Below are 53,345 nucleotides of genomic sequence, written 5' to 3' on the forward strand. Positions count from 1 at the left end.
CGAGGACCTGGCGCTGGCCAACCTGGGCTTGGCCCGGCGCGTGCGCCAGCACTGTCAGCACTACCTGTCGGCGGCGCTGCTGGTGGCCCAGGGCGAGCTGCTGCTGAGCATGCCCAGGCGCTATGCCGAACTGCTCAATCGCGGCCTGGGCAATCGCCTGCTGCCGATGCCGCTGGAGCTGCCGCCGGTCACCCTCAACCTGTACTGGTCGCGCCACGCCGATGGCGAGGCCGGCAACCAGTGGCTGCGCGGCCAGTTGCTGGAGCTGGCGCGGCTGCAGTTCTGAGGCGGCCCGACGGGCAGCCGAGCCCGGCTGGACTAGGCTGAACAAGGCAGCCAGCGGCACCCGACGGTGCTGCGCGCGTATCCGAGGAGGAGCCCCCCCCATGGTTGACCGACACCTGTTCGGCGATGCCTACCAGCCCCGCGAGATTGCCCGGCGGGTCGAGGAGATGGGCGTGGCCAAGGCGCGCGCCGATGCCCTGACGCTGTTCGTCCTGGCCGTGCTGGCCGGCGCCTTCATCGCCCTGGGCGCGCTGTTCTTCATGGTCGTCTCCACCGGCAGCACCCTGGGCTTTGGCGTGACCCGCCTGCTCGGCGGCCTGAGTTTCTGCCTCGGCCTGGTGCTGGTGGTGATCGGCGGCGCCGAGCTGTTCACCGGCAACAACCTGATGGCCATGGCCTGGGCCAGTCGCCTGATCAGCACCCGCGAGGTCCTGCGCAACTGGGTCCTGGTTTACCTGGGCAACGTGGTCGGCGGCCTGGGCATGGTGGCGCTGGTGTGCTGGGCCGATATCGCCAGCCTGGGCGGCGACGCCCTCGGTGAGACGGCGCTGCAGATCGCCCGCGGCAAGGCCGCGCTGGGCCTGGGCGAGGCCTTCGCCCGCGGCATCCTGTGCAATGCCCTCGTATGCCTGGGGGTATGGCTGGCGATGGGCGGGCACAGCGTCACCGACAAGATCCTCGGAATCGTCTTTCCGATCAGCGCCTTCGTCGCCCTGGGCTTCGAGCACTCGATCGCCAACTGGTTCTTCCTGCCCTATGGGCTGGTGCTGGACGGCCAGGGGCTGGTGCCGGTCGAGGGCGCGCTGCGCAACCTGCTGGCGGTGACCGCCGGCAACATCGTCGGCGGTACCCTGCTGGTCGCCGGGGTCTATTGGCTGGCCTATCGGCGCGGCGCGCGGGCTGGCGACGAGTAGACCGACGCGGCTCGGTGGCGCCGGGTCTTAGTTGCGCCGCTCGACGATATAGCGGGCCAGGTCGCGCAGCGGCTCGGCGGCGCAGTCGAACGGGCGCAGCGCATGCAGGGCCAGGTCGCGCAGCTCCAGGGCGTAGGCCTTGGCCTGCTCCAGGCCGAGCAGCGCCGGGTAGGTCGGCTTGTGATTGGCCTCATCCTTGCCCTGGGTCTTGCCCAGGGTGGCGGTGTCGCTTTCCACGTCGAGGATGTCATCCTGCACCTGGAACGCCAGGCCGATGGCCTGGGCATAACTATGCAGGGCACTGAGCGCGCGCGGGTCGGCGACTCCGCTGGCCAGCGCACCGAGGTGCACGCTGGCTTCGATCAGGGCGCCGGTTTTGTGCCGGTGCATGATTTCCAGCGCCGCCTGATCGAGCGTCTGGCCGACCGAGCCGAGGTCGATGGCCTGGCCACCGACCATCCCCGCCGGGCCGGCCGCCCTGGTCAGGCTGACGATCATGTCCAGGCGCAGCTCGGCGCTCTGCGGGTTGCGCCGGGCATCGGCGAGCACTTCGAAGGCCAGACTCTGCAAGCCGTCACCCGCGAGGATGGCCACGGCTTCGTCGAACGCCTTGTGAGTGGTCGGCTGGCCACGGCGCAGGTCGTCATCGTCCATCGCCGGCAAATCATCGTGCACCAGCGAGTAGGCATGAATCAGCTCGACCGCGCAGGCCGCACCATCGGCGCGCGCAGGCTCACCGCCGAGGGCTTCGCAGGCGGCATAGACCAGCAGCGGGCGCACCCGCTTGCCGCCGTTGAACACGCTGTAGCGCATGGCCTGGTAGAGCCGCTGCAATTCACTGGGCGGGGCTTCGAACAGGCTCTCCAGTGCCGCATCGACACGGCGCTGGCACTGCGCCTGGTAGGCCTCGATCATGCTTGTCGATCCGCGTCGAAGGGGGCTTCCTCCAACTCGCCGTCGCGCTCCATGAGGATTTGCACTTTCTGCTCGGCCTGAGCCAGGGCGGCCTGGCAGTCGCGGGTCAGACGGATACCTTGTTCGAAGGCGGTCAGCGAGTCTTCCAGCGACAGCTCGCCGTTTTCCAGGCGCTCGACCAGATTCTGCAAGTCGGTGAGGGATTGCTCAAAGTCGAGTGAGGCTTTTTTACGGGCCATGGCGGACATTCTCTGGCGGCGGCTCGGGCAGGAGTTGCAAGCGGCGCGACACTAGCAGAGCCGCGCCGCGCGGGCAAATCGACGGCGTTCGTACCGGGATTTTAGTCGGCGGGCACTGGGCCCGGCAGGCGCGGCCTTCAGCCGGCGAAATAGGTCACCCGGAAATAATAGAGCGTCATGCTGGCTCCGACCAGGATCACGAACGCGCGCAGCAGCGCCGGCGGCAAGCGCTGGCCCAGGACGCCGCCGGCATAGCCGCCGCATGTCGCGCCGACCAGCAGAATCGCCAGCTCGTACCAGCTGACCCGCCCGGCGACCACGAAGGTGAGGGTGGCGATGCTGTAGATCACCGCCGAAATCAGGTTCTTCAGGGCATTGGCGCGGCCCAGCGGATGGCCTTCGATGGAGAATGCCGCCAGTTGCAGGATGCCCATGCCGGCGCCGAAATAGCCGCCGTAGATCGACACGCCGATGTGCGCGGCGAGCGACAGCTTGCTGTGTGGCGGTTGCGCGGCTTCGGCGCGGCGCGCAGCCAGCCAGCGACTGAGCCAGGGGCTGGCCGTGAACAGCGCGGTGGCGGTGAGCAGCAGCCAGGGGATCAGATTGGCAAACACATCATCGCCGCCGGCCAGCAGCAACAGGCCGCCGAGCAGGCCACCGCATAGGCCAGCGAGCAGCAACGGCAGCAGATAGCGGCCCAGCGGGCGCAGCGAGGCCCGCGCCGCCCAGGCCCCGGCCAGGCTGGCAGGCCACAGCGCCACGGCATTGGTGGCATTGGCCGTCACCGGCGGCAGACCGGCCGCGAGCAAGGCCGGAAAGGAGAAAAAGGTACCGCCACCGGCCAGGGCATTCATGCCGCCGGCGGCGAAACCGGCGAGGACCAGCAGAAGAATGTCTGAATAAGGCATGAACCGGGCTCACGGCAAAAGGAGGCAGAGTACGACCATCAGCACATGGTCAACCAGTGCGATCTGCGGACGTAAAAAAGCCGGCTTGTGGCCGGCTTTCAGGGGGTGGTGTCAGCTTATTTTTGGTAAGCCGCCACTGCCTTGATGATTTCGGCGCGGGCTGCGTCGGCGTTGCCCCAGCCTTCGACCTTGACCCACTTGCCTTTCTCGAGATCCTTGTAGTTCTCGAAGAAGTGCTTGATCTGCTCGAGCAGCAGAGCCGGCAGGTCGGTGTATTCCTTCACGTCCACATACAGCTGGCTCAGCTTGTCGTGCGGGACGGCGATCAGCTTGGCGTCGCCGCCGGCTTCGTCGGTCATGTGCAGGACGCCAACCGGACGCGCGCGGATGACTGCGCCAGGTGCCACCGGGTACGGGGTCACGACCAGCACGTCGAGGGCGTCGCCGTCGTCGGCCAGGGTATTGGGGATGTAGCCGTAGTTGGCCGGGTAGAACATCGGGGTGGCCATGAAGCGGTCGACGAACAGGCAATCGCTGTCCTTGTCGATTTCGTATTTGATCGGCGCGTGGTTGGCCGGGATTTCGATGGCGACGTAGATGTCGTTCGGTACGTCTAGACCGGCTGGAATCTTGCTGTAGCTCATGGAGTGACTCCCGGGGGGGCTAAAAAAGTGGCGCGATTATAGGCGTATTCCCTGGCAGTTGCTATGCCGGGGGGTCTAGCCATTGGTCGCGTGGCGGCCTCCTTTGGGCCCAGTGCGATAGTCCGGGTGCGCCGCCAGCAGGCGCTGCAGACGCGCCAGCGGGTCTTGCCGGTAGAACAGCGCCAGCTGCGCATAGACCGCGGGGAAGGCGGCGGCGAGCAGATCCGGGGCACTGAAGAAGTATTCGCTGGTTACCGCGAAGAATTCCGCCGGGTTTTCGGCGGCGTAGGCATCGATGGCGGGTTTGCTGTGCGGATGGGCGTCGAGCTGGCGGTTCAGGGCGTCGTAGGCACTTTGCATGGCGCTGGCCCAGTCGCCGATACGCATGCTGGCGTGCAGCGGCGGCAGGCCGTTGGCGGCGCCATTGAGCATGTCCAGCTTGTGTGCCAGTTCGTGAATCACCAGGTTGTAGCCGTCCCAGCCACCGCCGGCCTGCACGCCGGGCCAGGCGAGGATTACCGGCCCCTGCAGCCAGGCTTCGCCGCTGTGCACGCCGTTCCACTCGTGGACCACGCCGCTGGCATCGCGATGGCGTTGCGGGCTGACGAAATCGTCGGGGTAGAGGACGATCTCATGGAAGCCCTGGTACCAGTTGAGGTCGGCCAGATGCAGCAGCGGCAGCTCGGCCTGGGCCGCCAGGGTCAGGCGGTCGCTGGCATCCAGCTCGACCCCGGGCAAGGCGCTCAGGTGCTTGTTGTGCAGGAACAGCACGGCGCGCTCGCACAGGCGCTGTTGCTCGCTGTCGCTCAGGCCGTCGAGCAGCGGCAGGCGCTGACGCACGATAGCCCAGATCGCGGGGGATATTGGGTGGCGGGCAAGGATGCGCCGGCGGCGCCAGGCGCGGAACGACCACATGGGGACAGGCTCGGGTTGCACGGCTGCTCACCATAAGCGGGGCCGGTACTAGCGGCAAGTTGCATAGAGTCGGCACAAAGGCTGCAACGGCCTTGGCAGTAATGTCCCGAGGGGCTAGCGATGTCGATAGAACGCATGGATCACCCTGCCGTCAGCCTGGTGCTGGGCGGCGGTATAGACCTGCCGAGCCAGGCGGCGCGGGCCCGCGCGACCTGGCTGCCTGGGCGCCAGGGACGACCGCCAATGTTGCTGGTGGCCTTGCTGTGGGCGCGTGAATGCCCCGATGTGGTGCAACAGCTGGACGGGTATCTGGATGCGCTGTTCGCCGACTATCGCTGCACGCCCGCGGGCTGGAGCGAGGCGCAGGCGGCGCGGCAGGTGTTGGCGGCGCTCAATCAGCAGCTGTTCCGTAGCCGGCAGGCGGGCCGCCGTGTGCCCCAGCTGGATGCCGGCGTGCTGTTGCTGCAGGAAGGCGATGCCCAGTACCTGCAGGCCGGGGCGGTTGGCCTGCTGCGCTACAAGGGCGGAACTCTGCAGAGCCTGCCGGGCCGCGAGGACATGCAACTGGGCATGCAGGCCGAGCTGGCGCTGGTGCAGCACAGCATGCCCTTGAGTGAGGGCGAGGCACTGCTGCTGGCGCCGCAGCCGCTGCTCGGCGTGGCCGATCTGGACAGCTTCCGCGCCGGCTGCGCGGCGCCTGCCGTGGATAACCTGCCGGGATTGCTGGCGCCCTTGCTCAAGGCACCGGGCGCCGCCGTGCTGCTGCTACCGGGAGCAGCCGAAAGCCTGCCACCGCCGACACCGCGCGAGCAGTGGCCGGCCCTGCGTGACGCCGCGGCGGGCATCCTGGTGGATGGCTGGACGCTGCTTGGCGAGTGTCCCTTCGGCCCTGCGGGCCGGCTGTTCCGGGCACGCGACGAAAGCGGCCGCGAGGCCTTGCTGTGGCTCGCCGCGCAGGCGGCCGACGAGGTTTTCTGGCAGCGCGAATGGGCCTTGCGCCGCAGTCCGGTGGCCAGCTTGCCACGGGTGATGTCGTCGCATCGGCCGCGCCAGCATGCCTTCATGCTGTTCGAACCACCCGGGGCGGGGATGCGCAGCCTGGTCGATTGGGCCGCGAGCCATGGCCCGGTGGATGGGGCGACCCTGCTGGCCCTGCTCGGCCAGGCGATTGCGGCCGTGCGCGCCCTGCAGCGCCGCGGCATGCAGGGGCTGTGGCTGAGTCCGCGCAATATCCTGATCAGCCAGAGCGGACGCCTGCTGCTGTTGCCGGAATATGCCGCGCTGTTGCCGGGCGTGCCCCGTCAGCAGCTGCCCGCCGAGGCGATCCCACTGGCGCCGGAGGTGCGCGGCGAGCAACGGCTGGATGGCCGCGCCGATCAGTTCGCCCTGGCGGCACTGGCCTATTGGCTGATCTGTGGGCAATGGCCGGAAGTCGCAGGCCCGGAAGGCGGGCCGGCGAGCCATTACCTGCCGCTGGCCAATTTCACCACGCACTTGCCGGCCGGTTGGGACGGCGTGCTGGCGCGGGCCTTGGCGCCCCAGCCGGCTGCGCGGTTCGAGGCGTTGTCGGAGTTTCACCAGGCGTTGCAGGAGCCATTGACACATCCGCCGGCCCCGGCGCGGGTCAACCTGCGCGCACAGCCCTGGCGGCTGGCACTGCTCGGCGCCTTGCTGATGCAGCTGGGGCTTGGCTTGTGGCTGAGCCTGCTGGGCTAGGCGAGCGCGCGCCAGCGCCGGCCTCAAGCCAGCGGCCGAGCTGGCCGCCGGATGGGCCCGGCGCGGCCCAGGTCAATCGAGGTTGATGGGCAACACGTAGTTCTTGAACTGCTGGTCTTCGACGAAGCCGATCGACTCGTAGACCTTGTGCGCCACCTCGTTATCCCGGCTGGTGGCAACGCGCATGCGCACGGCGTTGGTGTCCTTGGCCATTTTCTTCGCGGTTTGCAGCAGGCGGTCGGCCACCAACTGGCGCCGCGCGTCTTCGGCGACGTAGATATCGTTGAGGATCCACACGCGCTTGAGCGACAGCGAGGAATAGCTCGGGTAGAGCTGGCAGAACCCCAGCAGCTTGTCCTCGTCGTCGGCCAGGGCCAGGTAAATCACCGATTCCTTGCGGCGCAGGCGGGTTTCCAGGAACTTGCGCGAGGAATCGGGGAAAGGCAGCTCGCCATAGAACTCACGGTATTTGACGAACAGCGGGGTCAACAGATCCAGGTGCTCCAGGGTAGCAGGGACGATACGCATGGCGAGCCTCGGTATTAATGATTGGCTGGGGTGGCAGTGCATGAGCCATGCCAGTGGACATGGCGATGCTGCCTAATGCTTTTGGAAAGCGCAATCCAAGCAAGCGTTTGATCTGGTCTCGCGGGCGAAAACTAGCTCAGCAGGAAATTGCCCATGCCGGATGCTGCCGTGTCCAGGCACGGCACTTGCGCCTCATCCTTCAGGTTGACCCCGGACAGCTGGCGCCGACAGGCCTCGCGCATCAGGTACAGCAAGCGATGGGCGGCCATGCCATAACTCTGCCCCTCCAGGCGTACGTTGGAGATGCAGTTGCGGTAGGCATCGGTGAGGCCGACGCGGGGCGCATAGGTGAAGTACAGGCCGAGGCTGTCCGGCGAACTGAGACCCGGGCGTTCTCCGATCAGAATCACCACCATCTTGGCGTTGAGCAGTTCGGCGACTTCGTCGGCCACTGCCACCCGGCCCTGGGCCACCAGGGCCACCGGCGACAGCGACCAGCCTTCGGCGTTCGCCAGCTCTTCCATTCGGGCGAGAAATGGCAGCGCATGCCGATGCACGGCGAGCGCCGACAGGCCGTCCGCCACCACGACCGCCAGGTCCACGCCGCCGGGGTTGGCCTGGGCGTAGTCGTGTAAATGGCGGATCGATGCCTCATTCAGGCGGCGCCCCAGATCGGGGCGCTGCAGGTAGGTATCGCGATCCGCCGCGGCGCTGTGCAGCAGCAAGCTGGCGCGCCCGCGGTCCGCCAGGCCGGCACGGAGGGCGGCATGGTCGAATGGCAGGTGCACCGCGTCACGCGCCTGGGCGTGGGCATACTGGAAGTCCAGCAGGGCCGTGGTCGGCAGGCTGGTGCCGGCGCGACCGAGGGCGATGCGCGCCGGCGTCAGGCGGCGCAGCTCCTGCCAGGGATTCTCGGTGGTGGCGGAAACGGGCAGTTCTGGTTCCATGGTGATTTCTCGATCGCTGTTGGCGAGCGGGCCGGGCCCGCCTCTCCGGGGACGCTGTCAGCCCAACTGGGCCAGGGCCCGGCGGAATGCCGGGGGTAAGTTGTCGCCGAAGCGCACGCGTCCGTCGGCCTGGGTGAAGATGCCCATGCGCTGCAGCCAGGCTTCGAACTCCGGTGCCGGCTTCAGCCCCTGGCTCTGGCGCACGTAGAGGGCGTCGTGGAACGAGGTGGTCTGGTAGTTGAGCATGATGTCATCGGAGCCGGGGATGCCCATGATGAAGTTGATCCCGGCCACGCCAAACAAGGTCAGCAGCGTGTCCATGTCGTCCTGGTCGGCCTCGGCGTGGTTGGTGTAACAGACGTCGCAGCCCATCGGCAGGCCGAGCAGCTTGCCGCAGAAGTGATCCTCCAGCCCGGCGCGGATGATCTGCTTGCCGTTGTACAGGTATTCCGGACCGATAAAACCGACCACAGTGTTGACCAGGAACGGTTTGAAATGGCGTGCCACCGCATAGGCGCGGGTTTCGCAGGTCTGCTGATCGAGGCCGTGGTGGGCGTTGGCCGACAGGGCGCTGCCCTGGCCGGTTTCAAAGTACATCAGGTTGTTGCCGAGGCTGCCGCGCTTGAGCGACAGCCCGGCCTCGTAGCCTTCCTGGAGGACCTGCAGGTTGATGCCGAAGCTGGCGTTGGCCGCTTCGGTGCCGGCGATCGACTGGAACACCAGGTCCAGCGGCACGCCGCGGTTGATCGCCTCGATCGAACTGGTGACGTGGGTCAGCACGCAGGCCTGGGTCGGGATCTCGTAGCGCTGGATGATGCCATCGAGCATGCGCAGCATCTCGCAGATCGAACCGATGCTGTCGGTGGCCGGGTTGATGCCGAGCATGGCGTCGCCGTTGCCATACAGCAGGCCGTCGAGAATGCTCGCGGCGATGCCCGCCGGCTCGTCGGTCGGGTGATTGGGCTGCAGGCGGGTGGACATGCGCCCGCGCAGGCCGACGGTGTTGCGAAAGCGGGTGACCACGCGGATCTTCTGTGCCACCAGGATCAGGTCCTGCACGCGCATCAGTTTCGACACGGCGGCGGCCATTTCCGGGGTCAGGCCGGGGGCCAGGGCACGCAGCGAGGCTTCAGTGGCCTGGTCGCTGAGCAGCCAGTCGCGCAGGCCACCGACGGTCAGGTGGCTGGCCGCGGCGAAGGCCGAGCGGTCGTGGCTGTCGATGATCAGCCGGGTGACCTCATCCCCTTCATAGGGGATCAGCGCCTCGTCGAGGAAATGCGCGAGGGGAATGTCGGCCAGGGTCATCTGCGCGGCCACCCGCTCGCCGTCGCTGGCGGCGGCGACGCCTGCCAGGTAGTCGCCGGAGCGCGCCGGACTGGCCTTGGCCATGACCTCCCTGAGGCTGTCGAACCGGTAGGTTTCACCACCCACCGAATGAAAAAAACGGGCCATGCGTTAGCTACTCCTGAAACGGCTCGTTATCGCGAAACGGGCAAAGCGCATGGCGCTGTTCGCCCATGCGCTTGCCTGCACTTTAATGGAGCCTCCGGCGCACCTGAGCGCGCCAGAGGTGCAGCTTAAACCCCAGTCAGCATGGCGTCAGCCGGCGCGTCGGAGCGCTGCTGATGGGGGAGTAAGAAGTAGGTGTGGCCCAGGCCGGCAGCGCCCCCATAGATGCAGGCTGACGAGTGCAGTTTTGAGTTGCAGTCGTCATTGCGTCGCCGCCTTGAGAGTTGCTCCGCTGAAAGACTTGCTGATGCAGGCAACCGCCATGCCAGCGGGTTGATGCCGTAGCTGATCAGCCGGTTCTTGGTCTGCTGGCAGTGGTCGAGCACCGAGCTTATTGGTCACGTGGCCGCCGCCGGACTTCATGTAACCACCTAAGGCAGCGGCCGCCGGCTACAGGAGGTAACACGCGGTCCAGATACGTCCGGCACATGCGCTAGGCGCGGTTGATGTCGCGGGTCCACAGGCCGGAACCCAGGCCGAATTCGGTGTCATTGGCAATCGCCAGGGTTTCGCGCACGGTCTTGCCGTTGTCCCTGCGATCGGCAATTGGCAGCGCCAGCCAGCGGTTCTGCAGCGAGGTCTTGCCCCGGTATCGGCGGCGGGAGGGCGTGCGCGATCTGTCCTCGGCGCGTGCAGCAACAAGGCGCACTGTTGCAGTCCTTGCTCGGTGAGGACTCCCGCGAGCTTTCTCGAGCGGCTGCGGTCGAATCAGCCTTGGCTGAGGTAGAGGCCGGGAAAGAGGCTGCTGTGCTAACCTGCGGCGAGTTTTCCGGGGCCTTGTGTTCGTCCTGAGCCGCTCCAGGTGTGTGCATGTTGTCGCAGCGGCTCAGTCGCGAAAATCGCGGATAAATCCGCGCCTGCGGACTCGCCATGCGTTGCTGCGATACGGCCTGCCTGACGGTCTTAATTCGTTGGTTTTTCGAGGTTATTCATGCATATCCATATTCTCGGCATCTGCGGCACCTTTATGGGTTCGCTGGCCGTGCTGGCCAAGGAACTGGGCCATCGCGTCACCGGGTCCGATGCCAATGTCTACCCGCCGATGAGCACCCAGCTCGAAGCCCAGGGCATCGAACTGACCCAGGGCTACGATGCCGCGCAACTCGATCCGGCACCGGATCTGGTGGTGATCGGCAATGCGCTGTCGCGCGGCAATCCGGCGGTTGAATACGTGCTGAACCAGGGCCTGCCCTACGTCAGCGGCCCTCAGTGGCTGGCCGACCACGTGCTGCAAGGGCGCTGGGTGCTGGCAGTGGCCGGCACCCATGGCAAGACCACCAGCAGCAGCATGCTGGCCTGGGTCCTGGAGCAGGCCGGCATGAGCCCGGGCTTCCTGATTGGCGGGGTGCCGCAGAACTTTGGCATTTCCGCGCGCCTGGGCGGCACGCCGTTCTTCGTGGTCGAGGCCGACGAGTACGACAGCGCCTTCTTCGACAAGCGCAGCAAGTTCGTCCACTACCGCCCGCGCACCGCGATCCTGAATAACCTGGAGTTCGATCACGCGGACATCTTCCCGGATCTGGCGGCCATCGAGCGGCAATTCCATCACCTGGTACGGACCATTCCCGGTGACGGGCTGATCATCCACCCGGCGGCCGAAGTGGCGCTGCAACGGGTCATCGAGATGGGCTGCTGGACCCCGGTGCAGACCACCGGCGCAGGCGGCCAGTGGCAGGCCCGTTTGCTCAGCGCCGATGGCGCGCGCTTCGAGGTGCTGTTCGACGGCCGGCCCCAGGGCGTGGTCGACTGGCAGCTGACCGGCCAGCACAACGTGGCCAATGCCCTCGCGGTACTGGCGGCGGCGCGCCATGTCGGCGTGGTCCCGGAGCTCGGGATCGGCGCCCTGTGCAGCTTTATCAACGCCAAGCGGCGGATGGAAAAGGTTGCCGAAATCAATGGCGTGACCATCTTCGACGACTTCGCCCACCACCCGACGGCGATTGCCACCACCCTCGACGGCCTGCGAAAAAGCATCGGCAATGCCAAGCTGATCGCGGTGATCGAACCACGCTCCAACTCGATGAAACTCGGTGCCCACCGCGACGGCTTGCCGGGTTCGGTGGTCCAGGCCGATTCGGTGTACTGGTACGCACCGGCCAACCTCGGCTGGGACCTGGCGGCGAGCGTGGCCTCATCGGCAGTGCCGACCCAGGTCTGTGATTCCCTGGAGGCCATCATCAAAGGGGTCAAGGCCGAAGCCGCGCCGGGCACCCAGGTGGTGGTGATGAGCAACGGTGGCTTTGGCGGCTTGCATGGCAAGCTGGCCGCGGCACTGGCCTGATAAAAAGTGCACATTCGCGCTCATGGTGTCGTGAGCGCACGATTAGGTCGGGCCGCGTAGGCAAGACGAAGGCCTGCGAGAAACGCAGCGCAGCATCAGCAAGCGCAACAGCTTTGAGAGTGAATTCATGAGCGGACCCGAGAGAATTACCCTGGCCATGACCGGTGCCTCCGGCGCCCAGTACGGCCTGCGCCTGCTCGACTGCCTGGTGCAGGAAGATCGCGAGGTGCATTTCCTGATTTCCAAGGCCGCGCAATTGGTGCTGGCCACCGAAACGGACGTGACCCTGCCAGCCAAGCCCCAGGCCATGCAGGCGTTCTTGAGTGAGTACACCGGTGCGGCGCCAGGGCAAATTCGCGTCTACGGCAAGGAAGACTGGATGGCCCCGGCGGCCTCCGGCTCGGGTGCGCCCAGCGCCATGGTGGTGGTGCCCTGCTCGACCGGCACCCTGTCGGCGATTGCCACGGGCGCCTGCAACAACCTGATCGAGCGCGCCGCCGATGTGGTGCTCAAGGAGCGTCGTCAGTTGATCCTGGTGCCGCGCGAGGCGCCATTTTCCAGCATCCACCTGGAGAATATGCTCAAGCTGTCGAACCTGGGCGCGGTGATCCTGCCGGCGGCGCCGGGCTTCTATCACCAGCCGCAGACCATCGACGACCTGATCGACTTCGTCGTGGCGCGCATCCTCAACTGCCTGGGCGTGCCTCAGGACATGCTGCCGCGCTGGGGCGAACAGCATCGGGGCTCGGATGAGTAACAGAACCCTGCGGACCGTGTGCCTGTTGCTCGTGCTGTCGAGCAGCGGTTGCGCCACGCTGCGCACCCTGGACGCGGCCAAGCCGGGCGCGCCGGTTATCTATGCCGGCACCCAACTGGATCTGTATGCGTTGAACCACGGTTGCTGCGCGCAGGAACGTTTCGGCGCCGAGGCGCCGCACTACCCCGGCCTCGACCTGCCCGCCAGTGCTCTGCTGGACACCCTGTTGCTGCCATTCTCGCTGGCGACCGAACTGGGTGTGAACCTGGGCGTCAGCGGCGGGCTTTGATTCGGCATAACGCCAGGTTCGCGAGCCGATCTGCAGGATGGCCCGGCCCCTGCCATCAAGACGCCCCGCGCAACCCCGCAGGCAGCGCGGCGCCTAATCGCGCTCTTCGCGCTGCGGCACCGCAATGATCCGCCAGTCGTCACCGACCGCGCGGATCTCGACGATCTTCAGCGCCTGCGCCTCGGCCATGCGTGCTAGCGGCAACTCGAGCAACGGTCGTGCACTGGAGCCGAGAAACTTCGGTGCGACGAACAATTGATACTCATCGACCAGGCCCTCGCGGGCGAATGCGCCGGCCAGACGCGGCCCGGCTTCGACCAGAACTTCATTGGCGCCGCGCCCGGCCAGCTCGGCCAGCAACTTGTGCAGATCGACATGGCCGCTACTGCCCGGCACGGCCAACAGCTCGTGACCGGCGTCCAGGTAGCGCTCACGCGCCATCGCCGCCGCGCAGGTCGCCACCAGCGTCGCGCCGGCCTGAAAGAAAGGCACATCCAGCGGCACCCGCAGACGGCCATCGACCAGCACCCGCAGCGGTGGCCGGCTTGCCGCCAGCGCCGTCAGCTCGGCATCCAGGCCCAGCTCATCGGGGCGCACGGTCAAGCGGGCGTTATCCGCCAATACGGTGTCGGCGCCGCTCAGCACCACGCTGGCGCGGGCGCGCAAGCGCTGCACCGCGGCGCGGGCAGCCGGCCCGGTAATCCACTGGCTCTCGCCGCTGGCCATGGCGGTGCGGCCATCCAGGCTCATCGCCAACTTGACCCGCACCAAGGGCAAGCCCTGTTCCATGCGTTTGATGAAACCGGCGTTGAGCGTGCGCGCTTCGGCTTCCAGCACACCGCAGTGCACTTCAATGCCGGCCTGCATCAGGCGCGCCAAGCCAGTGCCGGCGACCTGCGGATTGGGATCCTGCATGGCCACCACCACCCGCGCGACGCCAGCAGCGACCAGCGCATCGGCGCACGGCGGGGTGCGGCCATGATGGCTGCAGGGCTCCAGGGTCACATAGGCGGTGGCGCCACGCGCCTGCGCGCCGGCCTGGCGCAACGCGTGCACTTCGGCGTGCGGCTCACCGGCGCGCACATGCCAGCCTTCGCCGACGACCTTCCCGTCGCGGGCGATGACGCAGCCGACGCGCGGATTCGGGTGAGTGGAGTACAGGCCTTTGCCGGCCAGCTCCAGGGCGCGGGCCATGCAGGCATGATCGAAGCTCATCATTGCTCTTTCGAGGGTTCGCGGGACAGCCGGTCGATTTCCTCGCGGAATTCGTTGAGATCCTGAAAGCGCCGGTAAACCGAGGCGAAGCGGATGTAGGCAACCTCATCGAGCTTTTGCAACTCGCTCATCACCAACTCGCCGAGCACCAGCGACTTGATCTCGCGCTCGCCGGTAGCGCGCAGCTGGTGCTTGATATGGGCAATGGCCGCCTCCAGACGCTCGATGCTCACCGGACGTTTCTCCAGGGCGCGCTGCATGCCGGCACGCAGCTTGTCCTCGTCGAACGGCTGGCGGCTGCCGTCCTGCTTGATCAGCCGCGGCATCACCAGTTCGGCGGTCTCAAAGGTGGTGAAGCGCTCTTCGCAGGCCAGGCATTCGCGCCGACGACGCACTTGCCCGCCCTCGGCGACCAGGCGCGAATCGATAACCTTGGTGTCATTGGCACCGCAGAAGGGACAGTGCATAGGAGGGCAGCCGCCTTGAACAGGAAAGCGCCATGGTAGCGCATCCCGCAGGCAAGACAAGCCGAGGACTTTACGGTATACAGGCGCGCGTTCGACTACCTTTCAGACACAACGCTTCTTTCAGGCATACCCCTTAGATGAACATTGCCATGCGACTGCTCGCTCCGTTCACCCTGGCCGGCCTGCTCGCGGCCTGCGCCGGCGAACCGGCCTTGTCGCCCCAGGCGCCGACCACGCCGGCGTCTGCCGCAACCATGGATGCGCCGCCTGCGCCCCTGCCGGCCCATCTGCGTGAGCTCAGCGGCAGCCTGCTCGGCGTGCCCAGCGATAGCGAAGTCGAACTGGCCCTGCTGCAGATTGATGCGCGCGGCTTGCCCCAGGGCCTGCTGGGCAATATTCAACTGACCGGCAACGGCGCGGCCCTGCCCTTTCGCCTGCCCTTCAACCCTCAGGCCTTCATCCCCGGCACTCGGGTCGAGCTGCGCGGGCGGGTCAATCAAGCCGGCCGCCTGATCCTGCGCCTGCCGCCCCAAGTGATTGAGCACAACGACAGCCAGCAGCTCGGCGAGATACGCCTGGTGCCGGCGCCATGAGCACAACCGCTGCCCTGCAAGCGGCGTTGAGCGAGCAGCTCGGTGACGCCAGGCTGGTGGCCGAGCATTTGCCAGGCACCGCGCTGAAACTCTGGCTGATCGATGCCGCCAATATGGCGCGCGCCTTCAACCCGGAGGAAACCCGGCGCATTCTCGAAGAACCGCCCTACTGGTGTTTCTGCTGGGCCAGCGGCCTGGTACTGGCCCGCTGGCTGGCCGCGCACCCGCAGTGGGTGCGCGGCAAGCGCGTGCTGGATTTCGGCGCCGGCTCCGGTGTCGCGGCGATCGCTGCGGCCAAGGCTGGCGCCCTCGAAGTGGTGGCCTGCGACCTCGACCCACTGGCCCTGGCGGCCTGCCGAGCCAATGCCGCACTCAACCAGGTGGAACTGGGCTACTCGGCGGACTTCTTCCAGGAAGCCGACCGTTTCGACCTGATCCTGGTCGCCGACGTACTCTACGACCGCGCCAACCTGCCGCTGCTCGACCAGTTCCTCAGCCGCGGGCAGCAGGCGCTGGTCGCCGATTCACGGGTGCGCGACTTCCGGCATCCGCTGTACCAGCGCCTTGGCGTGATGGAGGCCTGCACCTGCCCAGACCTGGCCGAACCGGCCGAGTTTCGCCAGGTCAGCCTCTACCACGCACAACGCCCTTAATGCCGGCCTTGTTTCCGCAAGGCAGCGCCCACATTTATAGTGTTTAGCACTTTCGCCCAGCGAGACCCATCATGAGCGACATCCCCTATATTTTCGACGTATCCGGCGACGCCAGCTTCGAGCAGCTGGTCGTGCAGAACTCCTTCCACAAGCCGGTGCTGGTGGATTTCTGGGCCGAGTGGTGCGCGCCGTGCAAGGCGCTGATGCCCTTGCTCGCGCAGATCACCGAGAGCTACCAGGGCGAGCTGCTGCTGGCCAAGGTCGACTGCGACGCCGAACAGGACATCGTCGCGCGCTTCGGCATCCGCAACCTGCCAACCGTGGTGCTGTTCAAGGACGGCCAACCGGTCGACGGCTTCTCCGGCGCGCAGCCGGAGTCGGCGATCCGCGAAATGCTCAAGCCGCATGTCGCCGAGCCTCCGGCGCCGCAGGCCGACTTGCTGCAAAGCGCACAAACCCTGTTCGCCGAAGGCCGCATCGGCGAGGCGGAAACCCTGCTCAAGCAACTGCTCGGCGAAGACAACGAGAATGCCCCTGCGCTGATCCTCTACGCCCGCTGCCTGGCCGAACGTGGCGAACTGGGCGAAGCTGAAACGGTACTCGAAGCCGTCAAGGGCGATGAGCACAAGCAGGCCCTGGCCGGCGCCCGCGCCCAGCTAACCTTCCTGAGCCAGGTGGTCGACCTGCCCGACGTCGCCAGCCTGAAAACCCGCCTGGCGCAGAACGCCGAAGATGACGAGGCGGCCCTCCAGCTGGCGATTCAGCAATTGGCCCGCCAGCAATACGAGCCAGCCCTGGACGGCCTGCTCAAGCTGTTCGTGCGCAACCGCAGCTATGCCGATGGCCTGCCGCACAAGACCCTGCTGCAGGTGTTCGACCTGCTCGGCAACGAGCATCCGCTGGTCACCGCCTACCGGCGCAAGCTGTACCAGGCGATCTACTGATCGCAGCGCGAATGGGCTCGCGTAGGGGCGGCAACCCACAGTGTTTTATCGCCACTTGCAGCCATGGCGGGTTTCACCCGCCCTACGGGTACGGCTGTTGGGCTGAGCACCGCGATACTCCACATCGCCCCGCCTGGCTAGCCGACCCAGTGATAGATAGGCGCATCCGCAGCGGTTTCCATGCGCACTTGGGCGCAATGGCGCAAGCGCACCAGCAGGCGTTTGCCCGCCGCCTCACTGCCGGCCAAGGCGGCCAGCTGGGCCAGTAGCTGTGGGCCCTCGATCTGCCCGGCCTGGCGCAGCAAGTCCAGAGTGGTCTGCCACAGCGCATCCGTTGCCACGGCGACCGCTGCCGGCTCGCTGGTGACGGCAGCAGGCGTGATGTGCTGCGCAAGTTGCGCCCAGTCCTGCGCGTCCAGTTCCACTGTCAGATCCACCGGCCAATCGCCGACCCGTCCACGGATTCGCACCATCTTGCCGCCCTCGAGTAATCGACAGGCATGCTCCCACGTCAGCCGCAGCCCGCCAAGCGGAGCTGGCCAGACCCATATGAAAGTTGTTATAACGTAACAAGTAAATTGAATCCCGACCGGAGATCACCATGCGTCGCCTGCTGCTTGCCCTGCCTTTTGCCCTGCTTCCCTTGGCCGCCGCCCAGGCCAACGAGCACAACCACGCGCATGAGGATGAGCATGGCAGCCTTGACGCCCATGAGCATGGCGCCGCCCGGCTCAATGTGGTGCTGGACGGAGCAACCCTGGAACTGCAGCTGGAAAGCCCTGCGATGAACCTGGTGGGTTTCGAACATGCGCCCACCAGCACCACCGATAAAGCCACAGTCGCCGCTACGCGCCGCCAGCTGGAGGAACCGCAGGCACTGTTCGGCCTGACCGCCGGCGCCTGCACCCTGAGTGAACAGGAACTGGAAAGTGCGCTATTCGAAGAGGCCGCGCACGACGAACAGCACGCCGACGAGGCGGGCAGCGAGCACAGCGAAATCCATGCGCATTACCAGCTCGACTGCAAAAAGCCGAGTGAATTGAAGCAATTGAACCTGGGCGAGCTGTTCAAGCGCTTCCCCGCCACCGAGAAAATTCAGGTACAACTGATCGGCCCGAGCGGCCAGCAAGGCGTCGAGTTGACGCCCGCCAACGCCTCGCTGAATTTTTAATCGGCCTATTCGCCGCAGCACGGCCGGGGTAATCCGACCGCCACTTCATGAGTTTCGCGTTGTCATGAGTTCAGCCCTGATCAGCCTGTCCAACCTCGGTTTCGCCTGGCCCGGCCAGGCGCAGCTGCTGGATATCCCCAGTTTCACCCTGGAGCGCGGCGAAAGCCTGTTTCTCAAGGGCCCCAGCGGCAGCGGCAAGACCACCCTGCTCGGCCTGCTCGGCGGCGTGCAAACGCCCAATCGTGGCAGCATTCGCCTGCTCGGACAGGAATTGAGTGCTCTATCGGCCAGCGCCCGCGATCGCTTCCGGGTCGACCACACCGGCTACATTTTCCAGCAGTTCAACCTGCTGCCGTTTCTCTCGGTGCGCGAAAACGTCGAACTGCCCTGCCACTTCTCCAGGAGTCGGGCGCAGCGTGCTATCCAGCGCCACGGCAGCATCGACCAGGCCGCCACCAACCTGCTCGCTCACCTCGGTTTACACGAACCGACCTTGCTCGAGCGCCGTGCCGATGAACTGTCCATCGGCCAGCAGCAACGGGTCGCCGCGGCCCGCGCCCTGATCGGCCAGCCGGAACTGGTGATCGCCGACGAGCCGACCTCGGCGCTGGACTCTGACGCCCGCGAAGCTTTTCTCCAACTGTTGTTCGCCGAATGCCGCGAGGCCGGCGCCAGCCTCCTGTTCGTCAGCCACGACCAGAGCCTGGCAGCGCTGTTCGATCGCAGCCTGTCGCTGGCCGAACTCAATCGCGCCGCGCACCCGCAGGAGGTCTGACATGCACCTGCTACGCATCGCCTTGGCCAGCCTTAACAACCGCCGCTTCACCGCCCTGCTCACGGTGTTCGCCATCGCCCTGTCCGTTTGCCTGTTATTGGCCGTCGAACGCGTGCGCAGTGAGGCCCGCGCCAGTTTCGCCAATACCATCAGCGGCACCGACCTGATCGTCGGCGCGCGCTCCGGCGCGGTCAATCTGCTGCTGTATTCGGTGTTCCGCATCGGCAACGCTACCAACAACATTCGCTGGGACAGCTTCGAGCACTTCGCCGCGCACCGCCAGGTCAAGTGGGCGATCCCCATTGCCCTCGGCGACTCGCACCGCGGCTACCGGGTGATGGGCACCAGCCCAGCCTACTTCGAGCACTACCGCTATGCCCGCAGCCAGCCCCTGCAGCTGGCCGAGGGCCGCGCCTTTGCCGAGGACCCGTTCGAAGTGGTACTTGGCGCCGAGGTCGCACGGGCGCTGAGCTATCAGCTCGGCGAACCACTGGTGCTGGCCCATGGCGTAGCCACCATCAGCCTGGTCAAGCACGACGACAAACCCTTCAAGGTGGTGGGCATCCTGGCGCGCACCGGCACACCGGTGGACCGCACCCTGCATATTTCCCTGGCGGGCATGGAGGCGATGCACGTCGACTGGCAGAACGGCATGCCGGCCCGCGGCGCCGGTGTGGTCAGCGCCGAGCAAGCGCGTGCCATGCACCTGCAACCGACCGCCATCACTGCCGTGCTGTTGGGGCTGAAGAGCAAGATCGCCACCTTTAGCCTGCAACGCGAGATCAATGAATTTCGCGGCGAGCCGTTGCTGGCGATTCTTCCAGGGGTGGCCCTGCAGGAGTTGTGGAGTCTGATGGGCACGGCGGAACAAGCGCTGTTCGTGGTCTCGCTGTTTGTGGTGGTGACCGGGCTGATCGGCATGCTCACAGCGATTCTCACCAGCCTCAATGAACGCCGACGGGAAATGGCGATCTTGCGCTCGGTCGGTGCGCGTCCCTGGCATATCGCCAGCCTGCTGATTCTGGAGGCCTTCGGCCTGGCGCTGGCCGGCGTGCTGCTGGGCCTATTGCTGCTGTACCTGGGTATCGCCGGGGCGCAGGGCCATGTGCAGGCCAGTTACGGTCTGTATCTGCCGCTTGACCTGCCGACGGCCTATGAGTGGACGCTGCTCGGCGCTATTCTCGGTGCAGCCCTGCTGATGGGCTGTATCCCCGCCTGGCGGGCTTATCGGCAGTCCCTGGCCGACGGCCTGTCGATTCGCCTTTAACCCGACCGGGCTCATGAACGGCAGCTCGACATGTTCATGCGCACCAGTAAACTGCGCGTGCTCACTGCCGTGAGCCCGCGTTCGCGACGCTTGAATATTGATATGAGGCTCCGCCATGCAACGTCCCCTGCTCGCCGCCCTGCTGTTCACCCTGGCCATGCCCCTATCGGCCGCCGAGGTGCGTGAGCTGGCCTGGTCGGACATGGTGCCGGCCGATGCGCCGCCGCAGGTCGTCGAACCCGTGCCCATGCATGACCTCTCGCAACTGGCCGATGCCTTGTCCGAAGCTGGCCCGGCCACGCGGCAGCAATCGCCCGCCGCGCCCGTGGTCAAGCAACTGGATGGCCTGGCGGTGAAGCTGCCCGGCTATATAGTGCCGCTGGATGTCACCGAAGAAGGCCGCGTCACCGAGTTCCTGCTGGTGCCCTACTTCGGCGCCTGCATCCATGTACCGCCACCGCCGTCCAACCAGATCGTGCATGTCACCACCGAGCTGGGCGTGCTGCTGGATGCGCTCTATCAGCCGTTCTGGATCGAAGGCGCGCTGCAGGTCGAACAGAGCAGCAGCGAATTGGCCGAGGCCGGTTATCAGATGCAGGCGGACAAAATCTACGCCTACGAACTGCCGGATAGTTAACCGCGAGCACCAACCATACTTGTGCATTCGCTGCGACCTCTTTGCGCTTTTGCTTGCAGGCATAGGCTGGCTTAGCGGCGCAGGCCCGCTCCCTTGAAAGCACAGCAAGCGCCGCGCGCCGCGTAACCCGACACCGCGCAATACCATTCCGGCATCGCCGGCGGGTCAGGGCGCGACCGGCAGCGGCCGTGCCCTGGCAAAACCTGCCAGGCGCCTAACCCACCCTACCCGGCCGTCGACCTGCACGATGCCAGGCGCCAACCTAGCCGGCGCTGGCCAGGCGCTTTGCCCGCACGACACTCAGTTCAGTTTCCGCCCAGTTGCGCCAGGCGCGCACCTGGCTGGGCTCGGCACCGGCGCGTTCGGCCTCGGCCAGGGCATCCAGCCCGGCCTGCCAACGCGCCTGTTCCAACTCCAACTGGGCCAGGTTCAACCAATGCTTGGCACTGCCCGAACGCCCCGCCAGTTCGCGGTAGATGCGCGCCGCCGCAGCGCGCTCGCGGGCCTGCCACCAGAGCAGGGCCAGGCGCTCTTCGCGGCCGGCCGTGCGCGGCAGCAAGCCCTGTTCGAGCATGCCGGTGAGCAGCAGGGCACCCTGCCAGGGCTGCTCGGCCGCGCCAGCCAGCAACACCAGGTTATCCAGCTCGGCCGCATTGAAGCGCAGGCCTTTGCTGTGTGCGGCGCGCAGGGTCGCCAGCGCCCTGTCGTGGCGGCCGCTCAGCTGCTGCAAAGCAGCCAGTTGCCGCCAGCCCTGCGCACGATCCGGCTGACGATCGAGCAGCTGGCGCTGCCAGCGCTCGGCGGCGGGATAACGCTTGAGGCCGGCATTGACCGCGACAAGGAACTGCAACCAGCTATCCGCCGCCCGCGGATTGCCCTGAACGTAACGCTCGGCCAAGGGCAGCGCCTGGGCGGGCTGACCCAGGCCCTGGTAGGCCTGCACCAGCATCTGCAGAATATCTTCACTGGCCGCCGCCTGTTGCGGCGCCAGCAGGCTGACGACCTGGGCGTAGCGGCGTTCGAGCAGGTTGAGCCGGGCCAGGTTGAGCTGCTCGCTGGTCCGCGTCTCGGCGTCCAGCTTGCCACTGTCCAGCGCCTTGCCGAGCCACTCGATGGCCTTGGCATTCTGCCCTTCGGCCCAGGCCAGATAGCCGCGACTGCGCCACAGCAGGGCCTGCTCCAGGCTGTCCGACTTGGCCTTGGCCGCATCCAGCGCCCGCCTGGCCGCGGCGTAGTCGCCCTGTTGCTGAGCCGCTTGGGCTGCATTGAGGGCGCGGAATACGCTCGGCTCGACACTCTGCCCGGCCGCCTGTGCGGCCCCCGCCATGCACAGCATCCATAACCACAACCAACGCGGCATCTCAGTGACCTCCCTCAAGGCGGAAGTACAGGGTTTTCACCGCTTCGCGGGTCACCGCCAGGCCGCCCTCGGTACGCGGGGCAAAGCGCCAACGCACGGCGGCGCGACGCGCTTCGCGCTCGAACACATGCTGCGGACTGGCCTCGAGCACCCGAAGATTCTCCACCGCACCGGCGCGGCTGATAGTGAACGCCAGCTTGACGTGCCCTTCGATGCCGCGCTGCAGGGCGTAGCGCGGGTAATCCGGACTGACATCGTTGAGCGGCATCACCTCGCTCTCCGGGCCGCCGGGCTGGCCAGCGGCGGCGGCAGCGCTGGCTGCTGGCGCGCTCGGTGCCGCAGCGGCGCTCAAACCACTAAGGCTCGGGGTCGGCGCACTGTTGACGGCAATCCCGCTATTCAGGCTTGGCACCGGCAGATCCAGGGCCGGCAGCTTGGCACTCGGGGAGGCGGCGACCGGGGTAAGCGCAGTCGGGACTTGCGGGGTTTGTGGCTCGGGGGGCTGCGGCGCCTGCTGGCGGCTGCGGGTTGCAGTGTTGTTCGACTCCCCAGTGAGACGCACGAAGTTGGCCACTGTCAGCGGCTCGGCGGACGGCTGGCTGCGCGGCGGCGCGACCATGTACAGCATCAGGGCGAACAGCGCCAAGGCCATCAGACAGGCGCCGAAAAAGGCCAGCGGCACGCGCATCATAGCGCTCCCGAGGTAGCGGCCAGGGCGACATCCTGCACCCCGGCCAGGCGCGCCTGATCCATCACCTGCACCACCAGACCGGTGCGTGCATCCTGGTCGGCCTGCACCACCACCGCGCCGTCCGGCTGGTCGACGCGCAGGCGTTCGACATGGGCACGCACGCTGCGCACGTCGATGACCTTCTTGTCCATCCACACCTGGCCGTCGGCGGTGACGGCGATGAGGATATTGCCCTTGTCCTGCGGGCTGGCAGTCTCCGCCTGGGGACGCTGCACTTCGACACCGGACTCCTTGATAAAGGAGCTGGTGACGATAAAGAAGATCAGCATGATGAAGACCACGTCGAGCATCGGTGTCAGGTCGATGCCCGGGTCTTCGTCTTGCTGGTGGTGTCGGCGCATTCTCATGGGGTGTTATCTCATTCGTGGCGCAGCTGGTCGGCCAGCCGCTCGAGAGCCCGGCGCGCATCACGTTCGAGGCGCGCCAGGCTGAACAATCCGGTAATCGCCAGGACCATGCCGGCCAGGGTCGGTAGGGTCGCCTGCCAGACCCCGGCAGCCATGCCACGCGGGTTACCGGCACCGTTGATGGCGAGCACATCGAACACCGCGACCATGCCGCTGACCGTACCAAGCAAGCCGAGCAGCGGGTACAGGGCCACCAGGGTCTTGCTCAGGCGCAGCGGCCCGATCAGGTGCTGCCGCGCCTGAGCCAGCCAGGCGGCGCGCACTGCGCGGCGCCAGGTGCCGCTGTCGTCTTGCAGCAGTTGCTGCCAGGCCTTGCGCCGCTCGCGCCCCCACTGCGGGAAGACCCGCCGCACATACCAGAAGCGCTCGAATACCAGGGTCCAGAACAGCACGCAGAGCCCGGCCAGCGCCCACATCACCACGCCGCCAGCGCTCATGAAGTCGAGCAGCGCATAGCCGCTGTCGATCAACGCCAGCCACAAGTCGAGCCAATCAGTCACGCCGCGGCGCCCCGGACAGGTGCAAGGCAATCAACCCGGCGCTCTGCTGCTCGAGCAACTGGATCAAGCTTTTGCTGCGACTGGCCAGCAGGCTGTGCAGGAACAGCAACGGAATCGCCACCACCAGCCCCAGCACCGTGGTCACCAGGGCCTGGGAAATGCCCTCGGCCATCAGCCGCGAATCGCCGCCACCGCCCTGGGTGATGGCCTGGAAGGTGACGATCATGCCGGTCACGGTGCCGAGCAGACCGAGCAACGGCGCCACCGCACAGAGCAGCTTGAGCAGGCTCTGGCCCTTTTCCAGCGGCGGGGTTTCCAGCAGGATCGCCTCGTCGAGCTTCAGCTCCAGGGTTTCCAGATCGGCCAGCTGCGGCTTGGGCCCGAGCACACCGATCACCCGGCCGAGCGGATTGTCGTCACGCGGCACGCTGAGAGCACGGACTTGCGCCCTCACCCCCGCGCCAACCCGGGCCAGATAAACCATGCGCCAGGTGGCCAGGAGCAGACCCACTATGCCCAATGCGACGATCAGCCAACCGACCAGGCCGCCCTGTTGCAGGCGATCCCACAGGGTCGGCTGGCGCTGCAGTTGCGCCAACAGCGTGCCACGACTGGGGTCGATGGGCAGGCTGGAGAGCATCTCGCTGCTGTGCAAATAATCCTCAACCCCACCCAACCCGGTCGGCTGGCGCGGTGGCGCCAGAAGCTCGCCGGCGTCGGCGTCGTAACGCAGGAAGGCCGTCTCACTGAAAGCCGAGAAGGTGCCGACCCGCAACACCGACTGCTCGCTGCGGGTGCCATCGGCGGCGACCACCGGCAATTGCAACTGCTCGACTCGGCCGCTGGCGGTCAGGTCTTCCAGCAGCAGCATCCAGTAGCCGTCGAGGGCTTCGGCGGACGGTAGGGTACGACTCTCGGCCAGCGCCTTGAGGCGCTGCAAACGCTCGGGATACTGCGCATTGAGCAGGCTGTCCTGCCATTGCCCGGCGACATCGCCGGCGCTCTGGCGGACCACGCCGAACAACTCGCCCAGATGACCGACGCGCTGGGCCAGCAGTGTTTCCTGCTCGGCCAGCTCGGCCTCCTGACGGTCGAATTCGGCTTTCAAGCGCTCGGCCTGAGCCTTTTGGCTGTGCAAGGCAGCCTGCGCGCTGGCGAGCAGCCGCGCACGCTCGCCACGCTGGGCGACAAACGCCTGCTCGCGACTCTGCATGGCCGCGACTTCGGCGGCGCGCTCGCTGCGGATGCGCTGTAGCAGTTGATCCGGACTGAGCGGCGCGGCGCCAGCAATCGTCGGCAACAGTGCCAGGGCCAGGATGGCCAACACTCGACGGCTCATGGCCTGGTCTCCTGAGCCAGGGTTCTCACGGGGAGATCGAGCAGAGCCGGCGCCTGTTCCTGGCGGGCGATGGCGATGGCCTGGTGCAACGGTCGCCGGGCACTGCTGTCGAGCGCGGCCCAACTGCGGCTTTGCGGGTTCCACCAGCCACTCTCATGGCCGTCGAGGGTCTGGAAGTACAGCATCGCCCGGCCGAGACGAAGAAACTCGACACTGCGCGACGCGCCGCCGTCGACCAGCAGTTCGCCCCGCCAGGCCTCCAGGGTCCGGCCGTAGTCGCTCTCGACCTGATAGGCCTCGAGGATGCGCCGGTACTTTTCCGCCAGGCTGACATCGGCACGCGGTAGCAGATCCTGCAGTTGCGCCAGGCGGTCACTGCGCTCATCCGGCAGGAACGGCAAGTCGGCGGCGATGAATTCGCCGAGCACCTCGACCATCCGGCGCATCTGTGGCGTCACCGCCTCCTGGGTACGTTCGATGCCGTCCAGTTGCTCCTGGTAACCCGCCAGCTCCTGGCGCTGGGCCACGACCAGCGCTTGCAACTGCTGGTTATAACCTTTCAGCGCCTCGGCCTGCTGCAAGGCATTGCGGTACTCACCGAGCATCTCGCGACTGTCATCGTCGAGCTGTTCGATACGCGCCTGGGACGCCTTGGCGTCTGCGGCCAGGCGCTGACTCTCGGCCAGCGCGGCGTCCAGCGGCCCGGCCAGCAATGGCGTACTGCTTAGCAATAGTGCTGCGGCCAGCAAACGCAGGGGGTACAGGTTCATGCGAAGGGAGTCCTCGAGCGACGGGCTTATACCAAAATGAAACATAATAACCTTTCTCAATTGCAGGTTACTGCGCGGCTGAGTGGCGTTCGACAAACATCTCGCGGCGAACACCTGATCTGCACCGTGGCTCAGCCAGTCAGATGCAGGCTAGGTCCACTGCGGCATGCGGGGCTGCCGCTGTCAGGTGTCTTGATGCAGAAGACATTACCGATAGATTAGCCAAGCGCCAACAATAAAGATAACCATTATCAACTGCGTTAGCATCATCCAGCAACCTCCCATGCTCGACTTGCGCGCAATCTCTGCACCGAGTTCCCGGCAGCCTTCTTGTGAGACGGCGAGCGGCGAGTGTATGAGAACGATGATCACGACCCATCAGGCCAGCCTGTGCGGCAATACGCCACACGCGGCGCATACCGCGCACTCCAAGCACCAACGACGCTGCCTGCGAGCCATCTGCGGGAATCACTGCAGCACTATTGCCTGGGGTCACCAGACCAATTCATTGAGCTGGGTCAAAACTCGCTTTGCTTAGGCTCCTAACATTGCCCTCAGCCCAACCAACTGATGACTCGACCGGAGTTCACCATGCGCAAGTCCCTGCTCGCCCTCTCCATCCTGGCCACCGCATTGGCCGCCCCCCTCGCCCAGGCTTACCAGGCAGGCGACATTATCGTGCGCGCAGGTGCCGCTACCGTCGATCCGCATGAAAGCAGCAGTGATATCTGGGTCGGCGCGCTGAACACCGACGTGGCCGGCACCAAAGCCACGCTGAACAGCGATACCCAGCTGGGCTTGACTGGCACTTACATGATCACCAACCACGTCGGCCTTGACCTGCTCGCGGCCACCCCGTTTAACCATGACGTCGGTGTGAAAGGCATGCCCGGAGCATTTGCAGGCCTGAATGGCAAGCTGGGTGAACTCAAGCACCTGCCGCCAACCCTAAGCGTCGTCTACTACCCGCTCGACAGTGCATCAACCTTCCAGCCTTATGCTGGTCTGGGTATCAACTACACCTGGTTCTTCGATACAGAGCTGAGCAGCGAAGCCGAAGGCAAGGGCTTCAGCGGTCTGGACATGAAAGACTCCTGGGGACTCGCCGCCCAACTGGGCATGGACTACATGCTGACCGACAACCTCTTGGTCAACGCTCACGTGCGCTACATCGACATCGACACCACGGGCACCACTTCCTTCGGTGGCGAGAAGGTCAAGGTCGATGTGGATGTGGATCCATTCGTTTACATGGTCGGCCTCGGCTACAAGTTCTAAGGCCAACCGACACCCACAAAAAAGCCGGCCTCAGCGCCGGCTTTTTTGTCGCTACAGATCAGTCTTGTGCCAATAGCCTGCGCAAACCCTCACGCATCGGTGTCGCCGCTGGCAGCTGGTAGCAATCCTGCAAACGCCGGTTATTCGCCCGCGAGTGGCGGATATCGCCGGGCCGCTCCGCCTGATAATCAACGGCTGGCAAGCCGCCACACAAACTGCCGATCTCGGCCAGCAGCTGGTTGAGGCTGACCGCCTGATTCCAGCCGACATTCACCGCCCCCACGACAACCTGCGGCATGTCCAGCGCCTGGGTCAGCAGCGCCAGCAGATCGCCGATATAGAAGAAATCGCGCGTCTGCTCGCCATCGCCAAACACCCGGATCGGCAAGCCTTGCAGCGCCCGCTGGGTGAAGATGCTGATCACTCCGGAGTAGGGTGAGGACGGATCCTGACGCGGGCCGAAAATATTGAAGAAGCGGAAAATCGCCGGTTCCAGGCCATGCTGACGGCGATAGAAGTCCAGGTAATGCTCACTGGCCAGCTTGTCCGACGCGTAAGGGGTCAACGGCGCCTTGGCCGTCCCCTCATCAATCGCCTGGCCTGCGCCATTGTTGCCGTAAACCGCCGCACTCGAGGCATAGACCACCCGCTTGACGCCGTGCCGGCGCATGGCCTCGCAAACGTTGAGGGTGCCGACGAAGTTGCTCTGGTGGGTACTCACCGGATCGTCCACCGAGGCTTGTACCGAGGCCACCGCAGCCAAATGCACCACGGCCGCACAACCGGCCATGGCCTGATCAACCAAGGCGGCATCGGCCACATCGCCTTCGAGCAAAGCCAGTCGCGGATTGTCCAGCGGCAGGTTGCTGCGCTTGCCCATGGACAGGTTGTCCAGCACGCGCACCCTATGGCCATGACTCAATAAGGCATCGACCAGGTGTGAGCCGATGAAACCGGCGCCGCCGGTAATCAGGATAGGTGCATCAGACATGGCGATAGTAGCGGTCCAGTAAGCTCGGCAGCCCGGAGCGCCAGGCGCGCGGCTTGATACCGAAGGTATGCAGGATTTTCTTGCAGGCCAGCACCGCGTGCTGCGGTTCTTCGGCGGCATCCGGACGCGCGGCATGGGCCTGTGGCGTGATTTCGTCGAGCAGATTGCTGCGGAAGTTGCGCGCCTCGCTCAATACCGCCTGACCCAGTGCCAGCGAGGTGGTGGCCTCGTGACCGCCATAGTGGAACGTCCCCCAGAGCGGCGTCTGGCAATCGAGCTGCTTGAGCACGGCGAGAATTACCCGCGCCGCATCGTCGACCGGGGTCGGGTTGCCGCGCCGATCATCGGCGAGTTCGATGCTTTCATCCCGTTCGGCGCGCGCCAGGAAACGCCCGAGCTGACCGTCCGGGCTCTCATCCAGCAACCAGCCGAAGCGCAACAACACATGCCGCGGGCACACCGCGCGCACGCTCTGTTCGAGACGCCACAAGGCCTGACCACGCACGCCCAGGGGCACCGGCACTTCCCTTTCGCTGTAGGCGGTAACCCGCGAACCATCGAACACCCGGTAACTGGACGGCTGTAACAGGCGGATTTCATGATGCTGACACAGTTCGGCAAGCCGCTCGACCGCTTGCCCCTGGGCAGCAAGGCGCGCCTCGCTCACCCCTTCGGCCTGAAACCAGTCGAAATAGTAAGCAAGGTTGATCAGGGCGTCGGGCCGCGTGTCGTCAAGCAACTGGGTCAGGCTGGCAGCATCCCAGCCAGACTCCGGCGGACGCGGCGCGAGGAAGCCGATGTCCTCCTCGGCGCCGAGACGGATCAGCGCCTGCCCCAAGGCATTACCGCCACCCAACAGCATTAAACGCATACGCATGGTGTCTCGCAACGGTCGAACCCGTCAGGCGACTGCAGTGGGCAGCCCGGCATAACGCTGGCCACACCCCTTGCTCATCACGCCAGACCCTCGACCACCGCCTCTCTCCCGGTTAGGCATTATCGAAATTAGACGCTGACATCGCGCCAAAGTGTCGCATTTTGCGGGTTTACGCGCACGCCGTCATTAGCCGTGTACACCGCAGGGCGCAACAGCAGAGGCAAAGCCACCTACGACCTGGCGAGAGCCCCTTGCACGACAGCGCGGAAGACCTCTTTTCCATCCTGCCTAGCCGCAAGCGCGCTGCCAGCGGCACAACTCACACACACTCAGGCGGTCAGTACCCGACAGGCTTCGGCTGGGATGGTCACCGACACCGGATTGCCAATGCCCAGGCCAATCCCCTGACAAGGCGTGCTCAGCGCGGTCAGCGAAACGCCGGAGCATTCGATGGTGGTTTCGATGGTCGCGCCGCTGTCGCGCACGAAGGTCACGGTGCCCTGCAGACGGTTGCCGGCAGTGGCCTGGGGTAGCGACAACTGCAGGTCTTCCGGGCGCACCAGCATCTTGATGCTGGTGCCGGCGTGAATGCTCTCGCAGATCGGCACCCGGATCGCTGCACCGCCCGGCAGGCCCACCCGGCCGTTGCCCAGGGCGATCGCCGGGAAGATATTGCCGCTGCCGATGAAATCGGCGACGAAGGCGTTGGCCGGGTTGCGGTAGATGTCGATCGGCGTGCCGACCTGCTGCACCCGATGTTCGCCGAGCACCACCACGATATCGGCCATGGTCATGGCTTCACGCTGGTCATGGGTGACCAGGATGGTGGTGATATTCAGGCGCTGTTGCAGCTGGCGAATTTCCACCTGCATGGATTCGCGCAGCTTGGCGTCCAGCGCCGACAGCGGCTCGTCGAGCAACAGTAGCTTGGGCCGCGCGGCAATCGCTCGGGCGATCGCTACCCGTTGGCGCTGCCCACCGGAGAGTTTGGCCACCGGACGGTCGACCATTTCCTGCAACTGGATTAGCTGCAGCAGTTCAATCAAGCGCGTCTGCTGATCGGCCTTGCTCACACCACGCAACTTCAGCGGGTAGGCGATGTTTTCGCCGACGGTCATGTGCGGGAACAGTGCCAGCGATTGGAACACCATGCCAAAGTTGCGCTGATGCGCCGGGGTGTGGCCGATGTCTTCGCCGTCCAGGCGGATTTCGCCGGCGCTGAGGGTTTCCAGCCCGGCGATCATGCGCAGCAGGGTGGTCTTTCCGCAGCCCGAGGGACCGAGGAAGCACACCAGCTTGCCCTCCGGCAGGTGCAGGTTGACGTCCGTCACGGCGCAGGCCGAACCATAGTGCTTTTCGACGTTTTCTAGAACCAATCCGTTCATGCGGCACCTCAAATAAGCTGTTGCCCGCAAGCCGCCAGGGCCTGCCCGGCTGAATTAAAAGGACACGCCACCTTCACCGACCAGCTTCTCCAGCGCCCAGATCAGGGCGAAGTCGATCAGCACGATCAACACGGCGAACGAGAACACCGTCGGGTCGAGGGAAGACACGGTTCGGCTGTACATCCAGATCGGCACGGTCATCACGTCGATGTTGTAGAGGAAGTAGGTCACGGTGAATTCATTGAACGAGATGATGAAGGCCAGCAGCATCCCGGCCAGAATGCCCGAGCGCATGAGCGGCACCACCACGTCGACGATCGCCCGCAGCGGCGAGGCGCCGAGCATTTGTGCGGCCTCCTCGACCTCGCTGCCGATCGACAGCATGGCGGCGGTGCAGTTCTTCACCACGAACGGCAGGGCGAGGATCACGTGGGCGATCACCAGCCGCGAGGTGTTGAGCTGAAACGGCAGGCTGTCGAATATCAGCAGCAGCGCCAGGCCCAGCACCACCATGGGAAACACCAGCGGCAGCGACATCAACTGCAGCGCGGCGGCCTTGCCGCGAAACTCGCAGCGCACCAGGGCATAGGCGGCCGGCACCGCCACCAGGGTGGCGAACAGCATGCTCAGGGTGGCCACCAGCAGGCTGGTGGTGAGCGCCTGACCGATACTGAGCACGTCACTGGCGTCCGGCGAAACGAAGGTATTCCAGGCCGTCTTGTACCACTGCAGGCTGTAGCTGGCCGGTGGAAAGTCGAGGTTCGAAGCGCCGCTGAACGACATCACGATCATGGTCAGGATCGGCAGCACCGCCAACAGCAGGATGAACCCGGACAGGCCCATGGCGAAACGCCCGGTTTCACCCGGCAACGGGGCGGCAGCGCGCAACAGGCTCTTGAGTGGACGGCTCATTGCGAAGCCTCCAGGATGCGCCGGCGGCGGCCGGCGACGAATTCGGAGAAGCTCATGATCGCCAGCGTGGTGACGATCAGCACCACCCCGGCGGCGGAGGCGGCGGGCCAGTTCATCAGCGGGGCGATCTGGTCATGCACCATCACCGCCAGCATCGGCACCCGTCGGCCGCCGAGCAGCAGAGGCACCACGAAGCTGCTGGCGTTATAGGCGAACACCAGGGTGGCGCCGGTGATGATGCCCGGCAGGCTCATCGGCAAGACCACCTGGCGAAACACCTGCAGGCGGCTGGCGCCGAGGGTTGCGGCCGCCTCCTCGTAGCTGCGCGACACGCCGCGCATGGCGCTGGCGATCGGCAGCACCGCCAGCGGAAAGGCGGTCTGCACCAGCCCCATCAGCACGCCGGTCTGGTTGTAGAGCAGCATTACCGGCCGGTCGATCAGGCCCAGGCCCATCAACGCCTGATTGAGCATCCCGCCCGGGCCGAGGATCACCAGCCAGCCGTAGCTCTGCAGCAGCAGGTTGACCAGCAAGGGCAACAGTACCGCGGCGAGGAACACCCGACGCAACAGTGGCGACTGCAGGCGCGACATGCAGTAGCCGACCGGAATTGCCAGCAGCACCGCAATCAGCGCACTGACCAGGGCCAGGCGCAGGGTCAGCAGCAGCGACTTTAGGTAATAGGGTTCGAGCAACTGGGCGTAGCTGGCCAGGCTGAAACCACTCCATTCCGCACCCTTGGTGCCGACACTCATGCGCAGCACCAGCAGGCTGGCGGCGATCAGTACGCCGAGAAACAACATCGCCGGCGAGAGAAACAGCCAGGCGCGTGCCGTCGGCGAAAAAGTTTTGGTCGGGCGCAGGGGTGCCACGCCGACCTGACGGGTCAGAGTTGAATGTGCCATTTGGCTAATCTCATCAGTACAGAAGGTTGCCGCACACCGTGCCGGCGCCCGGAGGCCCGCTGCACGGTGTGCATAGCTACATCAGGAAGAGAAAATTTCCGTGTAGCGACGAATCCACTGGTCATGCACGGTGGCCAGGAAGGCGTTGTCGTGCATGATCGCCTTCTCGGATATCTGCTCGGGCGTGAGGATGTATGGGCTCTTGCGCGCCTCGGCCGAGATGATCGCCTTGGCGTTGACCGGACCATTGAAGATGTCCTCGGCCATCTTGCCCTGCACCAGCGGGTCGAGCGAATGGTCGATGAAGGCGTAGGCCAGGTCGGTGTCGCCCGGACGGTGCTTGGGCATGACCGAAAGCATCAGGTCGGTATAGAAGCCTTCCTTCATACCGAAGGTGGCGCCCAGGCCATAGGACGGGTCGCGGATCTGCTTGGGGAAGAAGGCCGGCGCATAGAGGCCGCCCATGTCCAGCGAACCGGTGCGGAACAGTTCGGCGATCTGGTTGGGGTTCTCGCCCAGGGTAATTACCCGATCCTTGAGCTCTGCGAGTTTCTTGAAGCCCGGCTCGACATTGTGCTCATCACCGCCGGCCAGCTTGGCGGCGATGATGATCAGGTCCATCGCCTCGGTCCAGTTCGGTGGCGGCAGGAAAATGTTCGGCGCCATGTCCTTGTCCCACAGGGCGGCGTAGCTGTTCGGCGCTTCTTTGACGGTGCGGGTGCTGTAGATCAGGCTGTTGCACCACAGCAGGTAGCCGATGCCGTGGCCGTCCGCGCCGGTCTGGTATTGCGCCGGCACATCGCGCAGGTTGGGGATGCGGTTGAGGTCGGGTCTTTCCAGCAGCCCGGCACTGGCCAGGCCTTCGGCACCAACGCCGGCCAGGGTGATGATGTCGTATTGCGGGCGATCGCCGCCGGCCTTGAGCTTGGCGACCATCTCCGAGGTACTGCCGGTGCGGTCGGCGATCACCTTGGCGCCGGTCTTGGCTTCGAAGGTCGCGGCGATATTGCGCAGCGCCGCCAACCCGGTGTCGTCCGACCATGTGAGCAGGCGCAGGGTCTTGCCCTGGAAGCGCATGTCGCTGGCGCTGGCCTTGATGAAGGGAAAGGACAGGGCCGCGGCGGCCACCGATGCGGCGCCCACCGTCTTGATGAATGTTCTTCTGCTGAAATCGTGTTCGCTCATCGCAGTTTCCTCTTTTTTTTATCTGTCTTCGGGAGCTTGCGACCCGGTGCCGGGCTCCCCGCAATAAACCATCCAACCCGACCCGAGGCCCTGCTCGCGCTGGTGCGGCCTGGGCTGACCAAGCCATCCTGCGGCGCGCTCGACAGGCCAACAATCGATAAATAGTCATCGAAGCCATGCGCTGCACGCATGCCTTGAAAGGAGGCATGCATGCAGCGCAAATGCCCGCTTAAAGGGCGCGAATCACGTGCTTGATTTCCTGGAACGCCTGCAGCCCCCAAGGCCCCAACTCGCGGCCGATGCTGCTCTGCTTGTAGCCACCCCAAGCCGCTTGCGGGAAGATCACCTGCGGCGCGTTGATCCACACCAGGCCCGCCTGCAAGGCATTGGCAACCCGTTCGGCAAGGCGCGCGTCGCCGCTGACCACGCTGGCCACCAGGCCGAACTCGCTGTCGTTGGCCAGTTCGATGGCCTGCGCTTCACTGCTGAAACGGCGCACGCAGAGCACCGGCCCGAAGATCTCTTCGCGCCACAGGGCGCTATCCAAAGGCACGTCGGTGAATACCGTGGGCCGCAGGAAATAGCCGCATGGCAGCCCGGCGGGCCGTTCGCCGCCGGTTAGCAGGCGTGCCCCGGCCTCCAGACCCTCGGCAATATGCTGGTAGACCCGCTGGTATTGCGCCAGATTGACCAGCGCGCCCATCTCCACGCCGGGCACCAGCGGGTCGCCGACGCGGATCGCCTCGGCGCGCGCCTGCAGCCGCACCAGGAATTCCTCGGCCAGCTCATCGGCCACCAGCACCCGGCTGGTCGCCGAGCACATCTGCCCGGCATTGAAGAAGCCACCGCCACAAGCCAACTCGACCGCCAGATCCAGGTCGGCGTCGGCGAACACCAGCAGCGAGGACTTGCCGCCCAGCTCCAGGCTGACGCCCTTGACCGTCTCGGCAGCGCGTTGCATGACCTGCACGCCCACCGCATTGCTGCCGGTGAACGACAGCTTGGCCACCCCCGGATCCGCCGCCAGTGGCCCCCCTACCGCCAGACCGCTGCCGCAGACCAGGTTGAACACCCCGGCCGGCAGGCCGCTCTCGGCGATGATGTCGGCCAGCTCCAGTTCCGGCAGCGGGGTCACCTCCGAGGGCTTCAGCACTACCGTGCAGCCGGCCGCCAGGGCGGGGGCCAGCTTCCAGGCGGTGGTCACCATGGGGAAATTCCACGGCACGATCAGCCCCACCACGCCACAGGGCTCGCGGCGTAGGCGGGCGGCGAATTCGCGGCTCGGCAGTTCCACCGCGGCGTCCTGCTGAGCGTCCAGCGCCTCGGCCAGCTCGGCGTAATAGCTGAAGGTGGCGATCACGTCGTCGATATCGATCGTCGCCTCGCTCAACGGCTTACCGCTATTGCGCGACTGCAGCTGGATCAGGCGCTCGCGGCGCCCCTCAACGCCAGCGGCAATCCGGCGCAGGCAGGCGCCCCGCTCGACCCCGGCGCTGCGCCCCCAGGCCGGAAAAGCGTCACTTGCCGCGCGCACCGCCTGCTCGACCGCCCTGGCATCGCCGCCGGCCACGCTCGCCAGCAACTCTTCGGTGGCGGGATTGATCACCCTCAGGCTGTCGCCGCCGCTCTGCCAGTGCCCGCCGATATACAGGCCGGCGAGGGCGCCATTGTGCGTCGGGCGGCTGTTCAACATGCGTCCATTCCGCTCATCCAGGCCTGTTGGTCGATTTCGATCAGGCTCGGCAACGGCGACTCGCTCGCCTGGCGCAAGGCCGCGCGCAACCCTTCGACGTCATTCGCCCGCCCCGCCGCACAGCCCAGCGCCTTGGCCGCGGCGACGAAGTCCGGGGTAAAGATATCCACACCCACCGGCTCGATGTCGCGGTTGACCATGTACCTCTTGATCTCCTCATAGCCCTGGTTATTCCACAGCAGGACGATGATCGGCGCGCGCGCCTCCACCGCGCTGGCCAGTTCGGCCAGGGTGAACTGCAGCCCGCCGTCGCCGATCAGGCACACCACCGGACGCCGCGGCGTGCCTTCGCGGCGGTCGCCCAGCAGCGCACCTATGGCCGCCGGCAGGGCATAACCGAGGGTGCCGTAGCCGGTCGAGGAGTTGAACCAACGCCGCGGCTGCTCCAGATTCAGGGTCAGGTTGCCGCTGTAGACCGGCTGGGTCGAGTCACCCACCAGCACGGCGTCCGGCAGCACCTCCAGCACCGTCTGCAGGAAGCATGTCTGCCCGCGCATAGGCGCGTCCCAGGACGCCTCGAGGGTCTCGCGCAGCTGCGCGGCGCGGGCGCTGCCCCAGTCGTCGCGACGTGCGGCCAAGGCCTGTTCGCCGAGCGCCGCATCCAAGGCCGCCAGTGCCAGCGCGGAGTCGGCGACAAGCGCCAGCGCCGGCGGGTAATTGCGCACGGCCTGGTCCGGGTCGATGTCGATGCGCAGCAAGGCGCCGGGGATCTCGAAGCCGCCGGCGAAGGTCACGTCATAATCGGTTTCGCCCAGCTCGGTACCGACCGCCAGCACCACATCGGCCTCGGCCACCAGTTCACGGGTGGCCAGGGTCGACTGGGTCGAACCAATCAACAGCGGATGACGCGAGGGCAGCAGGCCCTTGGCATTGATGGTCAGCGCCACCGGTGCCTGCAGCCGCTCGGCCAGCCGGACCAGCGCCGGCGCCGCGTCGATCGCGCCGCCGCCGGCGAGGATCAGTGGCCGCTGGGCACCAGCCAGCCGGCTGGCCATTTGCGCGATGGCGACCGGGCTGGCGCCGGGCCGGGCCAGCTCGATCGGCTGACTGTGCAGCAGCTCGTCGGCCTCCTCGACCAGCACGTCGAGCGGAATCTCGATATGCACCGGACGCGGCCGTGCGGCCTGGAACACGGCAAAGGCACGCGCCAGCACGGCCGGCAGCTCGGCGGCCGACAGCAAGGTGTGCGAGAAGGCGGAGAAACCCGCGACCAGATTGCTCTGCGACGGCAGCTCGTGAAGCTTGCCGCGCCCACCGCCGAGCTGGCTGCGCGCCTGCACGCTGGAGATCACCAGCATCGGGATAGAATCGGCATAGGCCTGGGCCATGGCCGTGGCGATATTGGTCATGCCGGGGCCGGTGATGATGAAACACACCCCCGGCTTGCCGCTGGTGCGCGCATAGCCATCGGCCATAAAGCCGGCACCTTGTTCATGCCGCGGGGTGACGTGCTCGATGGGCGACTGAGCCAGCCCGCGGTACAGCTCGACGGTATGTACGCCGGGGATGCCGAAGACCCGCTCGACACCGTAGCGCTCGAGCAACTTCACCAATACTTCGCCACATGTCGCCATGTTGTTTTTTTCCTGTCCAGTAACTGAGGTCTACTGCACTCGTCGCATAGCGCGCCCGGGGGATTCGGCGGCCCGTGCGGATGCGGCGCAGATGCGCGAAAGTGCAGGCAAGGTTCAATTTGACCCCCTGCCCAACCACCGGACAATGCAAAAATAGTCATACTAGGCATGTTCTCACTGCATAGCTGAGCCCCCATGAAACGGCTTCCACCGCTGCCTTCGCTGCATACCTTCGTGATCACTGCCCAGTGCTGCAACTTCACCCGTGCGGCCGAACTGCTGCACATCACCCAGGGCGCGGTCAGCCGGCAGATCGCCGGCCTGGAAAGTCACCTAGGCTACCCGCTGTTCCAGCGCCAGGCGCGCGGCCTGAGCCTGACCGCCCAGGGCCGCGAGCTGTTTCCGCAGATCCAGCAGGCCTTCGCCCTGATTGGCGAGGCGGTCGAAAAAGTGGGGGCGCGGCGCGAGGCGCTGCGGCTGAAGGCACCGACCTGCGTGATGCGCTGGCTGCTGCCGCGACTGATGCACTGGCAGGCCGAGCGCCCGGACGTGCCCGTGGAGCTGACGACCACCGTGCAGCACTCGGTGGATTTTCGCAGCGAGGAGTTCGACGCCGCCGTGGTGTTTGGCAGCCAGCCCGGCCCCGCCCTGGTGGCGCACCACCTGTTCGATGAGCTGCTCACCCCGGTCTGCGCACAGCAACTGCTCAGCGGCCCGCAGCCGCTCAGCCAGCCGGCCGATCTGGAGCGCCACACCCTGCTGCACCCCACACGCGACCAGCGCGACTGGGAAGCCTGGCTGAAGGCCGCCGGCACCACGGTCAACAGCATCGGCAAGGGTCAGCATTTCGACACCCTGGATCTCGCCATGACCGTGGCCTCGCAGGGCCTCGGCGTGGCCATCGGCGACTGGTCGCTGATCGGCGAAGACCTGGAAGCCGGGCGCCTGGCCACCCCCTTCGAGCTGAAAGTGCGCACCGGCGATGCCTATTTCCTGGTCTACCCCGAACGCCCGGCGCCTTCTACCCAGTTAGCCGAACTGATCGACTGGCTGCTGCTACAGGCCGCGGCGCGTAACACGCGGGCATCGGCCTGAACCTCGAGCCAAGCCCCGCCTCCGACGCAGAATGACCAGGAGTCGCCATTATTCACGCGCATAGAAAAACCCCTGTAACTGAGTGAGAGCTACAGGGGTTCTAATTTGAAACTTTACAAAAAAGTCTCAGGCATTTCTCAGAACGGGATGTCGTCGTCAAAACTGTCGAAATCCTGCGCCGGCTTGGCCTGCTGCTGCGGGGCCGGACGCGGCGCCTGCTGCTGTTCACGCTGCGGCTCACGTTGCGGCGCCTGCTGGCGCTGCTGACGTGGCGCCGAATCGCCACCGGCGTTGTCCGGACGGCCACCGAGCAGCTGCATGGTGCCCTGCATGTCGACGACGATCTCGGTGGTATAACGCTTGATGCCGTCTTTTTCCCACTCGCGAGTCTGCAGCTTGCCTTCGATATACACCTGCGAACCCTTGCGCAGGTATTCGCCGGCGATTTCAGCAACCTTGCCGAACAGCGAGACACGGTGCCACTCGGTTTTCTCGACCTTCTGGCCGGTCTGCTTGTCGGTCCACTGCTCGCTGGTAGCAAGACTCAGATTGGTCACTGCGTTGCCGCTGGGCAGATAACGCGTTTCCGGATCCTGTCCGCAGGTACCGACCAGAATGACTTTGTTAACCCCACGGGCCATAACGTTCTCCTATAGCTGTCAGCACGTCGCCGGCGCCGCTTCGATCAGGCGCTCGAGGGACATGCGATCCAATTGTTGGGTATCCACTTTGATATAGATGGCCGCTTCATCACGCACCACCACAGCATCCGCCACTCCGGGCACTGCCTGTAAACGCTCGGCCAACCCCACTTCGTGCAATGCCGCGGCTGAAAGCGGCAAGCGCAGACTGGTGACATAAGGCGGTTCGCGCATAGTAACAGCAAAGACTAGCCAGAGAAGAGCCATGGCGGCGCAACCGAGGAACACCCCCGACAGGCTGTAATGCTGGAACAGCCAACCGCCGAGAATACCGCCCAGCGCCGCGCCGAGAAACTGACTGGTCGAGTACACCCCCATCGCCGTACCCTTGCCGCCGGCGGGCGCAACCTTGCTGATCAGTGACGGCAGCGAAGCCTCCAGCAGATTGAACGCGGTGAAAAACACCACGGTGCCCAGTACCAGTGCACGCAGGCTGTTGCCAAACAGCCAGAAGTACAGCTCACAGGCCAGCAGCACCGCCACCGCGCCAAGTAGCACGCGCTTCATGTGGCGCTTTTTTTCGGCATAGATGATGAACGGCACCATGCCGAAGAAACCGATCAGCAGCGCGGTCAGGTAGACCCACCAGTGCTCTTCCTTGGGCAGCCCGCCCTGCTCCACCAGCGCCAGTGGCAAGGCGATGAAACTGGCCATCAGAATCGCGTGCAGGGCCAGGATGCCGAAGTCCAGACGCAATAGATCGACATGCTTCAAGGTCGGCAACAACGCCTGGCGGGCGACGCCGGACTCGCGGTGCTGCAGCGGCCCGGCAGCACGCGGCACCACCCCGGCGACGATGACGATGCCGAGCAGAGCCATGGCGGCCGTCGCCAGGAACAAGCCGGACAAGCCAAAGGCACGGGTCAGCAGCGGGCCGACCACCATGGCCACGGCGAAGGACAGACCGATGCTCATGCCGATCATGGCCATGGCCTTGGTGCGGTGCTGTTCTCGGGTCAGATCGGAGAGCAGCGCCATCACCGCAGCGGATATCGCCCCGCCCCCCTGCAGCACACGGCCGGCGATCACACCCCAGATCGAGTCGGCATTGGCTGCCAGCAGACTGCCGGCGGCGAAAATCAGCAGCCCGACATAAATCACCGGACGCCGGCCAATACGGTCGGAGAGCATGCCCAGGGGTATCTGCAGGAATGCCTGGGTCAGGCCATAGGCGCCAATGGCCAGGCCAATCAACGCCGGAGTACTGCCGCGCAACTCCATGCCGTAGGTCGCCAATACCGGCAGGACCATGAACATGCCCAGCATGCGGAAGGCAAATACCAGTGCCAGCCCAGCGGCGGCACGGGTTTCACCGCCACTCATGCGCTCGCTGTAGGGATCGTGCATGGAAAGCGCCTTGATGAAATAGGCGGCGATTATAAGGTTTGTTGACGCTCCGCGGCGAGCCGCGTTGCTGTGACAAATGGCACCAGGCAAGGCCGCGCCCGGCGGGCTTGCGGCATTTACCCCATCCATGGCGATCGCGCAGGATCGCGGGAATGCTGCTCCCTGGCCGAGTCCTGCAACACCGCATGGTGCCATTTGCAGCACAAGCTCGGCGGCCCCAGCCGCATGGACCTCCGCCGCGGCCAGCTCGATACGTCAACAGCCCCTCGGCACTGCGCGACGCGGCACAGCCGTCACGCTTTGCCGCACCGCGTCACAGGGCCGTATACTCACTGGTTTTCCGCCCGCCATGCGAGGCCGCTGTTTGTGGACAAGATTGTGATCCGGGGTGCCCGCACCCATAACCTGAAAAACATCGACCTGACCCTACCGCGCGACAAGCTGATCGTGATTACCGGCCTGTCCGGTTCCGGCAAGTCCTCGCTGGCCTTCGACACCCTCTACGCCGAGGGCCAGCGCCGCTACGTCGAGTCGCTGTCGGCCTATGCCCGGCAGTTCCTGTCGATGATGGAAAAACCCGATGTCGACACCATCGAAGGTCTGTCGCCGGCGATCTCCATCGAGCAGAAATCCACCTCGCACAACCCACGCTCCACCGTCGGCACCATCACCGAGATCTATGACTACCTGCGCCTGCTCTACGCCCGCGCCGGTATTCCGCGCTGCCCGGACCACGACCTGCCGCTGGAAGCGCAGACCGTCAGTCAGATGGTCGACCAAGTGCTGGCCCTGCCGGAAGGCAGCAAGCTGATGTTGCTGGCGCCGGTGATCCGCGAGCGCAAGGGCGAACACCTGGCCGTATTCGACGAACTGCGCGCCCAGGGCTTCGTGCGGGTGCGGGTCAACGGCAAGATCTACGAGCTGGACGAACTGCCCAAGCTGGACAAGCAGAAGAAGCACAGCATCGATGCCGTGGTCGACCGTTTCAAGGCCCGTGGCGACCTGCAACAGCGCCTGGCCGAGTCGTTCGAGACCGCGCTCAAGCTGGCCGACGGCCTGGCCCTGGTGGCCCCCATGGAAGGCGAAGACGGCGAGGAAATCATCTTCTCCGCGCGCTTCGCCTGCCCGGTGTGCGGCCACTCGATCAGCGAACTGGAGCCCAAGCTGTTCTCCTTCAACAACCCGGCCGGCGCCTGCCCGACCTGCGACGGCCTGGGCGTGAAGCAGTTCTTCGACATCAAGCGCCTGGTCAACGGCGAGATGACCCTGGCCGAGGGCGCAATCCGTGGCTGGGACCGGCGCAATGTCTATTACTTCCAGATGCTCGGCTCATTGGCCGGGCATTACGGCTTCAGCCTGGAGATCCCCTTCGACGACCTGGCCGCCGAACATCAGAAATGCATCCTGTTCGGCAGCGGCACGCAGAACGTCGACTTCCGCTACCTGAACGACCGGGGTGATATCGTCAAGCGCTCCCATCCGTTCGAAGGCATAGTGCCGAACCTGGACCGCCGCTATCGCGAGACCGAGTCGGCCAGCGTGCGCGAGGAGCTGGCCAAGTTCCTCAGCACCCAGGCCTGCCAGGATTGCCGCGGCACCCGCCTGCGCCGCGAGGCGCGGCATGTCTGGGTCGGTGAGCGGACCCTGCCCGCCGTCAGCGGCATGCCGATTGGCGACGCCACCGAGTATTTCGGCAACCTGGCGCTGCCCGGACGACGCGGCGAGATTGCCGAGAAGATCCTCAAGGAAATTCGCGAACGCCTGCAGTTCCTGGTCAACGTCGGCCTGGACTACCTGACCCTGGACCGCAGCGCCGATACCCTGTCCGGTGGCGAAGCCCAGCGCATCCGCCTGGCCAGCCAGATCGGCGCCGGCCTGGTCGGGGTGATGTACATCCTCGACGAGCCCTCGATCGGCCTGCACCAGCGCGACAACGAACGCCTGCTCGGCACCCTGCGCCACCTGCGCGATATCGGCAACACGGTGATCGTGGTCGAGCACGACGAAGACGCCATTCGCATGGCCGACTATGTAGTGGATATCGGTCCCGGTGCCGGTGTGCATGGTGGCCAGATCGTCGCCCAGGGTACTGCGGCCGAAGTCATGGCCCACCCGGATTCGCTGACCGGCAAATACCTCTCGGGGCGGGTCAAGATTGCCGTGCCGGCCAAGCGCACGCCGTGGGACAAGAAACTCTCGCTGAAAATCAAAGGGGCACGCGGCAACAACCTGCAAAAGGTCGACCTGGATATTCCCATCGGCCTGCTGACCTGCGTCACCGGCGTGTCCGGTTCGGGCAAGTCGACCCTGATCAACAACACCCTCTACCCACTTAGCGCCACGGCGCTGAACGGCGCCACCACCCTGGAAGCCGCCGCTCACGACAGCATCGACGGCCTGCAGCACCTCGACAAGGTGGTGGATATCGACCAGAGCCCGATTGGCCGCACGCCGCGCTCCAATCCGGCCACCTACACCGGTCTGTTCACCCCGATCCGCGAGCTGTTCGCCGGCGTGCCCGAGTCGCGCTCGCGCGGCTACGGCCCGGGACGCTTCAGCTTCAACGTCAAGGGCGGACGCTGCGAAGCCTGCCAGGGCGATGGCCTGATCAAGGTGGAGATGCACTTCCTGCCGGACATCTACGTGCCCTGCGACGTGTGCAAGAGCAAGCGCTACAACCGCGAAACCCTGGAAGTGAAGTACAAGGGCAAGAGCATCACCGAAGTGCTGGACATGACTATCGAGGAAGCACGGCTGTTCTTCGATGCCGTGCCGGCCCTGGCGCGCAAGCTGCAGACCCTGATGGACGTCGGCCTGTCCTATATCAAGCTGGGCCAGAGCGCGACCACCCTGTCCGGCGGCGAGGCCCAGCGGGTCAAGCTGAGCCGCGAGCTGAGCAAGCGCGACACCGGCAAGACCCTGTATATCCTCGACGAGCCGACCACAGGTCTGCACTTCGCCGATATCCAGCAACTACTCGACGTGCTCCATCGCCTGCGCGATCACGGCAATACCGTGGTGGTGATCGAGCACAACCTGGATGTGATCAAAACCGCCGATTGGCTGGTCGACCTCGGCCCGGAAGGCGGCTCCAAGGGTGGCCAGATCATCGCCTGCGGCACCCCGGAAGAAGTCGCCGAGATGCCGCAGTCGCACACCGGCTATTTCCTCAAACCGCTGCTGGAAAGGGATCGCGTCGCCCCCGCGCAGGCCAGTCTGAGTCCGGCGTAAGCCAGGGCTTATCCATATAGGAACCGCTCTGCCGTAGCGCCGGCAGCTAACGCCTAGATCTGGGCCTGCAGGTAGTTCTGCAGGCCCAGCTTGTCGATCAAGCCCAACTGGATTTCCAGCCAGTAGGCATGATCCTCCTCGGTGTCCTTGAGCTGGGCCAGGAGGATGTCGCGGCTCTGATAATCCTGATGCCGTTCACACAGCTCGATGCCTTTGCTCAAGGCCGCGCGCACCTGGTATTCCAGGGCCAGATCGAGCCTGAGCATCTCCGGCACCGTCTGGCCGAACATGAAGGGATCCGGGGTCATATCCGGCGTGCCTTCGAGAAACAAAATCCGCTTCAACAACGCATCGGCGTGCTGAGTCTCCTCTTCCATCTCATGGTTGATGCGCTCGTAGAGCTTGCTGAACCCAAAATCCTCGTACAGGCGTGAGTGCACGAAATACTGATCGCGCGCTGCCAGCTCGCCTTTGAGCAGCATTTTCAAATAATCGATGACTCCGATGTGGCCCTGCATAGCTGGAATCCTTGCTGCTTCCATGGAATGGCCGAATGCTCCGCTGGCCGTCCACCACGGTCAAGCGAAAAGCACGACGCCTCCACGAGGGAGGCGCCGCAGGGTTGGTTGGACACAGCCGGTGGGGCGCCCTACGGCGCTCCACCAGCAACCGGTCAAGCGAGGTCGAAGCGGTCCAGGTTCATCACCTTGGTCCAGGCAGCGACGAAGTCGTTGACCAGTTTTTCCGTGCCGTCGGTACTGGCGTAGACCTCGGCGTAAGCACGCAGCACCGCGTTGGAACCGAAGACCAGGTCGTTGCGGGTGCCGGTGTATTTCACCTTGCCGCTCTTGTGATCCTTGCCCTCGAAGGATTCCGCCTCGGCATCCACGGCCTTCCACTCGGTGCCCATGTCCAGCAGGTTGACGAAGAAGTCATTGCTCAGCACGCCGACCTTGTCGGTGAACACGCCATGCTGGCCGCCGTCATGGTTGGCCCCGAGCACCCGCAGGCCGCCGACCAGCGCGGTCATCTCAGGCGCGCTCAAGGTCAGCAACTGAGCCTTGTCGATCAACATGGCCTCGGTCGGTACGCCGAGCTTGCCCATGCGGTAGTTGCGGAAGCCGTCGGCGACGGGCTCCAGCGGGGCAAAGGCCTCGACATCGGTCTGCTCCTGCGCGGCATCCACCCGCCCCGGCGCGAAGGGCACATCCACGTTGACCCCGGCGGCCTTGGCGGCCTGCTCCACGCCGACATTGCCGGCCAGCACTAACACGTCGGCCAGCGAGGCCTTGCCTGACGCTTTCTGAATCTCGACCAGCTTGGCCAGGGCCTTGATGGCGCGCCGATTGACCTCCCAGTCCTTCTGCGGAGCCAGGGCCAGACGCGCACCATTGGCACCGCCGCGCTTGTCGCCACCGCGGAAGGTCGAGGCCGAGGCCCAGGCCACGGATACCAGATCGCCAACCGACAGCCCGCAGGCGGCGATCTTGGCCTTGAGGTCGGCGATATCGGCCGCGCTCGGGTTATGTGCCGGCGCCGGCAGCGGGTCTTGCCAGATCAGATCCTCTTTCGGCACTTCCGGGCCGAGATAACGGGCCTTAGGCCCCATGTCGCGATGGATCAGCTTGAACCAGGCGCGGGCGAATGCATCGGCGAAGGCTTGCGGATCGCCCAGAAAGCGCTTGGAGATCTTGCCGAACTCCGGGTCGAAACGCAGGGTCAGATCGGTGGTGAGCATGGTCGGCTTGTGGAACTTGCCCGGGATATGCGCATCCGGAATGATCTCCGGCGCATCCTTGGCCACCCACTGCTTGGCGCCCGCTGGCGACTGGGTCAGCTCCCACTCGTAGTTGAACAGGTTCTCGAAGAAGTTGTTGCTCCACAGCGTCGGGGTCTTGCTCCAGGTGACTTCGATGCCGCTGGAGATGGTGTCCTTGCCGTGACCGCTGCCGAAGTCGCTGATCCAGCCCAGGCCCTGCGCCTCGATCGGCGCACCCTCGGGCTCCGGCCCCTTGTGCGACTCCGGCGCGGCGCCGTGGGCCTTGCCGAAGGTATGACCGCCGGCGATCAGGGCAACCGTCTCCTCATCGTTCATGGCCATGCGACTGAAGGTGCTGCGAATGTCCTTGGCCGCTTCCATATAGTCGCCACTGGCGTTCGGGCCCTCCGGGTTGACATAGATCAGGCCCATGTGAGTGGCGCCGAATGGCGCGCTCAATTCGCGGTCACCGGTGACGCGCTCCGGATCCACACCCAGCCAGGCAATCTCCGCCCCCCAGTTAACATCCATGTCCGTTTCCCACACGTCCTCACGACCGGCAGCAAAGCCGAAGGTGCGAAAACCCATGGATTCGAGCGCCACGTTGCCGGCGAGGATCAACAGATCGGCCCAGGAAATTTTCTGTCCGTACTTTTGCTTGATCGGCCAGAGCAGGCGCCGTGATTTATCGATATTGACGTTGTCCGGCCAGGAGTTCAGCGGGGCGAAACGCTGCTGCCCGCGCCCGCCGCCACCGCGACCGTCGGTGGTGCGGTAGGTGCCAGCGGCGTGCCAGGCCATACGAATCATCTGCGGGCCATAGTGACCGAAGTCGGCCGGCCACCAGTCCTGGCTGTCGGTCATCAGCTTGACCAGGTCCGCCTTGAGCGCCTGGTAGTCGAGCTTCTTGAATTCGTCGGCGTAGTTGAACTTCTTGCCCAGCGGGTTGGACTTTTCAGAGTGCTGATTCAGCAGATCCACACGCAACTGGTTCGGCCACCAATCCCTGTTGGTCGTGCCACCGCCAGCGACGTGATTGAACGGGCATTTACCTTGGTTCGACATTATTCTCTCCTTTCTCCTGAGCGGGTCGGTCCCATCGACTGCGACCGACAATGGAACAAGCCTAGACCCGCTTGAGCAAGGGAACCAATTTATGAAGCGCAACAACTCGATAGTTATTTTCTTTCATCATCCGCATAAAAAAACGGGCCAACAGGCCCGTTTTCTACCTACGCCCCATTCAGGCAATCAGGATAAACCCGACAAAGGCCAAGCCTGCCGCGATCAAGGTATAGGGCAACTGGGTGATCGCATGACTGATCAGGTTACAACCCGAGCCCTGGGCGGCCAGCACGGTTGAATCGCTATAGAAGCAAGCCTGGCTACCGAAAGCCGAGGCAGACAGCAGCGCACCGATGGTCAGCGGGATATCTGCCTGCAGCGCATAGGCCAGGGGCATGACGATGGGAATGGTCACGGCAAAGATGCCCCAGGACGATCCCGTGGCGAAGGCCAGCACGGCCATTGCCAGAAACACCATGGCCGGCAACATCTGCGGGCTCATATAGGGCTTGAGCGACTCCACCACATATTGCGGCAGCATCAACTGATCGCACACATCCTTGAAGATAAAAGCCGCGATCACGATACCGATGGCCGGCAGCATGGTCTTGAAGCCATCGATCATCTGATCGAGCATTTCGGACAAGGACATCAAGCGCTGAAGCAGGTAGAACGGCACGGTAATGGCCAGGGTAGCCAGCATGCCCATCCATACATCGACATCGAAATAGATGGTAAAACCAATCAGCATAAGCAGCGGCACGAGGAAGTTGTAAAGCTTGCCGCCCTCCTTGTCCGCCCCTTCGAATTCCGCCTCCAGCGACTTCATCGAGTAGTTGTGCTCGGCGCTCAGTTCGCCCACGTGCATGGCACCGGCCGAACCGTGACGTGCGGCCATCTCGGCTTTGCGCATGGGACCAAACGCCGGCACCACGCCGGCAGCAACCAGCAGAACCAGAATCACCGCGAACCAGGCATAGAGCATGTAGGGGATGGCCTGGATATACACGCTGATACCCTGGCCAGTGGCGGCAATATCGTTGCTCTCCAGCAGGCCGCCAAAGAACACCGCCCAGGTCGATAACGGAACCAGCACGCAGATCGGAGCCGCGGTGGAGTCCACCACATAGGCGAGCATCTCGCGGGAGATCCTGAAGCGGTCGGTGACCCGTTTCATGGTTTCGCCCACGGTCAGGGCATTGAGGTAGTCATCGACGAAGATCACCACGCCCAGGGCAAAGGTCATCAGCAGCGAGGATCGTCGTCCCTTGGCCAGCTTCAACGCCGCGCTACCGAAAGCCAGGGCCCCCCCAGTACGCACCAGCAAGGCGATCAGCGCGCCGAAACTGCCACAGACCAAGATCAACCAGCCGATGGTTTCGTCCTGCATCACCTTGAGGGAAATTTCGGAGAAGTTGCTCAACGTCTCGGCCGGCGACAGGAGCAGCAGACCGGAGATGGCACCCAGGACCAGGGCCAGGATGGGCCGCCGCAACATGACCGCCAGGATCAATACGACAGCAGGGGGAATCAGACTCAGCGCATTAGGTTCGGACATGATGTGCAATTGTTCTTATAGGGGCCGCAAGACGGCGGGATCGGAAGAGTCACGAACCTTACCCGAGCCGGCGCATGCACACAATATCAAACACGACGTGCGGAATATTATTCACCATAAAAACAAAAAAACCGGGCCAAGGCCCGGTTTTTCCTACAACCTACAACTTACTCGGCAGCTTCTACTGCGCCGCCGACCGGACGGTCAACCAGCTCAACATAAGCCATCGGAGCGTTGTCGCCAGTGCGGAAACCACACTTGAGGATACGCAGATAACCGCCCTGACGGGTGGCATAACGCTTGCCCAGGTCGTTGAACAACTTACCGACAATGGCTTTCGAACGAGTACGATCGAAGGCCAGACGACGGTTGGCAACGCTATCTTCTTTAGCCAGAGTAATCAGCGGCTCGGCAACGCGACGCAGCTCTTTGGCTTTCGGCAGAGTAGTTTTGATCAGCTCGTGCTCGAACAGCGACACCGCCATGTTCTGGAACATAGCCTTACGGTGTGCGCTTGTGCGGCTAAGGTGACGGCCACTTTTACGATGACGCATGGTTCAATTCCTTACCAAACTGACGTTCGGTGATGATGACGATCAGGCAGTCGCCTTATCGTCTTTCTTCAGACTTGCCGGCGGCCAGTTGTCGAGGCGCATACCGAGGGAAAGACCGCGTGAAGCCAGAACATCCTTGATTTCAGTCAGGGACTTCTTGCCCAAGTTCGGCGTTTTCAACAATTCTACTTCGGTGCGCTGAATCAGGTCGCCGATGTAGTAAATGTTCTCTGCCTTGAGGCAGTTTGCCGAACGTACAGTCAGTTCCAGGTCATCAACCGGACGCAACAGGATCGGATCGATCTCGTCTTCCTGCTCGATAACCACAGGCTCACTGTCACCCTTGAGGTCGACGAACGCAGCCAACTGCTGTTGCAGAATGGTTGCGGCACGGCGGATAGCCTCTTCAGGATCCAGAGTACCGTTGGTCTCCAGGTCAATAACCAACTTGTCCAGGTTAGTACGCTGCTCAACACGAGCGTTCTCTACCACGTACGACACACGGCGTACCGGGCTGAACGAAGCATCCAGCTGCAAGCGACCAATGCTGCGGCTTTCATCTTCATCGCTCTGACGAGCATCAGCCGGCTCATAGCCGCGACCACGAGCTACGGTGAGCCTCATGTTCAGCGCGCCAGTGGAAGCCATGTTGGCGATCACGTGGTCGCCATTGACGATTTCGACATCATGATCCAGCTGAATATCGGCAGCGGTAACTACACCCGAGCCCTTCTTCGCCAGAGTCAGCGTCACTTCGTCGCGGCCGTGCAACTTGATAGCCAAGCCTTTCAGGTTAAGCAGGATTTCAATGACATCTTCCTGAATACCTTCAATGGCGCTGTACTCATGGAGTACACCGTCAATCTCGGCCTCGACTACTGCACAGCCAGGCATGGAGGACAACAGGATGCGACGCAGCGCGTTGCCCAAGGTGTGTCCAAAGCCACGCTCGAGAGGCTCGAGTGTGATCTTGGCGCGGGTCGGACTGACCACCTGCACATCGATATGGCGGGGGGTCAGGAACTCATTTACCGAAATCTGCATGGATGCACCTATTTTCTAGCCCTTACTTGGAGTAGAGCTCGACAATCAGGCTTTCGTTGATGTCAGCGGACAGATCACTGCGAACCGGTACGGCTTTGAATACGCCGGACTTCTTCTCAATGTCTACTTCTACCCATTCAACGCGGCCACGCTGGGCACACAGCTCAAGAGCCTGAACAATGCGCAGCTGATTCTTCGACTTCTCGCGAACTGCAACGACGTCGCCAGCTTTAACCTGGTACGACGGCACGTTTACAGTCTTACCGTTAACGCTGATCGCCTTGTGCGAAACCAGCTGACGGGATTCGGCGCGGGTAGCACCATAGCCCATACGATAAACCACGTTATCCAGACGGCACTCGAGCAGTTGCAGCAGGTTCTCACCAGTAGCGCCTTTCTTGCCGGCTGCTTCTTTGTAATAACCGCTGAATTGACGCTCAAGAACACCGTAGATACGACGAACTTTTTGCTTCTCACGCAGCTGGGTGCCGTAGTCGGACTGACGACCACGGCGCTGACCGTGAATACCTGGGGCTGCTTCGATGTTGCACTTCGATTCCAGGGCGCGTACGCCACTTTTCAGGAAAAGATCAGTGCCTTCACGACGAGACAGTTTGCATTTGGGACCAATGTAACGAGCCATTTCTCACTGTCTCCTGATTACACGCGACGCTTCTTCGAAGGACGGCATCCGTTGTGCGGGATGGGTGTCACATCGGTGATGCTGGCGATCTTGTAACCGCAGCCGTTCAAAGCACGGACAGCGGACTCACGACCCGGACCGGGACCCTTGACGTTAACGTCGAGGTTCTTCAGACCGAACTCCAGCGCAGCTTGACCAGCACGTTCAGCAGCCACCTGGGCAGCGAACGGGGTGCTTTTACGCGAGCCGCGGAAGCCTGAACCACCAGAGGTAGCCCAGGACAGGGCGTTACCCTGACGGTCAGTAATGGTCACGATTGTGTTGTTGAAAGAAGCGTGGATGTGGGCGATGCCATCAACCACTGTCTTTTTGACTTTCTTACGAGTACGAGCAGCAGGTTTTGCCATGACTAGATTCCTGTCGATGCGCGAATGCGATTACTTGCGGATCGGCTTACGCGGGCCCTTACGGGTACGCGCGTTGGTCTTGGTACGCTGACCGCGAACCGGCAGACCACGACGATGACGCAGGCCGCGGTAGCAACCCAGGTCCATCAAGCGCTTGATTTTCATGTTCACTTCACGACGCAGGTCGCCTTCGGTATTAACCTTGGCTACTTCGCCACGCAGCTGCTCGATCTGCTCGTCAGAGAGATCCTTGATCTTTACTGCCGGATTAACACCGGCAGCCGCACAGATTTTCTGCGCGGTAGTGCGACCGACACCAAAGATGTAGGTCAGCGAGATAACAGTGTGCTTGTTATCCGGAATGTTTACGCCTGCAATACGGGCCATTCAGTGGAACTCCAATTGACAGCTACCTACGCCCCGGAAGCCAAGAAATGAGGCGCGAGATATTAGCGCTGTAGAAACAAATAATCAACCCGGCAGCGCACTAGCTGCCGGGCTTGTAACTTAAATCACACTCAGCCTTGGCGCTGCTTGTGACGCGGTTCCGCGCTGCAAATAACTCGAACGACACCTTCACGACGAATAATCTTGCAGTTGCGGCACAGCTTTTTCACTGACGCACGAACTTTCATCACCAACTCCTCGAACCTTGTGGACACTTCAGCGCATCATGCCGCTGCCGTAGCCCTTCAGGTTGGCTTTCTTCATCAGGGATTCGTACTGGTTCGAAACGAGGTGCGATTGTACTTGCGACATAAAGTCCATCACAACCACTACCACGATCAGCAACGAGGTCCCGCCAAGATAGAACGGTACGTTGGCCGCCACCACCAGAAACTGGGGCAGCAGGCACACGGCCGTCATGTACAGAGCACCGAACATGGTCAAACGAGTCAATACGCCATCGATATAGCGCGCCGACTGCTCGCCCGGTCGGATACCCGGAATAAAGGCACCGGACTTCTTCAGGTTTTCCGCTACGTCTTTCGGATTGAACATCAGCGCTGTGTAGAAGAAGCAGAAGAAAACGATCCCCGCACTAAACAACAAGATGTTCAACGGCTGACCAGGAGCGATAGCCTGTGAAATATCCTGCAGCCAGCCCATACCTTCGGACTGACCAAACCAGGCACCCAGCGAGGCCGGGAACAACAGCAGGCTGCTGGCGAAAATAGCCGGGATAACCCCCGCCATATTCACCTTCAAAGGCAAGTGGCTGGTCTGCGCGGCAAAGACCTTGCGGCCCTGCTGACGCTTGGCGTAGTGCACCGCAATGCGGCGCTGCCCACGCTCAATGAACACCACGAAACCGATGATCGCTACTGCCAGCAAACCGATGGCCACCAGGGCAAAGATATTGATATCGCCCTGACGAGCAGACTCGAAAGACTGCCCTATCGCCGACGGCAGACCGGCTACGATGCCTGCAAAAATCAGCATCGAAATACCGTTACCAACACCACGCTCGGTGATTTGCTCGCCCAACCACATCATGAACATCGCACCCGCCACAAATGTGGTGACTGCAACGAAGTGGAAGCCGAAATCGCCCGAAAACGCGACGCCCTGACTCGCCAAACCAACGGACATGCCGATGGCTTGAACGAATGCCAGGACGAGGGTGCCGTAGCGGGTGTATTGGCTGATCTTGCGACGACCAGCCTCACCTTCCTTCTTCAACTGCTCTAGCTGCGGACTGACAGCGGTCATGAGCTGCATGATGATCGACGCCGAAATGTACGGCATGATCCCCAATGCAAAAATACTCATGCGCTCCAGTGCGCCGCCGGAAAACATGTTGAACAAGCTAAGAATGGTCCCCTCATTCTGTCGAAACAGGTCTGCCAACCGGTCCGGGTTTATGCCTGGAACTGGAATGTGTGCGCCAATCCGATAGACGATAATCGCCATGAACAGAAAGCGCAGACGAGCCCAGAGCTCGGATAACCCGCCATTGCTGAGCGCTGAGAGAGCACCTTGCTTAGCCATTTATTCCTCGAACTTACCGCCAGCTGCTTCGATAGCCGCACGCGCACCTTTGGTGGCAGCGATACCTTTAAGGGTGACAGCGCGAGTAACCTCACCGGACAGCATGACTTTCACACGCCGTACATGTTGGTTAATCAGGTTGGCATCCTTCAGCGCTTGCAGAGTAATAACGCCGCCTTCGACCTTGTTCAGCTCGGAGGTACGCACTTCTGCGCGATCCATAGCCTTCAGGGACACGAAACCGAACTTGGGCAAACGACGGTGCAGAGGCTGCTGGCCGCCTTCGAAACCCGGAGCAATGGTGCCACCGGAGCGGGAGGATTGACCTTTGTGACCACGGCCACCAGTCTTACCCAACCCACTACCGATACCACGGCCCGGACGGTGCTTCTCGCGACGGGAACCCGGCGCAGGACTCAAATCGTTCAGGTACATGTGTTAACCCTCGACTCGCAGCATGTAGTAGGCCTTGTTGATCATCCCGCGATTCTCGGGAGTATCCAGGACTTCTACGGTGTGACCGATGCGACGCAGACCCAACCCCTTCACACAGAGTTTGTGGTTGGGGATACGGCCGGTCATGCTTTTGATCAGCGTGACTTTTACGGTATTAGCCATGATTAGAGAATCTCCTCGACGCTCTTGCCACGCTTGGCCGCAACAGAGTCAGGCGACTGCATAGCTTTCAAACCTTTGAAAGTGGCATGCACCACGTTCACGGGGTTAGTCGAGCCATAGCACTTGGCCAAAACGTTCTGCACACCAGCTACTTCCAGCACGGCACGCATGGCGCCGCCGGCAATGATACCGGTACCCTCTGAAGCCGGCTGCATGTACACCTTGGAGGCGCCATGACCAGACTTCATTGCGTATTGCAGAGTTGTGCCGTTCAGGTCCACCTGGATCATGTTGCGACGAGCAGCTTCCATAGCTTTCTGGATAGCAGCTGGCACTTCACGGGACTTGCCACGGCCGAAACCGACGCGACCCTTACCATCACCCACTACGGACAACGCAGTGAAAGTGAAGATACGGCCACCCTTAACGGTTTTGGCTACGCGGTTAACCTGCACCAGCTTCTCGATATAACCTTCATCGCGCTTTTGGTCGTTATTTGACATAACTTAGAACTCCAGCCCGCCTTCACGAGCAGCATCAGCCAGCGCCTGGACGCGGCCGTGGTACTTGAAGCCAGAACGGTCGAATGCAACCTGAGTCACACCAGCGGCTTTCGCACGCTCGGCAACCAGCTCGCCAACTTTCTTGGCCGCGTCGACGTTGCCAGTGGCTCCATCACGCAGTGCTTTGTCCAAGGTAGAGGCACTGGCCAAAACCTTGCTGCCGTCGGCCGAAATGACCTGGGCATAGATATGCTGCGAAGAGCGATACACGC

The 53,345-nt window shown here is 64.1% G+C and carries 57 protein-coding genes and 1 pseudogene (2 of these 58 only partly in view); 16 read left to right on the forward strand and 42 right to left on the reverse strand.

From position 1 onward, the window contains the following. A protein-coding gene (locus LJY18_RS15025) for a LysR family transcriptional regulator (RefSeq protein WP_238042625.1) crosses the window boundary here: on the forward strand, nt 1–286 show its end. Its footprint begins 635 nt before the window's first position; the window shows 286 of its 921 coding nt (coding positions 636–921); its start codon lies beyond the left edge, outside the window; its stop codon occupies nt 284–286. A 100-nt stretch (nt 287–386) separates the two neighbouring features. Continuing rightward, nucleotides 387–1,199: a formate/nitrite transporter family protein gene (locus tag LJY18_RS15030; RefSeq protein ID WP_238042626.1), complete on the forward strand. Its 813-nt coding sequence runs from the start codon at nt 387–389 to the stop codon at nt 1,197–1,199. Between the two features lie 27 nt (nt 1,200–1,226). Here LJY18_RS15030 and ispA read toward each other — a convergent pair whose 3' ends face one another. The 5 genes from ispA to LJY18_RS15055 form a co-directional block, all read right to left on the reverse strand. Continuing rightward, nucleotides 1,227–2,114: a (2E,6E)-farnesyl diphosphate synthase gene (ispA, locus tag LJY18_RS15035; RefSeq protein WP_238042627.1), complete on the reverse strand. Its 888-nt coding sequence runs from the start codon at nt 2,112–2,114 to the stop codon at nt 1,227–1,229. Then, nucleotides 2,111–2,353, reverse strand: a complete 243-nt coding sequence (locus LJY18_RS15040; protein WP_090503946.1) for an exodeoxyribonuclease VII small subunit — start codon at nt 2,351–2,353, stop codon at nt 2,111–2,113. The genes ispA and LJY18_RS15040 overlap by 4 nt, the downstream gene beginning before the upstream one ends. A 137-nt stretch (nt 2,354–2,490) precedes the next feature. Beyond that, nucleotides 2,491–3,261 (reverse strand): sulfite exporter TauE/SafE family protein, encoded by a 771-nt coding sequence (locus tag LJY18_RS15045; protein WP_238042628.1) that lies wholly within the window; start codon nt 3,259–3,261, stop codon nt 2,491–2,493. Nucleotides 3,262–3,377: 116 nt separating this feature from the next. Continuing rightward, nucleotides 3,378–3,905 carry an inorganic diphosphatase gene (ppa, locus tag LJY18_RS15050; protein ID WP_238042629.1) on the reverse strand — a complete coding sequence of 176 codons (528 nt, stop codon included), beginning with the start codon at nt 3,903–3,905 and terminating at the stop codon, nt 3,378–3,380. Nucleotides 3,906–3,980: 75 nt separating this feature from the next. Beyond that, on the reverse strand, nt 3,981–4,820 hold the full coding sequence (locus tag LJY18_RS15055) for a zinc-dependent peptidase (protein ID WP_238042630.1): 840 nt from the start codon (nt 4,818–4,820) through the stop codon (nt 3,981–3,983). A gap of 120 nt (nt 4,821–4,940) precedes the next feature. Between LJY18_RS15055 and LJY18_RS15060 the strand changes: the two genes are divergently transcribed. Beyond that, complete coding sequence (locus LJY18_RS15060) at nt 4,941–6,536, forward strand: protein kinase (protein WP_238042631.1); 1,596 nt, start codon at nt 4,941–4,943, stop codon at nt 6,534–6,536. A 72-nt stretch (nt 6,537–6,608) separates the two neighbouring features. Here the strand turns inward: LJY18_RS15060 and LJY18_RS15065 are convergent, their stop codons facing one another. The 4 genes and pseudogenes from LJY18_RS15065 to LJY18_RS15080 form a co-directional block, all read right to left on the reverse strand. Then, nucleotides 6,609–7,064, reverse strand: a complete 456-nt coding sequence (locus LJY18_RS15065; RefSeq protein ID WP_238042632.1) for a GNAT family N-acetyltransferase — start codon at nt 7,062–7,064, stop codon at nt 6,609–6,611. 131 nt (nt 7,065–7,195) lie between these two features. After that, entirely contained in the window at nt 7,196–8,011 is an 816-nt protein-coding gene (gene eutC / locus LJY18_RS15070; RefSeq protein ID WP_238042633.1) for an ethanolamine ammonia-lyase subunit EutC, read from the reverse strand. A gap of 57 nt (nt 8,012–8,068) precedes the next feature. Next, entirely contained in the window at nt 8,069–9,463 is a 1,395-nt protein-coding gene (locus LJY18_RS15075; protein ID WP_238042634.1) for an ethanolamine ammonia-lyase subunit EutB, read from the reverse strand. Nucleotides 9,464–9,780: 317 nt separating this feature from the next. Continuing rightward, nucleotides 9,781–10,043: pseudogene (locus LJY18_RS15080) on the reverse strand (aldehyde dehydrogenase family protein); the annotation flags it as partial. A gap of 408 nt (nt 10,044–10,451) precedes the next feature. On the opposite strand from LJY18_RS15080, the gene mpl reads away from it, so the two are divergent. From mpl to LJY18_RS15095, 3 genes are all read left to right on the forward strand, one after another. Beyond that, nucleotides 10,452–11,801 (forward strand): UDP-N-acetylmuramate:L-alanyl-gamma-D-glutamyl-meso-diaminopimelate ligase, encoded by a 1,350-nt coding sequence (gene mpl / locus LJY18_RS15085; RefSeq protein ID WP_238042635.1) that lies wholly within the window; start codon nt 10,452–10,454, stop codon nt 11,799–11,801. Between the two features lie 127 nt (nt 11,802–11,928). Beyond that, on the forward strand, nt 11,929–12,558 hold the full coding sequence (gene ubiX, locus LJY18_RS15090; RefSeq protein WP_238042636.1) for a flavin prenyltransferase UbiX: 630 nt from the start codon (nt 11,929–11,931) through the stop codon (nt 12,556–12,558). After that, nucleotides 12,551–12,847: a YceK/YidQ family lipoprotein gene (locus LJY18_RS15095; RefSeq protein ID WP_238042637.1), complete on the forward strand. Its 297-nt coding sequence runs from the start codon at nt 12,551–12,553 to the stop codon at nt 12,845–12,847. Before ubiX ends, LJY18_RS15095 begins: the two co-directional genes overlap by 8 nt. 93 nt (nt 12,848–12,940) lie before the next feature. On the opposite strand, the gene ribD is transcribed toward LJY18_RS15095, so the two are convergent. Then, nucleotides 12,941–14,065 carry a bifunctional diaminohydroxyphosphoribosylaminopyrimidine deaminase/5-amino-6-(5-phosphoribosylamino)uracil reductase RibD gene (gene ribD / locus LJY18_RS15100; RefSeq protein ID WP_238042638.1) on the reverse strand — a complete coding sequence of 375 codons (1,125 nt, stop codon included), beginning with the start codon at nt 14,063–14,065 and terminating at the stop codon, nt 12,941–12,943. Then, nucleotides 14,062–14,529, reverse strand: coding sequence for a transcriptional regulator NrdR (gene nrdR / locus LJY18_RS15105; protein ID WP_238042639.1), 468 nt, complete (start codon nt 14,527–14,529; stop codon nt 14,062–14,064). The genes ribD and nrdR overlap by 4 nt, the downstream gene beginning before the upstream one ends. 143 nt (nt 14,530–14,672) lie before the next feature. On the opposite strand from nrdR, the gene LJY18_RS15110 reads away from it, so the two are divergent. From LJY18_RS15110 to trxA, 3 genes are all read left to right on the forward strand, one after another. Then, the gene (locus tag LJY18_RS15110; protein WP_372866361.1) at nt 14,673–15,122 is read left to right on the forward strand and encodes a YbaY family lipoprotein; all 450 of its coding nucleotides are present in this window, start codon (nt 14,673–14,675) and stop codon (nt 15,120–15,122) included. Continuing rightward, nucleotides 15,119–15,775 carry a class I SAM-dependent methyltransferase gene (locus LJY18_RS15115; RefSeq protein WP_238042641.1) on the forward strand — a complete coding sequence of 219 codons (657 nt, stop codon included), beginning with the start codon at nt 15,119–15,121 and terminating at the stop codon, nt 15,773–15,775. Before LJY18_RS15110 ends, LJY18_RS15115 begins: the two co-directional genes overlap by 4 nt. Before the next feature lie 71 nt (nt 15,776–15,846). Beyond that, nucleotides 15,847–16,719, forward strand: a complete 873-nt coding sequence (gene trxA / locus LJY18_RS15120; RefSeq protein ID WP_238042642.1) for a thioredoxin — start codon at nt 15,847–15,849, stop codon at nt 16,717–16,719. 137 nt (nt 16,720–16,856) lie between these two features. Here trxA and LJY18_RS15125 read toward each other — a convergent pair whose 3' ends face one another. After that, nucleotides 16,857–17,192 (reverse strand): hypothetical protein, encoded by a 336-nt coding sequence (locus tag LJY18_RS15125; protein ID WP_238042643.1) that lies wholly within the window; start codon nt 17,190–17,192, stop codon nt 16,857–16,859. Between the two features lie 128 nt (nt 17,193–17,320). Between LJY18_RS15125 and LJY18_RS15130 the strand changes: the two genes are divergently transcribed. The 4 genes from LJY18_RS15130 to LJY18_RS15145 all read left to right on the forward strand — a co-directional run bounded on the left by LJY18_RS15130 (nt 17,321) and on the right by LJY18_RS15145 (nt 20,569). Beyond that, nucleotides 17,321–17,890 carry a DUF2796 domain-containing protein gene (locus LJY18_RS15130; RefSeq protein WP_238042644.1) on the forward strand — a complete coding sequence of 190 codons (570 nt, stop codon included), beginning with the start codon at nt 17,321–17,323 and terminating at the stop codon, nt 17,888–17,890. 64 nt (nt 17,891–17,954) lie between these two features. Next, on the forward strand, nt 17,955–18,665 hold the full coding sequence (locus LJY18_RS15135; protein WP_238042645.1) for an ABC transporter ATP-binding protein: 711 nt from the start codon (nt 17,955–17,957) through the stop codon (nt 18,663–18,665). Between the two features lies 1 nt (nt 18,666). Then, the gene (locus LJY18_RS15140) at nt 18,667–19,932 is read left to right on the forward strand and encodes an ABC transporter permease (protein ID WP_238042646.1); all 1,266 of its coding nucleotides are present in this window, start codon (nt 18,667–18,669) and stop codon (nt 19,930–19,932) included. Between the two features lie 115 nt (nt 19,933–20,047). Further along, a complete protein-coding gene (locus LJY18_RS15145) occupies nt 20,048–20,569 on the forward strand; it encodes a DUF3299 domain-containing protein (protein ID WP_238042647.1) in 522 nt (173 codons plus the stop codon). A gap of 262 nt (nt 20,570–20,831) precedes the next feature. Here LJY18_RS15145 and LJY18_RS15150 read toward each other — a convergent pair whose 3' ends face one another. Genes LJY18_RS15150 through LJY18_RS15175 form a run of 6 tightly spaced genes read right to left on the reverse strand, consistent with a single transcriptional unit; the run spans nt 20,832 to nt 25,696 of the window. Then, nucleotides 20,832–21,929, reverse strand: a complete 1,098-nt coding sequence (locus tag LJY18_RS15150) for a tetratricopeptide repeat protein (RefSeq protein ID WP_238042648.1) — start codon at nt 21,927–21,929, stop codon at nt 20,832–20,834. Between the two features lies 1 nt (nt 21,930). Further along, nucleotides 21,931–22,617 (reverse strand): energy transducer TonB, encoded by a 687-nt coding sequence (locus tag LJY18_RS15155; protein ID WP_238042649.1) that lies wholly within the window; start codon nt 22,615–22,617, stop codon nt 21,931–21,933. After that, nucleotides 22,617–23,027, reverse strand: a complete 411-nt coding sequence (locus tag LJY18_RS15160) for an ExbD/TolR family protein (RefSeq protein WP_238042650.1) — start codon at nt 23,025–23,027, stop codon at nt 22,617–22,619. Before LJY18_RS15160 ends, LJY18_RS15155 begins: the two co-directional genes overlap by 1 nt. A gap of 11 nt (nt 23,028–23,038) precedes the next feature. Continuing rightward, entirely contained in the window at nt 23,039–23,524 is a 486-nt protein-coding gene (locus tag LJY18_RS15165; protein WP_238042700.1) for a MotA/TolQ/ExbB proton channel family protein, read from the reverse strand. A gap of 55 nt (nt 23,525–23,579) precedes the next feature. Then, nucleotides 23,580–24,926: a MotA/TolQ/ExbB proton channel family protein gene (locus LJY18_RS15170; protein WP_238042651.1), complete on the reverse strand. Its 1,347-nt coding sequence runs from the start codon at nt 24,924–24,926 to the stop codon at nt 23,580–23,582. After that, entirely contained in the window at nt 24,923–25,696 is a 774-nt protein-coding gene (locus tag LJY18_RS15175) for a DUF3450 domain-containing protein (protein ID WP_238042652.1), read from the reverse strand. Before LJY18_RS15175 ends, LJY18_RS15170 begins: the two co-directional genes overlap by 4 nt. A 591-nt stretch (nt 25,697–26,287) precedes the next feature. On the opposite strand from LJY18_RS15175, the gene LJY18_RS15180 reads away from it, so the two are divergent. Beyond that, a complete protein-coding gene (locus LJY18_RS15180) occupies nt 26,288–26,974 on the forward strand; it encodes an OmpW/AlkL family protein (RefSeq protein WP_238042653.1) in 687 nt (228 codons plus the stop codon). A gap of 58 nt (nt 26,975–27,032) precedes the next feature. On the opposite strand, the gene LJY18_RS15185 is transcribed toward LJY18_RS15180, so the two are convergent. The 8 genes from LJY18_RS15185 to LJY18_RS15220 all read right to left on the reverse strand — a co-directional run bounded on the left by LJY18_RS15185 (nt 27,033) and on the right by LJY18_RS15220 (nt 36,556). Further along, nucleotides 27,033–27,965: an NAD-dependent epimerase/dehydratase family protein gene (locus tag LJY18_RS15185; protein WP_238042654.1), complete on the reverse strand. Its 933-nt coding sequence runs from the start codon at nt 27,963–27,965 to the stop codon at nt 27,033–27,035. Further along, nucleotides 27,958–28,842 (reverse strand): sugar nucleotide-binding protein, encoded by an 885-nt coding sequence (locus LJY18_RS15190; protein WP_238042655.1) that lies wholly within the window; start codon nt 28,840–28,842, stop codon nt 27,958–27,960. The genes LJY18_RS15185 and LJY18_RS15190 overlap by 8 nt, the downstream gene beginning before the upstream one ends. A gap of 329 nt (nt 28,843–29,171) precedes the next feature. After that, a complete protein-coding gene (locus LJY18_RS15195) occupies nt 29,172–30,227 on the reverse strand; it encodes an ABC transporter ATP-binding protein (RefSeq protein ID WP_238042656.1) in 1,056 nt (351 codons plus the stop codon). A 54-nt stretch (nt 30,228–30,281) separates the two neighbouring features. After that, nucleotides 30,282–31,139, reverse strand: coding sequence for an ABC transporter permease (locus LJY18_RS15200; RefSeq protein WP_238042657.1), 858 nt, complete (start codon nt 31,137–31,139; stop codon nt 30,282–30,284). After that, nucleotides 31,136–32,044, reverse strand: a complete 909-nt coding sequence (locus LJY18_RS15205) for an ABC transporter permease (RefSeq protein ID WP_442964495.1) — start codon at nt 32,042–32,044, stop codon at nt 31,136–31,138. The genes LJY18_RS15200 and LJY18_RS15205 overlap by 4 nt, the downstream gene beginning before the upstream one ends. Nucleotides 32,045–32,125: 81 nt before the next feature. Further along, nucleotides 32,126–33,229, reverse strand: coding sequence for an extracellular solute-binding protein (locus tag LJY18_RS15210; RefSeq protein WP_238042658.1), 1,104 nt, complete (start codon nt 33,227–33,229; stop codon nt 32,126–32,128). 229 nt (nt 33,230–33,458) lie between these two features. Next, nucleotides 33,459–34,922, reverse strand: coding sequence for an aldehyde dehydrogenase family protein (locus LJY18_RS15215; RefSeq protein ID WP_238042659.1), 1,464 nt, complete (start codon nt 34,920–34,922; stop codon nt 33,459–33,461). Continuing rightward, nucleotides 34,916–36,556 (reverse strand): 5-guanidino-2-oxopentanoate decarboxylase, encoded by a 1,641-nt coding sequence (locus LJY18_RS15220; RefSeq protein WP_238042660.1) that lies wholly within the window; start codon nt 36,554–36,556, stop codon nt 34,916–34,918. Before LJY18_RS15220 ends, LJY18_RS15215 begins: the two co-directional genes overlap by 7 nt. 195 nt (nt 36,557–36,751) lie before the next feature. Between LJY18_RS15220 and LJY18_RS15225 the strand changes: the two genes are divergently transcribed. Continuing rightward, the gene (locus LJY18_RS15225; RefSeq protein ID WP_238042661.1) at nt 36,752–37,651 is read left to right on the forward strand and encodes a LysR substrate-binding domain-containing protein; all 900 of its coding nucleotides are present in this window, start codon (nt 36,752–36,754) and stop codon (nt 37,649–37,651) included. Between the two features lie 137 nt (nt 37,652–37,788). Here LJY18_RS15225 and LJY18_RS15230 read toward each other — a convergent pair whose 3' ends face one another. Both LJY18_RS15230 and LJY18_RS15235 read right to left on the reverse strand, forming a co-directional pair. Further along, on the reverse strand, nt 37,789–38,292 hold the full coding sequence (locus LJY18_RS15230) for a single-stranded DNA-binding protein (RefSeq protein ID WP_238042662.1): 504 nt from the start codon (nt 38,290–38,292) through the stop codon (nt 37,789–37,791). Between the two features lie 18 nt (nt 38,293–38,310). Continuing rightward, complete coding sequence (locus tag LJY18_RS15235; RefSeq protein ID WP_238042663.1) at nt 38,311–39,699, reverse strand: MFS transporter; 1,389 nt, start codon at nt 39,697–39,699, stop codon at nt 38,311–38,313. Nucleotides 39,700–40,065: 366 nt separating this feature from the next. On the opposite strand from LJY18_RS15235, the gene uvrA reads away from it, so the two are divergent. Further along, nucleotides 40,066–42,930 (forward strand): excinuclease ABC subunit UvrA, encoded by a 2,865-nt coding sequence (uvrA, locus tag LJY18_RS15240; protein ID WP_238042664.1) that lies wholly within the window; start codon nt 40,066–40,068, stop codon nt 42,928–42,930. A gap of 53 nt (nt 42,931–42,983) precedes the next feature. On the opposite strand, the gene bfr is transcribed toward uvrA, so the two are convergent. The 14 genes from bfr to rplR form a co-directional block, all read right to left on the reverse strand. Continuing rightward, on the reverse strand, nt 42,984–43,448 hold the full coding sequence (bfr, locus tag LJY18_RS15245; protein WP_238042665.1) for a bacterioferritin: 465 nt from the start codon (nt 43,446–43,448) through the stop codon (nt 42,984–42,986). A 155-nt stretch (nt 43,449–43,603) separates the two neighbouring features. Then, nucleotides 43,604–45,754, reverse strand: coding sequence for a catalase/peroxidase HPI (katG, locus tag LJY18_RS15250; protein ID WP_238042666.1), 2,151 nt, complete (start codon nt 45,752–45,754; stop codon nt 43,604–43,606). 178 nt (nt 45,755–45,932) lie between these two features. After that, nucleotides 45,933–47,312 carry a Na+/H+ antiporter NhaC family protein gene (locus LJY18_RS15255; protein ID WP_238042667.1) on the reverse strand — a complete coding sequence of 460 codons (1,380 nt, stop codon included), beginning with the start codon at nt 47,310–47,312 and terminating at the stop codon, nt 45,933–45,935. Nucleotides 47,313–47,479: 167 nt separating this feature from the next. After that, a complete protein-coding gene (gene rplQ / locus LJY18_RS15260) occupies nt 47,480–47,866 on the reverse strand; it encodes a 50S ribosomal protein L17 (protein ID WP_025167705.1) in 387 nt (128 codons plus the stop codon). A gap of 42 nt (nt 47,867–47,908) precedes the next feature. Continuing rightward, the gene (locus LJY18_RS15265) at nt 47,909–48,910 is read right to left on the reverse strand and encodes a DNA-directed RNA polymerase subunit alpha (protein ID WP_079204540.1); all 1,002 of its coding nucleotides are present in this window, start codon (nt 48,908–48,910) and stop codon (nt 47,909–47,911) included. Nucleotides 48,911–48,932: 22 nt separating this feature from the next. After that, on the reverse strand, nt 48,933–49,553 hold the full coding sequence (gene rpsD, locus LJY18_RS15270; RefSeq protein WP_090505816.1) for a 30S ribosomal protein S4: 621 nt from the start codon (nt 49,551–49,553) through the stop codon (nt 48,933–48,935). A gap of 17 nt (nt 49,554–49,570) precedes the next feature. Then, complete coding sequence (gene rpsK, locus LJY18_RS15275; RefSeq protein WP_079204538.1) at nt 49,571–49,960, reverse strand: 30S ribosomal protein S11; 390 nt, start codon at nt 49,958–49,960, stop codon at nt 49,571–49,573. Between the two features lie 30 nt (nt 49,961–49,990). After that, nucleotides 49,991–50,347 carry a 30S ribosomal protein S13 gene (gene rpsM, locus LJY18_RS15280; RefSeq protein ID WP_213641487.1) on the reverse strand — a complete coding sequence of 119 codons (357 nt, stop codon included), beginning with the start codon at nt 50,345–50,347 and terminating at the stop codon, nt 49,991–49,993. 131 nt (nt 50,348–50,478) lie between these two features. Next, nucleotides 50,479–50,595, reverse strand: coding sequence for a 50S ribosomal protein L36 (gene rpmJ / locus LJY18_RS15285; protein ID WP_002555468.1), 117 nt, complete (start codon nt 50,593–50,595; stop codon nt 50,479–50,481). Nucleotides 50,596–50,623: 28 nt separating this feature from the next. After that, entirely contained in the window at nt 50,624–51,952 is a 1,329-nt protein-coding gene (secY, locus tag LJY18_RS15290) for a preprotein translocase subunit SecY (protein ID WP_238042668.1), read from the reverse strand. Next, nucleotides 51,953–52,387 (reverse strand): 50S ribosomal protein L15, encoded by a 435-nt coding sequence (rplO, locus tag LJY18_RS15295; protein WP_172149943.1) that lies wholly within the window; start codon nt 52,385–52,387, stop codon nt 51,953–51,955. 3 nt (nt 52,388–52,390) lie between these two features. Further along, nucleotides 52,391–52,570: a 50S ribosomal protein L30 gene (rpmD, locus tag LJY18_RS15300; protein ID WP_079204534.1), complete on the reverse strand. Its 180-nt coding sequence runs from the start codon at nt 52,568–52,570 to the stop codon at nt 52,391–52,393. 2 nt (nt 52,571–52,572) lie between these two features. Further along, on the reverse strand, nt 52,573–53,073 hold the full coding sequence (rpsE, locus tag LJY18_RS15305) for a 30S ribosomal protein S5 (protein WP_238042669.1): 501 nt from the start codon (nt 53,071–53,073) through the stop codon (nt 52,573–52,575). Between the two features lie 3 nt (nt 53,074–53,076). Continuing rightward, nucleotides 53,077–53,345 carry the 3' portion of a 50S ribosomal protein L18 gene (gene rplR / locus LJY18_RS15310; protein ID WP_079204532.1) on the reverse strand. 82 nt of this gene lie beyond the right edge of the window, so only the last 269 of its 351 coding nucleotides appear in the window; the start codon falls outside the window, past its right edge — the gene reads right to left on this strand; it ends in the stop codon at nt 53,077–53,079.

Origin of the sequence: Pseudomonas sp. MMS21 TM103 (assembly GCF_022132145.1) — a bacterium.
Classification (GTDB): domain Bacteria; phylum Pseudomonadota; class Gammaproteobacteria; order Pseudomonadales; family Pseudomonadaceae; genus Aquipseudomonas.

What these genes read in the sequence shown, in the direction of transcription:
- LJY18_RS15030 (WP_238042626.1), top strand. Translation starts at nt 387, where the DNA reads ATGGTTGACCGACACCTGTTCGGCGATGCCTACCAGCCCCGCGAGATT.
- ispA (WP_238042627.1), bottom strand. Translation starts at nt 2,114, where the DNA reads ATGATCGAGGCCTACCAGGCGCAGTGCCAGCGCCGTGTCGATGCGGCA.
- LJY18_RS15040 (WP_090503946.1), bottom strand. Translation starts at nt 2,353, where the DNA reads ATGGCCCGTAAAAAAGCCTCACTCGACTTTGAGCAATCCCTCACCGAC.
- LJY18_RS15045 (WP_238042628.1), bottom strand. Translation starts at nt 3,261, where the DNA reads ATGCCTTATTCAGACATTCTTCTGCTGGTCCTCGCCGGTTTCGCCGCC.
- ppa (WP_238042629.1), bottom strand. Translation starts at nt 3,905, where the DNA reads ATGAGCTACAGCAAGATTCCAGCCGGTCTAGACGTACCGAACGACATC.
- LJY18_RS15055 (WP_238042630.1), bottom strand. Translation starts at nt 4,820, where the DNA reads ATGTGGTCGTTCCGCGCCTGGCGCCGCCGGCGCATCCTTGCCCGCCAC.
- LJY18_RS15060 (WP_238042631.1), top strand. Translation starts at nt 4,941, where the DNA reads ATGTCGATAGAACGCATGGATCACCCTGCCGTCAGCCTGGTGCTGGGC.
- LJY18_RS15065 (WP_238042632.1), bottom strand. Translation starts at nt 7,064, where the DNA reads ATGCGTATCGTCCCTGCTACCCTGGAGCACCTGGATCTGTTGACCCCG.
- eutC (WP_238042633.1), bottom strand. Translation starts at nt 8,011, where the DNA reads ATGGAACCAGAACTGCCCGTTTCCGCCACCACCGAGAATCCCTGGCAG.
- LJY18_RS15075 (WP_238042634.1), bottom strand. Translation starts at nt 9,463, where the DNA reads ATGGCCCGTTTTTTTCATTCGGTGGGTGGTGAAACCTACCGGTTCGAC.
- mpl (WP_238042635.1), top strand. Translation starts at nt 10,452, where the DNA reads ATGCATATCCATATTCTCGGCATCTGCGGCACCTTTATGGGTTCGCTG.
- ubiX (WP_238042636.1), top strand. Translation starts at nt 11,929, where the DNA reads ATGAGCGGACCCGAGAGAATTACCCTGGCCATGACCGGTGCCTCCGGC.
- LJY18_RS15095 (WP_238042637.1), top strand. Translation starts at nt 12,551, where the DNA reads ATGAGTAACAGAACCCTGCGGACCGTGTGCCTGTTGCTCGTGCTGTCG.
- ribD (WP_238042638.1), bottom strand. Translation starts at nt 14,065, where the DNA reads ATGATGAGCTTCGATCATGCCTGCATGGCCCGCGCCCTGGAGCTGGCC.
- nrdR (WP_238042639.1), bottom strand. Translation starts at nt 14,529, where the DNA reads ATGCACTGTCCCTTCTGCGGTGCCAATGACACCAAGGTTATCGATTCG.
- LJY18_RS15115 (WP_238042641.1), top strand. Translation starts at nt 15,119, where the DNA reads ATGAGCACAACCGCTGCCCTGCAAGCGGCGTTGAGCGAGCAGCTCGGT.
- trxA (WP_238042642.1), top strand. Translation starts at nt 15,847, where the DNA reads ATGAGCGACATCCCCTATATTTTCGACGTATCCGGCGACGCCAGCTTC.
- LJY18_RS15125 (WP_238042643.1), bottom strand. Translation starts at nt 17,192, where the DNA reads ATGGTGCGAATCCGTGGACGGGTCGGCGATTGGCCGGTGGATCTGACA.
- LJY18_RS15130 (WP_238042644.1), top strand. Translation starts at nt 17,321, where the DNA reads ATGCGTCGCCTGCTGCTTGCCCTGCCTTTTGCCCTGCTTCCCTTGGCC.
- LJY18_RS15135 (WP_238042645.1), top strand. Translation starts at nt 17,955, where the DNA reads ATGAGTTCAGCCCTGATCAGCCTGTCCAACCTCGGTTTCGCCTGGCCC.
- LJY18_RS15140 (WP_238042646.1), top strand. Translation starts at nt 18,667, where the DNA reads ATGCACCTGCTACGCATCGCCTTGGCCAGCCTTAACAACCGCCGCTTC.
- LJY18_RS15145 (WP_238042647.1), top strand. Translation starts at nt 20,048, where the DNA reads ATGCAACGTCCCCTGCTCGCCGCCCTGCTGTTCACCCTGGCCATGCCC.
- LJY18_RS15150 (WP_238042648.1), bottom strand. Translation starts at nt 21,929, where the DNA reads ATGCCGCGTTGGTTGTGGTTATGGATGCTGTGCATGGCGGGGGCCGCA.
- LJY18_RS15155 (WP_238042649.1), bottom strand. Translation starts at nt 22,617, where the DNA reads ATGCGCGTGCCGCTGGCCTTTTTCGGCGCCTGTCTGATGGCCTTGGCG.
- LJY18_RS15160 (WP_238042650.1), bottom strand. Translation starts at nt 23,027, where the DNA reads ATGAGAATGCGCCGACACCACCAGCAAGACGAAGACCCGGGCATCGAC.
- LJY18_RS15165 (WP_238042700.1), bottom strand. Translation starts at nt 23,524, where the DNA reads ATGAGCGCTGGCGGCGTGGTGATGTGGGCGCTGGCCGGGCTCTGCGTG.
- LJY18_RS15170 (WP_238042651.1), bottom strand. Translation starts at nt 24,926, where the DNA reads ATGAGCCGTCGAGTGTTGGCCATCCTGGCCCTGGCACTGTTGCCGACG.
- LJY18_RS15175 (WP_238042652.1), bottom strand. Translation starts at nt 25,696, where the DNA reads ATGAACCTGTACCCCCTGCGTTTGCTGGCCGCAGCACTATTGCTAAGC.
- LJY18_RS15180 (WP_238042653.1), top strand. Translation starts at nt 26,288, where the DNA reads ATGCGCAAGTCCCTGCTCGCCCTCTCCATCCTGGCCACCGCATTGGCC.
- LJY18_RS15185 (WP_238042654.1), bottom strand. Translation starts at nt 27,965, where the DNA reads ATGTCTGATGCACCTATCCTGATTACCGGCGGCGCCGGTTTCATCGGC.
- LJY18_RS15190 (WP_238042655.1), bottom strand. Translation starts at nt 28,842, where the DNA reads ATGCGTATGCGTTTAATGCTGTTGGGTGGCGGTAATGCCTTGGGGCAG.
- LJY18_RS15195 (WP_238042656.1), bottom strand. Translation starts at nt 30,227, where the DNA reads ATGAACGGATTGGTTCTAGAAAACGTCGAAAAGCACTATGGTTCGGCC.
- LJY18_RS15200 (WP_238042657.1), bottom strand. Translation starts at nt 31,139, where the DNA reads ATGAGCCGTCCACTCAAGAGCCTGTTGCGCGCTGCCGCCCCGTTGCCG.
- LJY18_RS15205 (WP_442964495.1), bottom strand. Translation starts at nt 32,044, where the DNA reads ATGGCACATTCAACTCTGACCCGTCAGGTCGGCGTGGCACCCCTGCGC.
- LJY18_RS15210 (WP_238042658.1), bottom strand. Translation starts at nt 33,229, where the DNA reads ATGAGCGAACACGATTTCAGCAGAAGAACATTCATCAAGACGGTGGGC.
- LJY18_RS15215 (WP_238042659.1), bottom strand. Translation starts at nt 34,922, where the DNA reads ATGTTGAACAGCCGCCCGACGCACAATGGCGCCCTCGCCGGCCTGTAT.
- LJY18_RS15220 (WP_238042660.1), bottom strand. Translation starts at nt 36,556, where the DNA reads ATGGCGACATGTGGCGAAGTATTGGTGAAGTTGCTCGAGCGCTACGGT.
- LJY18_RS15225 (WP_238042661.1), top strand. Translation starts at nt 36,752, where the DNA reads ATGAAACGGCTTCCACCGCTGCCTTCGCTGCATACCTTCGTGATCACT.
- LJY18_RS15230 (WP_238042662.1), bottom strand. Translation starts at nt 38,292, where the DNA reads ATGGCCCGTGGGGTTAACAAAGTCATTCTGGTCGGTACCTGCGGACAG.
- LJY18_RS15235 (WP_238042663.1), bottom strand. Translation starts at nt 39,699, where the DNA reads ATGCACGATCCCTACAGCGAGCGCATGAGTGGCGGTGAAACCCGTGCC.
- bfr (WP_238042665.1), bottom strand. Translation starts at nt 43,448, where the DNA reads ATGCAGGGCCACATCGGAGTCATCGATTATTTGAAAATGCTGCTCAAA.
- katG (WP_238042666.1), bottom strand. Translation starts at nt 45,754, where the DNA reads ATGTCGAACCAAGGTAAATGCCCGTTCAATCACGTCGCTGGCGGTGGC.
- LJY18_RS15255 (WP_238042667.1), bottom strand. Translation starts at nt 47,312, where the DNA reads ATGTCCGAACCTAATGCGCTGAGTCTGATTCCCCCTGCTGTCGTATTG.
- rplQ (WP_025167705.1), bottom strand. Translation starts at nt 47,866, where the DNA reads ATGCGTCATCGTAAAAGTGGCCGTCACCTTAGCCGCACAAGCGCACAC.
- LJY18_RS15265 (WP_079204540.1), bottom strand. Translation starts at nt 48,910, where the DNA reads ATGCAGATTTCGGTAAATGAGTTCCTGACCCCCCGCCATATCGATGTG.
- rpsD (WP_090505816.1), bottom strand. Translation starts at nt 49,553, where the DNA reads ATGGCTCGTTACATTGGTCCCAAATGCAAACTGTCTCGTCGTGAAGGC.
- rpsK (WP_079204538.1), bottom strand. Translation starts at nt 49,960, where the DNA reads ATGGCAAAACCTGCTGCTCGTACTCGTAAGAAAGTCAAAAAGACAGTG.
- rpsM (WP_213641487.1), bottom strand. Translation starts at nt 50,347, where the DNA reads ATGGCCCGTATTGCAGGCGTAAACATTCCGGATAACAAGCACACTGTT.
- rpmJ (WP_002555468.1), bottom strand. Translation starts at nt 50,595, where the DNA reads ATGAAAGTTCGTGCGTCAGTGAAAAAGCTGTGCCGCAACTGCAAGATT.
- secY (WP_238042668.1), bottom strand. Translation starts at nt 51,952, where the DNA reads ATGGCTAAGCAAGGTGCTCTCTCAGCGCTCAGCAATGGCGGGTTATCC.
- rplO (WP_172149943.1), bottom strand. Translation starts at nt 52,387, where the DNA reads ATGTACCTGAACGATTTGAGTCCTGCGCCGGGTTCCCGTCGCGAGAAG.
- rpmD (WP_079204534.1), bottom strand. Translation starts at nt 52,570, where the DNA reads ATGGCTAATACCGTAAAAGTCACGCTGATCAAAAGCATGACCGGCCGT.
- rpsE (WP_238042669.1), bottom strand. Translation starts at nt 53,073, where the DNA reads ATGTCAAATAACGACCAAAAGCGCGATGAAGGTTATATCGAGAAGCTG.